Consider the following 57671-nt stretch of genomic DNA (forward strand, 5'->3'; position numbering starts at 1 on the left):
GTTTTGGTTGGACTTATCGTCTCAACGGGGCGCTACTATAGGGAAGCAGGTCTGTCAGGTCAACGATAAATAACAAAATACGGTGCGAGTGTTTAAGTTTCCATCGGCTTGGTGCGGATTTCACACTGAGTGACGCTTTTTATTCTCGAATTATCACTCGGGCTGATAGAATATTGGCCTAAACAGGACCAGAGAATTACTCATGACTATCTCGCTAGCGCAATTTATCACGGAAAATGGATTAGAGCCTTTTGTATTGTCTGCGACACAAACCGAAGGGTTTATCACCGCAATGGCTGCAGCGCCTAATCTGATCGATCCAAGCGAGTGGCTTGCTTTTATGTGGGGCGGCGAAGAAGAAGCACCGTTCAACAACCATGAACAACTTGAAGCGTACGCCACTATCATTATCGATATGTGGAATCAACAACGTGATGCGCTCCTTTCCAATGAATGGCAATGGCCTGACGTGTGTGCGCTGAGCGACGCTGAAATCGTTAACCAAGCGACGCGTGAATATTGTGAAGGTATGTTGCAAGGCTGGACGCTAGCACGCGATGACTGGGAAACACTCATGCCTGAGGACTCTCAAGAAAACGCACTTCTTGGCGGTGTATTGCTTTCTATTAGTCTTCTGTTCGACCCAGAGTCTGCATTGGCGACCATGGATGAACTAGGCGCTGCGGAACTCGCACAGTTTGAAGAAATCTTCAACGGTATGCCCGTGATGCTGTGCGGCTTGACGATGCGCGCAAACCAAATGGTTGAGCAACAATAATCTCGCTCAATCGACCCTGACATACTGGCTAGCAGTATCGGGTGAATAGCAATCATAAAGCGGCCGTGTGCCGCTTTATTTTTCGCGCAGTTTGTCAACATTCCTGATATAGTCCTGCCCCTGTTTTCATCCGCCAATACCCTGGCTTCTAAATACTGGAATTTTCCTGTGACCACACAATCATTCTCTAACCTGCCGTTGAAAGCTGAGTTGCTTTCCACACTTACTGATATTGGCTATACGGAAATGACGCCGATCCAAGCACAGAGCCTTCCTGCCATTCTTGAAGGAAAAGATGTGATTGGTCAGGGTAAAACAGGTTCTGGTAAAACGGCTGCTTTCGGCCTTGGCCTGCTTAATCGCCTGAATGTAAAACGCTTCCGCGTTCAATCGTTGGTTCTGTGTCCAACACGCGAACTCGCGGACCAAGTCGCAATTGAATTACGTAAATTGGCGCGTGGCATTCACAACATCAAAATCCTGACCCTTTGTGGCGGCGTTCCAATGGGACCGCAAATCGGCTCTCTAGAACATGGCGCGCACATTATTGTGGGTACACCAGGTCGAATTCTTGATCACCTAGACAAAGGCCGTTTGTCACTTGAAGAAGTGAACACCTTGGTGTTGGATGAAGCTGACAGAATGCTCGAAATGGGCTTCCAACCCGCGCTGGATGCCATTTTCCAAGACGTGCCATCAAACCGTCAAACCTTGTTGTTCAGTGCCACATTCCCGACACAGATCCAGAGCATCAGCCGCCAGATCATGAACGCACCTGTGATGGTGAAAGTGGAATCAAACCACGACAGCAGCAGCATTTCACAGCACTTTTACCAGTGCAACAGCAACAAAGATCGCATGCATGCATTGCAATTGTTGCTGTTAAAACACCAGCCAGAAAGTGCTGTTGTATTCTGCAACACTAAACGTGAAGTAAAAGACGTTGCCGCAGTGCTTGATAACGAAGGCTTCTCTGTCGTTGCCCTTCACGGTGACTTAGAACAACGTGACCGTGACCAAATGCTACTTAAGTTTGCCAACAAGAGTGTCACCGTCATGGTGGCGACCGATGTTGCAGCTCGTGGTTTGGACATTGAAGCACTTGATGCCGTCATCAACTACGACATGGCTTTTGACACCGAAATACACATTCACCGTATTGGCCGTACTGGTCGTGCGGGAAGCGAAGGCGCAGCCTACACCTTCTTCAATCACGAAGATGGTTACAAGATTGCGCTACTGGAAGACTACTTAAAGCATGATATTAAAGGTGAAGCGCTGCCCGATGATTCGGCGATGACCAATATGCCACGCACACCTATCATGACGACACTGCACATTGAAGCAGGCAAGAAAAACAAAGTCCGCCCAGGCGATATTGTTGGCGCATTGACTGGCGAAAATGGTATCGAAGGCAGCGAAGTTGGCAAAATAAAAGTTACCGATTACCGCTCTTATGTGGCCGTTAAACGCGATGTTGCAAAACGCGCTTTAGACAAGCTGTCATCAGGGAAAATCAAAGGCCGTACTTACCGCGTTTGGCAATTACGTTAATTCACGTAGTCTGTCGACCAATAAAAATGCCGCTCAGTGAACTGACCCCCAATAGTTGGACGACCAATTATTGGGGGTCTTTTTATGTCCAAATACAATCGCGAGTTTAAGTGTCTCGTTGCCAAGCAGTGTCTAAATGGGGTGTCATCTGAGGTGCTTGCTAAACAACATTCAATATCTTCCAGACAAATTCGATACTGGACTCAAGTCTTTGCTATCCATGGATACCGTTCATTTCTACCTGCAACACAAGCTGCCACCGCTCAATCTAAGCTGGCCGCATTGAGATTAATGTGGACGAATAGCTGGTCTGTCACGCACACTAGCGCAGTATTAAACCTCTCATCCAATGGCATACTCATCACTTGGCTCAAACGCTACAATGAGCAAGGAATTAAGGGGCTTGAACCGCAGCCTAAAGGTAGACCTCCAATGAAACAGCAACCTCAAACGACAACGAAGCCAGATAGTGAAATGACGCTCGAAGAGCTGAGAGAAGAGTTGGCTTATTTACGCGCGGAGAATGCTGTTCTAAAAAAGCTGGAGGAGTTGGAGCAAGAGAAAAACCGTCGAACGAAGAAAAAACAGCAACCGCTCTGACTCTAAGAGATAAATACCCGCTTAAACACTTACTTCGAGCCCTGAACCTGGCAAGAAGCGTATTTTATTATCAGGCCAAAGCGAGTCAGCTTCCTGATGACTATGAATGTGAAAAGCGGTTAGTTCAGTCTATTTACCATGAGCACAAAGGACGCTACGGGTATCGTCGAATTCACTTGGAACTGAGAAACCGAGGTGTAACGTTAAATCACAAGACAGTGCAAAAGCTGATGATGCAGTTAGGCTTGAAGTCGACAGTAAGACCCAAGAAGTATCGCTCTTACCGTGGCGAGGCTGGGAAAGCAGCAACTAATGTACTCGAAAGAGACTTCGAGGCGAGTAAACCGGATGAGAAATGGGTAACTGATGTTACTGAGTTTAAAGTCAAAGGGCAGAAGGTGTACCTGTCTCCAGTGATTGACCTGTTCACGCGAGAAGTGGTGACTTATAAAGTTGGGCAGCGCGCTGATTTACTACTCGTCACTGGTATGCTTGAAGAGGCTATCTCAACGCTAACCCCGGAATCGAAGCCCATTATACACAGCGACCAAGGTTGGCAGTATCGGCACCGAGCCTATCAAAAGCAGCTTAACGACAATGGACTCGCACAAAGCATGTCGAGAAAAGGAAATTGCCTAGACAACGCAGTGGCAGAGAACTTCTTCGCACTACTAAAAACAGAGATGTACCATAATCAACGCTTTGAAGATGCGGATGATTTGATGAATCAAATCAAAGAATATATCGAGTACTACAATACCAAACGTATTAAAGTGAAACTAAAAGGCCTGACTCCGATAGAGTATCGAAATCAGGCCTTGAAAGCCGCTTAACAGAAATGTCCAACTTTACGGGGTCACTTCACAGTTCATTGTTGAGCGGCATTTTTGTTTGTGATGTTCCCACACACCAGAAAGCTGAATGTCTCTCTTGTATCACTTAGTTGGCATGGGAAAATGCCCTGCGATAACGCGCAATTAGCAGCACCACAGGGATATTCATCAAAATCCCGTATAGTAGTGGAGTAAGCGCCAGTTCCGGTTGCTGAAGCTGCACCACAGCAACAAAAATCGCCGTGCCTGCATTTTGAATACCGACTTCGATCGAAAAGGTTTTGGTTAACTTAGCGTCATCGCCAAAACCTTTTGCCACTAACGCACCCAATCCCATACCAAGCAGACAGAGCAGCAATACAGCTAGCGACGCAACAGAAAACAGCTGATAAAACACCTTAGTGTTCGCCGCTAGCGTGATAGCTACAGTGAAAAATAGTGCCCACAGCGCCGTTCGCCCTGCTGCATGGGTGAATTTATCAAACCACGTCGCTATGATAAATCGCTTAAGCAACATCCCCAAAACAACCGGCATCAAAGTCACCGCCACCAATTGAAGAATGGCCGTTTTCACAGGAAGCGTTGCTGCAACGTCAGGCAAGACGATTGGCAGTAACAAGGGCAAACTAAAAGGGATAATCAGACTGCTGATCGCCGTCATCGTTATCGACAGTGCCGAATCTCCACCCGCCAAATGGCTAATTGCGTTTGATGACGCGCCACCGGGAGCCAGTGCTAAAATCCAAAGTCCAACGGCAACAACAGGGGGCAAATTCAGTAGTTGGATCAAGCCATAAGCGATAAGCGGTAACCCAATCAGTTGGGCTGCTAAGCCTGCTGATATCTTGCCGGGAAACTGCAAGACACGCTTAAAATCGGCAAGGGACAATGTCAGACCAACGCAAAACATCATCCAAGCGAGCGCAATCGGAAGACCAATAGTTAACATTGTTTGGCTCATGACCCCGCCTTAATAGAAACGTCCAAATTGGAAAATTCGGATCAAAAAAGGCGAACAGTTCGCTCGCCTTTATACTTAAAATCTCACGTTTTGTTACGCGTTACCTTTGACTTGTAGTTGCAACTCAGCAGCAAAATCAAGCATACGGTTTAGCGGGATCAGTGATTTCACACGAATGGCTTCATCAACAAAGATCTCATGTTCGTCACCGCCATCGCGCAATGCGGTTTCAATGGCTTTGAGGCCATTCATCGCCATCCAAGGACAGTGTGCACAGCTTCGACATGTTGCACCGGCACCTGCAGTCGGCGCTTCAATCAACTCTTTGTCAGGCACAACTTGCTGCATCTTAAAGAAGATGCCCTTATCCGTTGCCACGATCATTTGCTGTTGCGGAAGCTCTTTCGCCGCTTTGATCAGTTGGCTCGTTGAACCCACTGCATCGGCCAATTGGACAACGCTTGCCGGAGATTCCGGATGCACAAGGATCGCCGCATCAGGATAAACCGCCTTCATATCACGTAATGCTTTCGCTGAAAACTCATCATGAACAACGCACTCGCCCTGCCATAACAACATGTCAGCGCCAGTTTTATCGGCGATGTAGGAACCTAAATGACGATCAGGCCCCCAGATGATTTTTTTGCCCTGGTCATCTAAGTGCTCAACAATTTCCAGCGCAATAGACGATGTTACCACCCAGTCAGCACGCGCTTTTACTGCCGCTGATGTATTTGCATATACCACAACAGTGTGGTCAGGGTGCGCGTCACAGAACGCACTGAAGCGGTCTTCAGGGCAACCGAGATCCAGTGAACACTCTGCTTTCAGTGTTGGCATGATCACATTTTTTTCTGGGGTCAAAATTTTCGCGCTCTCACCCATGAAGCGCACACCAGCCACCAACAATGTTTTAGCTGGATGCTTGTTACCGAACTTCGCCATTTCCAGCGAATCACCAACAAATCCGCCTGTTTCTTCAGCCAAAGCTTGAATTTCAGGATCGGTATAATAGTGGGCAATCATAACGGCATCTTTTTCTTTCAGCAGTTGTTTGATGCTCGTGATGTAGTCTGTCTTTTGCAACGCAGACAGGACTTCCGGTTTCGGAGGGAAAGGATATACCGTCTCGGCGGTATTAATAATCTGGCTCATCGACTTACTCAGATTTGCTTGCAATTAGGACATTATACCCAGCTTAACGCCGAGTTTTCACGCTTTATGACGCCAATATTGAGCGTGCTGTAGGCTATTTATACAAAAAAGCCGACTTAATAAGTCGGCTCTTCAAATACATAAACAAAGATGATTTAGTTCAACTGCTTCTGGGCTTGCTTTGCCGTTGTGGTGCCAGGATATTCACTGACAACAGCGTTGAACAAACTTTTCGCTGTCGCTGTATCGCCTGCTTTTTCAGCAATCATGCCAAGCTTTAACATGGCGTCTGCACGCTTACTCGATTTTTTAGCCTGACTGACAGCAGTGAAATGTTGTTTTGCTGCCGCAAGATCATTCTTAGAAAAATAAAGTTGCCCTAACCAGTAATGTGCATTGGGCTTATAAATCGATTTTGGGTACTTAGTCAAAAACGCATTAAACGCTTCAGTGGCGCCTGCGTAGTTTTTCTCTTTCAGAATGAGATTAACCGCAGCATCGTATTGTGCATTCTCAGACTGATTAGAAGAGTAAGATTCTTTTGACCCAGACTCTTCAGGTTTGGTTGACACCACAGCGGCTGGTTTCGCACTTCTCAGCGTATCAATCTCTCGGTAGAGATCGCGCTGGCGCTCCAACATCTGATTTAATTCGTAACTGTTTCTTTCTACTGTGCCACGCAACTGATCGAGTTCGCCGGCCATTTGGTCTAACTGACGCTGCATATCTAATTGCATCTGATTGCGAGCAGCCAGCATTCGCTCCAAGCGCTCTACAGAGCTACCACTTCCTAACTCGGTCACCGGAGCAGGTGCAGCGGCCACAGGGGCTGCTGCACTCACCAGTAACGCCAGCGAAAGAGCACGCAAAGTGTTACTGTTCATAAGATTTACCTTTAATTAGTAAACCAGAACCGCACGACGGTTCTTCGCGTAAGCTTCTTCACCTTGGCCAAGAACCAAAGGTTTTTCTTCACCGTAGCTTACGAGTGAAATTTGTGATGCTGGAACACCTAGTGCTTGCAGGTACTTAGCCACTGCATTTGCACGACGCTCGCCCAGTGCGATGTTGTACTCAGGTGTACCGCGCTCATCTGCGTGACCTTCAACAACCACTTTGATTTCTGCGTTTGCGCGCAGGAATTCTGCGTGTGCATCAAGCATGTCTTCAAACTGTGGAAGTACTGAATAGTCATCAAAACCGAAGTAAACAGTTTGCGACTGACGCAGTTCGTTGTTACGGATCTCTTGTTCAGTCAGGCTACCTTGACCGCCATCTACGGGTGTTACGATAGTCGTTTCTGAGCCCTTGTTGGTTTCAGAACCAGTGCTATCAGTAGCGCTATCGCTAGAACTACATGCTGCCAGTGTGAACATAGGCAGCGCAACAGCCAAACCCTTAAGTACTTTGTTAAGTTGCATCTTGTTATCCTTTATATCAAATAAGCGCAAATATTATTGGTACGGGGACCATGCTGGGGCTCTCACCCTACCGTTAGTAGCAGGTAAACGTGCTTTAAATCGTCCATCAATGGAAACCAGTGAAAGTACGTTATTACGCCCATAAACTGAGCTGTAAATTACCATGCTGCCGTTTGGTGCAAGGCTCGGCGATTCATCCAACATTGTTTTCGTCAGAATCTCTACCGCTCCCGTTTGCAAATCTTGTTTTGCAATGTTGTAGCCAGAGTCCGATCGGTGAACCATGACGAGGTATCTACCATCCGGAGTAAGTTGACCACCGAGATTTTGGCTGCCTTGCCAAGTCACTCGATTAGTAGAACCATCGGCTAAATTTACTCGATAAATCTGTGGTTTACCACCCCGGTCTGACGTAAAGATCAAAGACTTCCCATCTGGATCCCAGAATGGTTCTGTGTTGTTCGCCCGACCTTTGGTAATTTGTTCCAATTTACGGGTTTTCAGGTCCATCACATAAAGTTGCAGGCTTCCGGTTTTCGACAAGACTAACGCAAGCTTACTGCCATCCGGAGAGAAGCGCGGCGAGCCATTGTGACGTGGGAATGACGAAATCATCTCACGCTCACCGGTGTAAATATTCATCAAGAAAATCTGCGCTTGACCGTTTTCAAAACTCACATACGCCAGCTGCTTACCATCAGGAGACCATGTAGGAGACATTAATGGTTGCTTCGACCGCAACACCAACAATTCGTTATAGCCGTCGTAGTCGGCAATACGAAGCTGGTACGGGTGCTCTGCTTTGTCATCGATAACAACGTAAGCGATGCGAGTCAGAAACGCGCCTTTTTCACCCGTCAGCTTTTCGTATACTAAATCCGAAATACGGTGTGCATATTGGCGAAGCTGACTGCCTGCAACGGTCTTGCGATTATTGAGAAGAAGGTGATCTTTGGTGAGAACCAATTCGCCACTGGTCGAAAGCCCTTTGCTCTGACCACCAGTCAATTGACCACGAACCACATCAATAAGCTGATATTCGATCAGATACTTACCATCTGATGTTGGGCTAATTTTACCCGTTACAAGCGCATCCACCCCCATTGCAGTCCAATCGTTAAAATCCACGCTTGCTTCACTGTAAGGGGTTTGAGGCATCTTATCGATCGGAACGGGGCTGAATTTTCCGCTGCGCTGCAAATCCGATGCAATAACAGACGACACGTTAGTTGGCAGCTTTCCTTCGCCTTCCCATTTGAATGGGACAATGGCGATAGGACGTGCTGAATTTACCCCTTCAGTGATAACAAGTTTAAGCTCGGCTTGCGCGGGTTGAATGACCGCAAGCAGTAGCGTAATCGCACCAAAGAATACGCGTTTCAACATGAAGAATCCCTCTTACTCTGGTTTCACGGTCAGCTCAATACTCTGAAGCTGAGCCGCGACATCTTTATCTTCCGGCATTGGGAAGGATGATACTTTCAACACTGCGGTTTTAGTTGCACGACAAAGAGAGCGATTTCCACCCGCTTCGGTCACATCTAGCAACAAGCCTGTACCAGAAATACGCATTTTCACCACGCATTCCTGCCCTAGCAAACTGTCATCGACCAACAGGTTCTGTTTAATCATTTGGGTATAGATTGCACCATACCTAGCGACTTCATCGCTGAGAAACTGCCCTCGAGCCGAACCACGACTTTCTGATTCAGACTCGAGACCGCTAAAAAGCTCGTTAAGCGCAGCCTCCTGCTCTGCTTGTTTGCGCTTAGCTTCGGCGGCTTTTCGTTCGGCTTCCACACGCGCAGCTTCTGCTTTACGCGCGGCTTCTTCGGCTTTTTTCTGTTCCGCTAGTTTCTGTTTTCGGGCTTCTTCGGCCTTACGAGCCTCTTCTTCCGCCTGTTTTTTCTCTGCGAGCTTACGTTCACGTTCCGCTTCAGCTTGCTGACGCTCTTGCACTGCGCGCTGACGATCAGCTTCTGCTTTTTTGGCTGCTTCTTCCGCTTTACGTTGCTCAGTAACCTGGCGCTTACGCTCTGCTTCAGCTGCCGCGGATTTTTCTTTCGCTATACGTGTCGCTTCTGCCGCCTGACGCTGCTCTTCCGCTTCTTTTTTGCGCGCCTCGGCAATGCGTTTACGCTCAGTTTCTGCTTCACGCGTTGCTTTCTCAGCGATCAGTTTTTCAGCTCTGAGTTCGCGAAGGCTTTTCTCTTCCTGCTCGCGTTGTTTTTCAAGCAAGTCCGTTTGCTGCTCAAGGCGGCGTAAACGGTCATCTTCCTGACGTTTTGCTTCATCTCGTTGTTGACGGATCTTACGGGCTTGTTCACTCACAACACTCGGGTCGATCACCACAGCTTCAATGTTTTGTCCTGGCGATTGGTGAGACACCGTAGTCAGATCAGCGCCCCATAACAAACCACCTAAAAGCGCTGCGTGTAGCAGCACGGATATGACCGTCGAGCCCGCATATCCTTTATTTTCGTTATTCTTCATTCAGTTTCTCATTTTACGAATCAAGCGGTTCGGTCATAAGCCCCACAGATGAGACTCCCGCCTGATTCAACGCATCCAGTGTTAGAATGATTTCTGAATAAGGTACGCGTCCGTCCCCTCCTACAAGCACAGGAGATTTAGGATTGATTTCCAGTTCAGCTTTTACGCGCACCAACAAATCTTGTAGTGAAAGGCCGTGTTCCATATCGCCATTGTTCACACTCAAGCCAAGACCACCGTTCTGATCGACTTCTACAATAATGAAAGCACCGCTGTCAGCATCTTCTGCAAGATCAGCGGCGGTTTTAGCCGTTGAAGTCTGCGGCAATTCAACGTCCACGCCCTGTGTCACGAATGGCGCTGTCACCATAAAGATAATGAGCAACACCAACATAACATCGATGTAAGGCACCACGTTGATTTCAGCGGTCAGCTTCCTACGCTTAGGTTGATAAGCCATGGCTTACTCCTTGGGTGCCGCGAACGCTTGGCGGTGCAAAATGCTAGAAAACTCTTCCATGAAATTCACGTAGTTGTTCTCAAGCTTGCCGACTTTCGTTGTCAATCGGTTATATGCCATGACCGCAGGAATGGCCGCAAACAAGCCCATCGCTGTTGCTACCAATGCTTCTGCAATGCCAGGGGCAACCATCGCTAAGGTCGCTTGTTTCACCGCACCCAGCGCGATAAATGCATGCATGATGCCCCAAACCGTACCAAACAAACCGATGTAAGGGCTAATTGAGCCCACTGTGGCCAAAAAGGGTAGATTGGTTTCTAGCGATTCCACTTCTTTTGACAAAGAAACACGCATCGCACGAGACGTCCCTTCCATGACCGCATCAGGCACTTTGCCATTACTGCGGTGCAAACGCGCAAACTCTTTAAAACCTGAGTAGAAAACTTGCTCACTACCGGTCAACGAATCCTTACGTGCTTGAACCTCTTGAAAGAGTTGTGATAAATCCATGCCCGACCAAAAGCGGTCTTCAAAGCGCTCGGCTTTGGTTTCGGCTTGGGAAAGCACTTGAGAACGTTTGATGATCATTGCCCAAGACATAATAGACATGCCTAGCAGAACCAACATCACTGCTTTTACCAGCAGGCTGGCCTGTAAGAACAGATCAAGAATTGACAGTTCAGCGCTCACTTAAAATCTCCGATTGAATCGATATAGGGATGGATTTTGGTTTCATTTTCTCAGGGTCGATACAGGCTACCTTAACGGTGGCCCGACACAACACGTCGCCATTTGAATTAACTAAATCCTGACAGAATGTCATGCTGACTCGACGTAGCTCTGACACCGTTGTTTGAACGGTAAGCGCTTCATCAAGTGTTGCGCCTTTGAAAAAGTCCATATCTAGGTGGCGAACAACAAATGCAGTGCGTTCTTCAAACAGCGTCAGTTGGTTGACACCAATACTGCGCAATAGTTCGGTTCTGGCACGCTCGAAGTATTTGATATAATTCGCATGATAAACCAGTCCACCCGTATCAGTGTCCTCGTAATACACCCGAATTGGCCAGCAGAATGGAGTGTGATTGCTCATCCTGATAATTACCTGAAATCCATCATTAGGTTTAGCGAAATACTATAACTGACTTGCTCAAGGTATTGAAAGCACGATGCAACGAAGCAGGTCACGAATGGCGTAAATATACCCAAGCAACCACAATATGTCGCTTTCACCGCGGCTCATCACGGTATTTTAGATTGATTGGATACAAAACAGCCCGGCGCTTTTGCAACCGGGCTGTTTGGGGATTGAGTTGTTTTCAATTAGAAAAAGGCACTTGTCAGCATCACGACCATCACTAACCACGCCAAAGCTGGGAAGAAAAAGATCTGCCATAGCCAAAAACGTGGTTTGAACCCCATACCATGAATAAATCCAGTACACGTTGCCCAAATCAGAGCCGGTGCGTTGGCAGCGTGAAAACCACCAATTTTGTCAGCAAAGGATTGCGGGTCCCAGATCACCAGTCCCGCACACGTTAGCGCAAGCACCAACGAAAACAACATCAAGACACGCTTATGAAGACGGTCATAAACACCGTCTAACATAGTCGTGAATTTAGTCTTCACTGTCGTGGTCCATGGCTTCAGTTTGTTCTAACCAAAGCGCATTGATAATACCGAACGAGCACGCCAGCAATACACCTAGAATCCAAGCGAAATACCACATGGTTGACTCCTTCTCTTAATACAGTGAGGTTTTGTTGTCTTCGATGAACTTTTCATCCAGACGACCAAACATTTTGTAATAACACCAAATGGTGTAAGCAAGAATGATTGGCACCATCACAAAGGCAACGCCTGTCATGATATTCAGCGTCAGCTCACTCGAGGTTGCATCCCACATGGTCAAGCTATGCGAAGGCACGAGGCTTGATGGCATCACGAATGGGAACATCGCAAAGCCAGCCGTCAGGATCACGCCTGCAATCGCCAGACTTGAGAACAAGAAGGCAAAACCACCGCGCTCAAGACGAGAGCACAATGCAACCAACAACGGCATGAACACACCCAGCGCAGGCGCAGCCCAAAGTGCGGGGTAAGCATCAAAATTATTGAACAACGCACCGGCCATTGTCACCACCTCTTTGTTAAGAGGATTAGACGTCGCATTCGTGACGATTTCACTGGTGATGACGAAGCCATCAATGCTTTGCGCCCATACGCCTGCCAGAGCAAAACACGCTGCGGTAAGCACCGCTGAGATTTGCGCCACGTTACGTGAACGAGTGTGCAACACATCGGTGGTTTTCATCTGCAAGTATGTCGCACCTTGGGTGACGATCATGAACAAGCTAACTAGGCCACACAGAATGGCGAACGGGTTCAACAAACCGAAGAAACCGCCTCTGTAGGTTGGGATCAAGAACTCGCTCAGTTCAAACGGCACACCTTGAAGCAGGTTACCGAATGCAACACCGAAGATAATCGGCGGAACGAAGCTACCAATGAAAATGCCCCAGTCCCACGTATTACGCCAGCGTGGGTCTTCGATTTTAGAGCGGTAATCGAAACCAATAGGACGGAACCACAGTGCCGCCAATGTCAGCATCATGGCAAGATAAAAGCCAGAGAACGACACGGCATAAACCAGAGGCCATGCTGCAAACAACGCACCACCCGCGGTAACCAACCAAACTTGGTTGCCATCCCAGTGTGGCGCAATCGAGTTAATCATCACTCGACGTTGAGTATCCGTTTTACCAATAACAGGCAACAAGGCACCCACACCCATGTCGAAGCCATCAGTCACCGCGAAGCCGATCAGAAGAACACCGATCAACAACCACCAGATTAAACGTAAAATTTCGTATTCAAACATCGCTCAATCTCTCCTTATGCTTCAAGTTGACGCGCAAGATCCGTTTCCGGCGACTTTTGCTGTTCAAAGTGATATCGACCCGTTTTCAGGCTACTTGGTCCCAGTCGAGCAAACTTAACCATCAAGTAAACTTCAGCGATCAGGAATGCCGTGTAAAGCAGCACAATCGCAACCAACGAGGTAATGATTTCTGACGCTGGCAGATTTGATGCCGCCATATGAACAGGAAGGATTTCACCCACTGCCCATGGCTGACGGCCATATTCAGCAACGAACCAACCGGCTTCTGACGCAATCCACGGCAAAGGAATAGAGAAGAGTGCCGCTTTCAATACCCAAGGTTTCTGGTCAATCTTCTGACGACAGGTTTGAATGAATGCCATACCGAACACGAACAACATGATAAAGCCACATGCCACCATGATACGGAAACTCCAGAACAAAGGAGCAACCTGAGGAATCGACTCTTTCGCTGCCAGTTTGATTTGCGCTTCAGTCGCATCCACAACGTTGTCAGTGTGTTCTTTCAACAGAAGGCCAAAACCAAGGTCTTTCTTCACGTCGTCGAACGCTGCAATGTTCTCAGGTGTTTTTTCACCCGCACGCAATTTTTCCAACAAGCCGTATGCAATCATACCGTTACGAATACGTGCTTCATGCTCATCAACGATGTCATGAAGACCTGTCACTTGCTTGTCTAAAGATCGCGTCGCAATGATACCCATGACGTATGGGATCTTGATGGCGTAATCCGTTTCCATCGTCTCTTGGTTCGGGAAACCAAACACGGTGAACGCAGCAGGTGCCGGCTCTGTGTGCCATTCGGCTTCAATCGCCGCAAGTTTCACTTTCTGAACATCACCTAGCTCATAGCCAGATTCATCGCCCAGAACGATAGTAGACAGAATACCTGCGATACCAAACGACGCTGCGATAGCAAACGAACGACGTGCAAACGCAATGTCACGGCCTTTAAGCAGATAGTACGCACTGATACCAAGAACAAACATTGCACCCGTGGTGTAGCCAGCCGCGACGGTGTGAACGAACTTAACCTGAGCAACAGGGTTAAGTACGACTTCCGCAAAGCTGACCATTTCCATACGCATGCTTTCAAAATTGAATTCAGCACCCACTGGGTTTTGCATCCAGCCATTTGCAACCAGAATCCAAAGCGCAGAGAAGTTAGAACCAATAGCCATTAACCAAGTAACTGCAAGGTGTTGGCGCTTTGTGAGGCGATCCCAGCCGAAGAAGAACATGCCGACAAGAGTGGATTCTAGGAAGAACGCCATCAGTGCTTCGATCGCTAACGGAGCCCCGAAGATATCCCCAACATAATGAGAGTAGTACGCCCAATTGGTACCGAATTGGAACTCCATGGTCAGGCCAGTAGCGACACCCAACGCGAAGTTAATACCAAAAAGCTTACCCCAGAACTTGGTCATGTCCTTGTAGATTTGCTTGTTAGTCATGACATACAACGACTCCATGATGGCAAGCAAAAACGCCATACCCAAAGTCAGTGGTACGAATAAAAAGTGATACATCGCGGTAAGGGCAAACTGGAACCGCGACAGATCCACAATATCAGTTAACATGGTAACTCCTTCCTCGTCAGGCTGACTGACGCGCGATACTTTCGTATCGATAAGTAAATGCTAAAACACATGCACGCCTTGCTGGGCGTACTTAACCGAGCTTACTTACGGGAGCCGCGTGAACGACTCGCCTATTTTTTGTTGCATGTATGTTCCACACTGGTTAGGATATTGTTAAGCAACTCCTAATATAGTGATGACTAATACTAATCATTATGGGAGGCAGCTTCAAAGTATTTGGGCCTCTAACACTTTGACTGCTGTCAAAGTAATCAATTATTGACCTCAAAATTTGCCAATAGTTAGATCTTGATCATTTTCGGTCTTCATTTCGCGCTATTACCAATCACTTCTAGCACGATATTTATGCGCCAGCATGAGTATGCATCAGTTGTTCAGAAATAGAAAAGGCCAGCATCAATGCTGGCCTCAGAATGATATTTCACTATTTTTAGCTTATTCAGGCATATCAAAACCAAAGTGCAGGTAAGCACGTTGGCTAGCAATCCGTCCACGCGGTGTGCGTTGAAGATAGCCCTGCTGAATCAAATAGGGCTCAAGCACGTCTTCAATGGTGTCTTTCACTTCACCAATCGCAGCGGCAAGGTTATCAAGACCAACTGGGCCACCATCAAACTTCTCAATAATGGCTTTGAGTAACTTGCGGTCCATATAATCAAAGCCTTGATTATCGACATCCAACATATCGAGGGCCTTGGACGCGACATCAGCATTGATTTCCCCGTCAGCTTTTACTTCCGCATAATCACGAACACGCCTTAGCAAGCGGTTAGCAATACGCGGTGTTCCTCGTGCACGTTTAGCAATTTCTAACGCGCCCTCTTCATCAATTACAAGATTCAGACAATTTGCACTGCGCAACACAATGCCTTTGAGATCGGCAACATTGTAATATTCTAGACGCTGGGTAATACCAAAGCGATCACGTAAAGGCGATGTGAGCGAGCCTGCTCGTGTCGTCGCACCTACCAAGGTGAAAGGCGGTAAATCAATTTTGATGGAGCGAGCAGCGGGACCCTCACCAATCATGATATCCAATTGGTAGTCTTCCATCGCGGGGTACAGTATTTCTTCCACCACGGGGCTTAGACGGTGAATTTCATCAATAAACAACACGTCATGAGGCTCAAGATTGGTCAGCAGTGCCGCCAAATCCCCGGCTTTTTCTAACACAGGGCCTGATGTGGTGCGAATACTCACATCCATTTCATTCGCCACGATGTTGGCTAACGTGGTTTTTCCGAGTCCCGGTGGACCAAAAATCAACAGATGATCTAGGGCTTCTTCACGCTTTCTTGCTGCATGAATAAAGATCTCCATTTGGCTACGAACATGATCCTGACCTTTGTAGTCCGCCAGCATTTTGGGGCGAATAGCTCGGTCAATAACGTCGTCTTCTCGCATCGGAGGAACAACGCCGGTTAAGCGGTCTGCTTCAATCATTCAGCCAAGCTCCATTAAACCATTGAGCGCAGCGCATCACGAATGATGGCCTCGCTCTTCATGCCGTCTTGCGCAACCTGTTTAACCACTTTCTCTGCTTGAGCTGCTTTATAACCCAAGGCAATCAGCGCGCTCATGGCTTCCTCTTTAGGGTTGTTCGAGCCAGCCATGCCAGAATCTGTGCTATTTGTACGACGCGAAGCAGCATCAGCATGCGGCGTTAATAAGTCGAACGCATGCCAGTTCTTGAGGCGATCACGCATCTCAATAACCAAACGTTCTGCGGTTTTCTTGCCCACACCCGGAATTTTCACCAAGGTCGACACATCTTCGCGCTCCACGCTATCCACAAATTGCGTCGCCGTCATGCCGGACAAAATGGCTAAGCCAAGTTTAGGACCAACCCCGTTAGCTTTGATCACTTCACGGAACAAGGCACGCTCAACCGTAGTATTAAAGCCGTAAAGCAATTGCGCATCTTCACGCACAACAAAATGGGTATAAACAATGGCTTCTTCACCTGCATCAGGAAGTTCATAGAAGCAACTCATCGGCATACTGACTTCATAGCCAATGCCGTTTACTTCTAAAAGGATTTCAGGGGGTTGTTTTTCAAGCAGGATTCCGCGTAATCGACCAATCACAGTGTGGACTCGTATTTTTGGTGTTAATTGCCGTTAGGATAATAAACAACTGGATAGATATCCAGTTTTAATCCTTGAGCGCCAACAGAATTGCCAGCGCGATCAAGCCAAATTCACCAGCCGCATTGTCCACTTAATGAAGTAAGCCAGCAGAGAAACACTGGCGACACCCATCAGCCATAAGCCGATAAACCAAAGCAATGAGGTGGTTTGTTTACTCATGGTATCCCTCGTCTGCTTTCACTTTCCCACGGAACACCCAGTACGAGTACGCGGTATAAATCATGATGATAGGCAGCAAAAATGCCGCGCCAGCAAACAAGAACTTGAGGCTATTTTCTGGCGCTGCCGCCTCCCATAGCGTAAAGGCCCTTGGCACCATATAAGGGAAAATACTGATGGCAAAACCTGCGAATGCCATGAGGTAAATGATCAAAGTCCAACAGTAGGCGCTGAGCGGTTTTTCGCTGTGCAGCGAGCGCCACAGCTTAAACGCCGCAAACGCTGAGATGATGGGGATCAGGAAAAATGCAGCTGCATTGGGGAAGGTAAACCATCGTGCAGCAATCTCTTGAGAGATAAACGGGAGCCAAATGCTGACAACCCCAACCGAGCCAAGAAATGCCAAGGTCAGTTGTTTGCATCGCGCATACAGCTTCTGTTCAATGGAGCCAGACGTTTTAATCAAAAGCCAACATCCGCCCAGTAAGGTATAACCAAAGGTCACGGCGACACCGCAAAATACGGTGAAGGGGGTTAGCCAATCAAACCAACCACCCGCATATTGCCGCCCCTCTACGCTGATGCCCTGCAATAACGCACCGAGAATAATGCCTTGAGAGAAGGTCGCCACGAACGAGCCGCCAAAGAACGACCAATCCCACAAATACCTTCCTGCTTTTGTTCGGTAGCGATATTCAAAGGCGACCCCACGAAAGATCAGCCCTATCAACATGGCTATGATGGGGGCGTACACCGCGGGCATAATGACAGAGTAAGCAAGGGGGAACACGGCAAACAGGCCGCCTCCCCCCAGCACTAACCATGTTTCATTACCATCCCAGATGGGTGCAATGGAATTCATAGCGGCATCTTTTTCTGAATCGTTCAGTGTGGGAAATAATATGCCCACACCCAAATCGAATCCATCCAAGATGACGTAGAGAAGAACAGCGATGGCGATAATGCCAGCCCAAAGCAATGCATAATCCATTATCTCTCCCCTCCTGATTGTGGATCCTCAGGCCCCAGCGAAGCAGCGATAGGATTCCCGTCTTTGTCCTTTCCTAGTTGCCCGTGTGACAACCTCGTCACCACACGTACATCCATGTCTTGCTCATATTTGCTTGGAGATTTGCGCATGAGTTTGAGTAAGTAATAGATACCCGCCCCGAAAATCGCGAAATACACCACCACAAACACCGCCAACGACGCACCGACGGCACTGGCATCAATCGGAGACACAGATTCTGCCGTGGTAAGTAATCCATATACCGTATATGGCTGGCGCCCGACTTCGGTGGTGATCCAGCCTGACAATATCGCTACAAACCCGCACGGCGCACTCCATACACAGAGTTTCAAAAACCAAGGCGTTTCATACAAGGTTTTCTTGCGTCTCAACCACACCGAAATCACGCCAATAGTCAGCATCAAAAAGCCAATTGCCACCATGATGCGAAAGCTCCAAAAGACGATAGCCACAGGCGGTCTCTCCTCTTTGGGTACTGACTTCAGCCCTTTGATTTCACCGTCGACTTTGTGTGTAATAATAAGGCTGCCGAGGTAAGGAATCGCGACTTTGTAATCGATGGTTTCTGTTTCTTCATTAGGAAGACCAAACAGAATCAGCGGCGCACCTTTTTGTGTCTCGAAATGGCCTTCCATCGCGGCCACTTTCATTGGCTGATGCTCAAGCGTATTTAGACCGTGCAAATCACCAGCAACGATTTGGATCGGTGTCACCAATACCGCCATCCACATACCCATGGAAAAACTGATACGCGCCAATTCATTGTGCGGCGCTTTCAATAAATGCCACGCACCCACACCCGCGACAACAAAGGCTGTCGTCAAATACGCGGCGATAACCATATGAACTAAACGATAAGGGAAGGATGGATTAAAAATCACCTCATACCAGGAGGTAACGATGAATTGACCTAAATCGTTATATGCGAAACCTGCAGGCGTTTGCATCCAGCTATTTACCGCTAAAATCCAGGTCGCGGAGAGCAAGGTGCCGAATGCCACGGTTGTTGTAGCGAGAAAATGCAGCTTTTCTCCTACTCGCCCACGTCCAAAAAGCATGATGCCGAGAAAACCCGCTTCCAAGAAGAATGCCGTTAGCACTTCATACCCCATTAAGGGGCCGAGCACTGGGCCAGTTTTGTCAGAGAATACGCCCCAGTTGGTGCCGAATTGATAGCTCATAACAATGCCGCTGACGACCCCCATGCCGAAGGTCACCGCGAAAATCTTTGTCCAATATTTTGATAGTTCGAGATATTGGTGGTCGCGTGTTTTTAGGTGCAGCGCTTCAAGCACAGTGATGTAACTGGCAAGCCCAATGGAAAAGGCGGGGAAGATGATGTGAAAGGACACAGTAAATGCGAATTGTATCCGAGCAAGGTCTATCGCGAGTTCTGACATTCTCGCCTCCTAAATCTGTGTCATAGGGGGACACGGTTCTAGGTTTTAACGGGGTTAACCGCGTTCACGATCACTAAACATCAAATTTAATGACGTCGTTATCAGTAGAGTCTCAATCAGTATTCGTGGTAATAACAGGCCTGTATCGTGCTCTAATCTAGAAAGGGGGGCGGGAAAATAAAAAAAGGCAGGGTACAAACCCTACCTTTTGCATTACCGAAAACGTCACGCTTAGAACACACAGTGCTTTGCGAAATCTGTTGCTTCATTGGCGGACCAATCGCCTTTTGGTTTTTCTTTTAGCTCTTTGCACCAATCATCACTGCCAACTTCCGGCGAACAACCCGCTACAAAAAATACGACCGCTAACATAGCGAACATTTTCTTCATGTTACTTTCCTTGTATTTCATCTTAACGTTTCGTGAACAGTGATGACGAGTCACCACTAATTTATCGTGTGCCAATGCGGGAATAAACCAACGCTGCACGCCCTTCGCTACTGCAAGACTCAATAAGATACAACAAAGTCACGGAAATGCATTCTGGCGCATATCTCATTGCGAAAAAGTCACCATTACTGTCCATCACAATACTGAGTTCAGCTAGCTCGCAGACTGCGATATCACATTCGCTTCTGAGGCAAAAAGTTGCAGCGACGCAAACTCGCGGTACAAGGCGTTAGTTTCCATTAACTCTTGATGAGAACCACTTGCTACCAACTGCCCATCATCGAGTACCAAAATACGGTCAGCATTCACCACGGTTGCAAGCCGGTGAGCAATCACTAACGAAGTCTTCCCATCCATCAATGTATCCAATGCTTGTTTGACCTGATGTTCACTGACGGCATCCAGTGCGCTGGTTGCTTCATCCAACAGCAAAATAGGACGGTCCGCCAAGATAGCGCGAGCAATCGAAATGCGCTGTTTCTGTCCACCAGACAAACGCATACCCCGTTCACCCAATTCCGTTTGGTAACCGTGAGGTAAGGCTTCAATGAATTCATGAGCACGTGCCGCTTTGCACGCTTCAATCACTTTGTCTTCACTCGCCTCTGGCGCGCCATAGCGCACGTTTTCTAATACGTTAGTTGCGAAGATCACTGACTCTTGTGGCACCAATGCAAACTGATCACGAAGCGTTTTTAACGACATATCTTTGATGGGAACGCCATCTAACAAGGTTTGACCTTGTTGAATGTCGAAAAAGCGCTGAAGCAGGGTAAACACTGAGCTTTTCCCTGCCCCACTCGGCCCAACTAAGGCGACTCGCTCACCGGCTTTTACATCGAACGATAGCGACGAAAAGACAGGGAGATTGTCATCACCCGGGTAAGTAAATGAAACATCAGAGAAGGTCACGTTGCCTTTCGAATAAGCGGGGAAATCGACGGGTGATTCAGGGTCTTTAATATCAGATTGCATACGCGACAGCTCTATCAAGCGCTCCGTTGCGCCCGCCGCGCGTTGAATGTCACCAATGACTTCACTGATGGTGGCCACGCCCCCAGCTACTAGCAAGGCATAAAACATAAAGGCGGATAGCTGGCCCGCTGTCAGCGAACCATCCAGTACGTTTAATGCCCCAACCCAAGTCACAAGAATGATCGCGACAATACTGAGCAGTACCACAGAAGCCATTAAAGAGGCACGATAACGAATACGTAATCTCGCAGCGTCCATGACAGCTTCAACCCGAGAAGAAAAATGCACCGAATCGGCCTCTTCATGGCCGTAAGATTGAACCGTACGTATTTCGTGAAGGGTCTCATCAACGTGCGAACCGAGATCAGCCACTTTGTCTTGGCTGACTCTGGCTAACTGGCGCACTTTACGCCCCAACACACCAATAGGAACCAGCACGACAGGCACAGCCAACAGCACCAACCCCGTTAGCGTCAGGCTAGTGACAGCCATCATGATCAAGCCACCCGTGACGGACACCGCCGATCGCAGTGCCATCGACAAACTCGACCCCACCACGGTTTGCAGCAAAGTGGTATCCGCTGTAAAACGGCTGATTACCTCGCCCGTGCGCTCTTTGGCGTAAAACGTCGGAGATAAATGCAGAAGTTGTTGATAGACCTTAATGCGAATATCCGCACTGACTCGCTCACCCAACCAACTCATAAGATAAAAACGAAAGAAAGTGGCAATGCCGCTCACAAAGGTGATAGCAAGGATCACCAACATCATCTGATCAAGGCGAGATGCATTGCCCGTCAGGAACCCATCATCAACAATGAGCTTGACGCCTTGACCTAGCGCAAGCCAGCTGAGGGATCCGAGCATGAGGAAGATAACCGCGCCAATGACACGCGAACGATACGGCGCAAGAAAGCTCGCAATCCATGTCAAAACAGAACGCGTACTTTGAGGGGATGATAAATTGGACGTTGGCACGGCGAGTCCTTTCTACGAATGATTGGCTTACTATACCCAAACTCCCTGAATATACCCAAGAAACCTGAAGATGCGCGCCGAACACTTCCTACTTTGAGCCCCAATCTAGCGCTGTCGCAGGAATGCTTAACGTCACTTAACGGCGCAATTGATGGACGAGAACGATATTCGACACTTTGTCGTTCGACAACCAATAAACGATACCGTTTTCTTTATCCACTAAATACCTCTTCAATTTACTGGTTCTAAGGGTACGCTCGACCTTGTTTCTACTCTCTCCGATAGACAAGTAATTCGCGTCTTTATATCTACGATCAAAAATGATGATGGATCTAACTTTTCCGTCTGAATGATTAACCGTTGCATCGAATTGTTTGTAGCGATATTTCGTGAAGCCATCTAACTCGACCACCCGAGCCGCCTCTCCATGATGGTGTTTTAACGATTGTAGCGTCGAGTGTCCGACTTTTATGTTCTTATATTCGGAGTCGTAATTCATCACGTCATCAGACGCGTAAACAGAGAGTGAGGAAACGAAGAGAAGGAAGAGTCCGAGTAGAGAAGTAATAAATTTGAGCATTTTCTTGTCCCTAAGTGTCTGCCACTAAACAAACGTCAAAGGGACAAGTGAAACATTTTTACTAATAAAAACCGATTCTTATAGAATGCCATGCTATCAACATCACTGAAAACTCTATGTTGTTACAACGTTTGCCTCCAATCAATCCACTTGCTCTTGATCACCATTGCGTGATTGGTAAAGCAAGAAAGCAGCTGACAACCAGACTAAACACGCCATCACAAACAGCGTACCACCGTCATTACCGACAACTTCACCTACTTCATTAAACGCAGGCTGCGCAACGCCAATTGGCGTGAACAGGTGAAAGAAAATTGCGCCCGTCATGGTACCTACAGCCATCAACGCGCCTAGCGCATGCAAGCGTGTAAACAAGAGTATTGATGCAATAAGCTCAACCGTCCCAACCATGTAAGCGCCGTACTGACCAAACCATGCAAGCCCAGACCATTCCCCCAATGTGCCAAAGATAAATGTGGTTTCTGGTGAACCTGAAAACTTGAAGAAAAGCGATTGCACAAACACAAACGCGATGAAAATGCACAGCACCCACTTGAATATTTTCATATCGTAAACCTGATAAAACGTTGAAACGGTTAACCTAACGATAGAAAAGAAACAGCAATGTGCCAGTCATTGAAAGAGGATTCTCATCAAACACGCAATACTCTAGTGCCTGAGAAATCAATTTAATAGCAAAGGATTGGTTTTTATACCCGAGTAAAGCAGGGTTCATCAAGACAGGACATATGGGGCAAAGAAGACAGCCAAATGGCCGCCTTCTCTTTTCTTGAACTAGAACTAGAACTAGAACTTAACGATACCGCCCTCGCCTTGCGCTTTTGGCTTTGCCTGCCATTGCCACCAGCGTGTGGTTGGTGTGAGCATGGCAAATGGCAACCGCCAATGCATCGGCGGCATCAGCTTGAGGCGTTGAGGACAATTTCAGCATGTGAACCACCATGTGTTGCACTTGCTTCTTGTCAGCGCCGCCATTGCCAACCACAGATTGCTTAATCAAGCGTGCGGCGTATTCACTGACAGGTAATCCACCGTTTACTGCCGCGACAATCGCACTGCCTCGTGCTTGACCGAGTTTTAAAGCGGAATCTGCATTTCGCGCCATAAATACTTGCTCGATAGCAAAGGTATCAGGCTGAAACTGAGTGATCACTTCGCTTACACCCGCGTAAATCTGGCCTAAACGTCCGGCCAAGTCTTCAGATTCTGTTCGGATACAACCACTACCTAGGTATTCAAGGTTGCGTCCTTGTTGGCGGATCACGCCGTAGCCTGTGATCCGCGAGCCCGGGTCAATCCCGAGAATAATAGCCACGTATACTTATTCCAATGTTGCTGCGACTTCGTCAGAAATTTCACCGTTGTGGTAAACCTCTTGAACGTCGTCCAAATCTTCTAGCGCATCGATAAGACGAAGCAGTTTAGGTGCCGTCGTTTCATCTAATTCAGCCTTCGTCGAAGGAACCAGCGTGACTTCGGCGTTTTGTGCCTCAAAGCCCGCGCCATCCAAAGCATCTTTAACCGAGCCAAAATCGACAGGTGTCGTGAATACGTCAATCGAGCCATCTTCGTGGGTTTCAACATCGTCAGCACCGCCTTCCAGCGCCGCTTCCATGACTTCATCTTCATCTAAACCCGACGCATAGGAAATCACGCCTTTTTTATCGAACAAGTAATTGACGCTGCCATCAGTACCCAAATTACCACCTGATTTTGAAAACGCGTGGCGTACTCCCGATACCGTGCGATTACGGTTATCTGTCATACACTCAACCATCACGGCCGTACCTGCAGGGCCATAACCTTCATAGATGACGGTTTCCATGCCTTCGTCACCTTCACCGCCTGCACCACGCGTCACAGCACGATTTACAGTATCGCGAGTCATGTTGTTCGATAGCGCTTTATCAATGGCCGCGCGGAGGCGTGGGTTGTTTTCAGGCTCTGCGCCGCCTTCTTTCGCAGCAACGGTAATTTCACGAATAAGTTTGGTGAAAATCTTGCCACGTTTCGAGTCTTGCGCAGCTTTGCGGTGTTTGATGTTGGCGAATTTACTATGACCTGCCATGTCTCACTCCTTTGTCAGCGGCTGAATCACCACTGATGTTACTTATCATCTTGGATTTATAGCAAAACAGACAAGGTTTGTTTGAGAGCAAGCGCTTATCTGTTTGATTAACTTCAACGAAAGCTAAATATACAAAGCACAAAAACAAACAAGGCCAGAAAATCTGGCCTTGTTGTTAGAAGAGGTGGTCGACTTATGCGTCGTTTTCTTCGTTTTTCTTCGCTGCAGCTGTAACGGCAATCGCCAGTTCAGCCAACGATGCAGGGTTTGCAAGGCTTGGAGCGTCAGTCAGCAAACACGCGGCTGCCGTGGTTTTCGGGAACGCGATAACATCACGGATGTTATCAGTACCACAAAGCAGCATCACCAAGCGGTCAAGACCGAATGCCAAACCTGCATGTGGTGGTGTGCCATACTTCAGCGCTTCAAGCAGGAAGCCAAATTTTTCTTTCTGCTCGCCTGATTCAATACCCAGAATATCAAACACGACGGTTTGCATGTCAGAGTTATGAATACGCACAGAACCACCGCCCACTTCGTAGCCGTTAAGAACCATGTCGTATGCGTTTGAGATAGCAGATGCTGGGTTTGCTTTCAGCTCTTCCGCCGTCATGTTCAAAGGAGACGTGAACGGGTGGTGCATCGCGTGCAGGTTACCTTCGTCATCTTCTTCAAACATTGGGAAATCAACTACCCACAGTGGTGCCCACTTGTTGGTGTCAGTCAGGCCCATGTCAGTACCCAGCTTCAGACGCAGAGCGCCCATTGCTTCGGTAACCACTTTCTTGCTATCAGCACCGAACAAGATGATGTCGCCAGATTCTGCGCCAGTGCGCTCAAGAATACCGTTAACCACTTCTTCGTTTAGGAACTTAGCCACTGGAGACTGAACGCCTTCTAGGCCAGCAGCACAGTCGTTAACCTTCATCCATGCCAGACCTTTCGCGCCGTAAATACCCACGAACTTGGTGTAGTCGTCGATTTGTTTACGAGAAAGCGCAGCGCCACCCGGCACACGAATAACCGCAACGCGGCCTTTAGGATCGTTTGCTGGGCCAGAGAATACTTTGAAATCCACATCTTTTAGTAGGTCAGCAACATCAACCATTTCTAGCGGGTTACGCAAGTCAGGTTTGTCTGAACCGAAGCGACGTGCCGCTTCTTCAAACGTCATGATTGGGAACTCACCCAGTTCCACGTTCAGCAGTTCTTGCCACATGCCGCGAACCATATTCTCGGTCATTGCACGAACCTGATCAGCGCTCATGAACGAAGTTTCGATATCGATTTGGGTGAATTCTGGCTGACGGTCTGCACGCAAGTCTTCATCACGGAAGCACTTAACGATTTGGTAGTATCGATCGAAGCCAGACATCATCAGAAGTTGTTTGAACAGCTGAGGAGACTGTGGCAACGCATAAAAGCTGCCTTTGTGAACACGGCTTGGTACCAAGTAGTCACGCGCGCCTTCAGGCGTCGCTTTGGTCAATACTGGGGTTTCAATGTCCAAGAAGCCGTTGTCATCCAAGAAACGACGTACAAAGCTTGATGCTTTAGCGCGAAGTTTAATGCGATCACTCATTTCAGGGCGACGCAGATCCAGGTAACGGAACTTCAAACGCTGCTCTTCAGAGTTGTTTTGATTGAAATCCAGTGGCAGTGGCTCAGCACGGTTGATGATTTCCAAGCCTGTCGCGAGCACTTCTACTTCACCGGTTGCCATGCCTTTGTTCACTTGGCTTTCTGGACGAGCACGCACTTCACCAGTGAACTTGATACAGAATTCGTTACGCAGTTTGTTAGCAATCTCGAATACGTCTTTCATATCCGGATCAACCACCACCTGAACCACGCCTTCACGGTCACGCATATCAATGAAGATAAGACCGCCTAAATCACGACGGCGATTTACCCAGCCGCAAAGTTCTACAGTTTGCCCTACAAGGGCTTTGTTCAGGTGACCACAATATTGGGTGCGCATATGAATTTCCCGATCTATTACTGACTGTCCTATTGCACTAAAAAGCGCAAAGCTACAAATATGGTTGTGCAGACAATTCTGCAAGCTCCCGCCTAAGTTAGTAATCAACGATAGAAAACTGAAGTTAAAATCGAAGTTAGAAACTAAGCCAAAGCCAAAATACCTCAAAATGACGCAGCATTATAAAGGAAAATTTTGCGGAGCGGGAATTCGTAACCCATCGATCGAAAGAAATCGTCGCAATCGCGCAAAAAAGCAGCAAGGATTGACGCTGATAGCACGACACACCCACAATAGGCGTTCGACGACATGAGGGATTATCCGTTGCCATCATCGATTTCCAAACTTGCTCTGCTTTCCGACCTCACCACGCCGCCACTTCGGCTGGGCATGACCCAATGGTCACACAATACATGGCAACGTAAGTTTTACCCTGCTTGCACCAAAAGCGGCGAACGCTTGGCACGCTACGCGCAAGTTTTTAATACGGTGGAAGGTAACACGACTTTCTATGCCAGCCCTTCCCATGCCACGGTCGCGAATTGGAAAGCCGCCACCAGCGATGCATTCCGGTTTACCTTTAAATTCCCTCAGCCCATCACTCATCAAATGATGCTGCGACACTCGGATGCCATGGTGTCTGAATTCATCACACTGATGCAGCCACTACACGGACGCATTGGGCTTTGGAAAATTCAATTGCCGGCGGCGTTTGGTCCGCAATCATTGCCGGACCTCAAACGCTTTTTAACCGCAATGCCAACGTCTTATAACATCGGTGTTGAAGTACGCCATCCTGCTTTTTTTGCCAAGGGTGATGAAGAACGCGCGTTGAACAGCTTGCTGATAGAGCACGGTGCGAATCGTATCATCATGGACAGTCGCCCCGTTTTTGCCGTACCGGCAGACACTGACGCCCTACTCGATGCGCAGCAGAAAAAGCCCTGCGTTCCTGTGCATGCCATATCAACAAGCAATACACCGATGGTGCGATTCATAGGCGACCCGACACTTGAGCGAAACGATGTATTTTTTGCGAATTGGCAGAAAAAGATCCCGCAATGGATTGAGGAAGGCAAAACGCCATATTTGATGATACACACAGCAAACAACGATCAAGCGCCAGAATTAGCCGCGCATTTTTATGATTTACTCACTCAGCAAATCGCGCTACCGCCTCTGGCACCTTTGTCACCGGAAGATATTTCTAGTCAAATGAGTTTGCTTTAGAACGGGTACTAGCTACTGGGTACTGGGTACTGGCAGTTCGTGGAAAGCAATAGCTAGTGACGTCAACCTCTGCGAGGGCTTTTCCTCGGCCCTAGGACCTTCTCTTCCTAGGACCTTTCTTTCCAAACATCTAAAAATACCAACTGACTTCTGCTTCGACAAAGTCATCGCGTTTTAAGAAGTAAATAGGATCAGTGACGTTGTCCGAGTTGAACATCCAACCTGTCACCGTCCAGCTCCAATCATTCGAGAAACGACCGCTCGACTCTAAACGCACCGTCATCGAATCTGTATCGTCTAAATCGACCGTACCCCCGACCAAGAACTCAGTGCCATCGTGATCATTGAGCACCCAGCGCAGTCCTGCAAACAGGTCATTTTGGCCAGCAACGGGGGCATCTTCATCGCGACTGTCATAAAGGTATTCCATCAGAAAACCCAGATCGGTGATGCCTTCGTTTACACCCACATAGGTATATTCAAAACCACCCGTAAACGCCGTGTTTGATTCTAAGCTGTAACGACGAATGGCTTCAGCTTTCCAAAGCCAGTCACCATAGATCGCTTGAACATCGAGGCCGACTTGCGTCATGAGCGCATAGTATGGCGATAAGGTGTTGAAGAAATATGGGTCTCTGTTAGTGCCATGAAACACACTCAAACCCACGTCCCATTCGTCAATCATGGTGCCATAACGCGCAGCAACATCAGGGTAAAACTCTTCATGACGGGATTCGTACTGTGCATCTGCATCGCCAGCACCAGGCAACGCTAAACGACCATCGTAGCTTGCAAAGGTACGTTCGCGAAAATAGGGAAGTAAGTACAAATCAAGCAAGCCAGATTCGAGTTCTAGTCCCAGGCTCACCATGGGTTGACCGAGTTTCACTTCGCCATCGACGGCTTCAACAGCATCGGTTTGGTTAATAACATCCACAAGATGTTGTGACTCTGTCACCCCCCAAAAGACGATACCCAAGCCAAAGCGCAGTTCGTAGTTATCTTTGTAGTGCATCAACAGAGCTTCACGCACATCGCCATGCGTGCGCTCATCATCCATTGAGTCCCAACGGAAGAACGGCGAAAAAGTAAAGCTCGTGTTCCCTTCTTCGCTTTCCCAATAAAGCTCAGGCTCAATAGCGATAGACGTTTGGCTTTTGTCCTGACCTTGTGCTCCTGTCTGTCCAAACTGACGCTGTTGGAATGACAACTCACCTTCGAATTCAAAGGCGTAAGCGGGAGAGAGGAAAAGAGGCAACGCAAGCAGCGCCGCCAATGAAGTCCATGGTTTCATTCTCACTCCTAGCGCGCGCGCTTCAAGCTAGATTTAGAAAAATCACCTTCATCCAAGCCCGTTTTGAACGCGAGATCTGTCGTGGTCAATTTGGTCGATTTACCCGTCTGGTGGTTCACCATCATCATGGTGTGAGCGCGCCAGTATTGGTCAAGGTACTGTTTATAGTCACTGAACGTCAGTGTTTTCAGCAATGACTTGCGGCGATCGTAGAACTCAGTTTTCAGTGGTCGATAATGCTCTTGATCAACCCACACTTTTTGGCTGGTATAACCTGAATACTTATCGGTTGGCGTTTGTACAATCACAAACGTATTTTGTCCATCAAGCGCTTCTTCACCCACCAAGTTAAACGTGTACTTCTCCAATTCGAACGAGCTTAAATCTTCGTACGCAAATTCACTGCCCATGAACGGGCCGGATTTGTTGCGCGAGGCAATACGTTTCACGCGCTTTAACGCAGGAAGGTAAAGCCACTGATCGTCAGGGCCAGTAATGTGCGAGTAGTTAAGAAAAACAGTACCACGCACATCACGAGGTTCATCAAAAATGGTTAACCCTTTATCGCCATCACTTTCGACTTCGAGTGTTTTAATGCGCAGTTTACGGTCACTGGTATCACCATTCGCGTTTTCAAGCAGCATGGTCATTTCAGCAACGCTGTCACCCCAGCCTTGATCTCGCACTTTACGCTCGTTGGCGATTTCTAATCCTTTCACTTCATCGGCAACCACAGGCGCTGCTATCGCCATCATGCTAAACGCAATCACAACGGCTTTTGATAATGTTTTTATTGTTTTCATTCTTCTCTCCTTGAATTCGTTACTGCGTTGCTTCTTTACTAAAATCTTTAGATTCATCGGCATAGGCTTTCTTGTCTGCTACCAAGAGCACGGCAGGTAATAGAACAAAGTCCACGATGAGAGCAATGAATATGACAATGGCACTGAGTAGCCCCATGTCACTGTTTAGCCGGAAACCGGATGTTGCCAACACGCTGAAACCCGCAACAAGTACGACGGTGGTGATCCATAACGCACGACCCACTGAGTCAAATGCGTAGCGGATGCCCTCTTCAACATTGCGTCCATGCACACGCGCATGGCGATATTTCGTCAGGAAATGTACGGTGTCATCCACCACCACACCCAAGGTCAGGGTGATAACAACTGAAAGCCCCAGGTTGATTTCACCTGACACAACAGCCCACAAGCCAAAGCCCAAAATGGCTGGCACCAAATTTGGCACTAGGCTAATCACACCAAGACGCCATGAACGTAATGCGAATACCAACAACCCAGAAATCAACACCAACGCAATCGGTAAGGTTTTCAACATGCTGGCAATGTTGGTTTCGCCAATATGAGCGAACATCAGGTTCGGGCCAGACGATGCCATCTCGTACTGAGGGGCATTAGCCTTGAACCATGCATCCATGCGTTTTTCCAGCGCAATCAAATCAACACTGCCGAGGTTGTCAGTGGTCAGTACCAACTTGACCGCAGACTTATCAATGTTGACTTCATTATTCAAATCTAATCCATACGGCAATGACATTTCGTACAACAGCAAGTATTGCGCCGCGAGTTCAGGGTTCTGAGGTAAGGTGTAAAACGTTTTATCATCACCGTGCATGTTCATGTTCAAACGTTTGAACGTGTCAGAGATTGACGCGACATGGTCTGTTTCTGGTTGCGTGCGTAGCCATTCAGTGAAGTCTTCAACCGTCGTCAAAAATTCAGGCTGAGTGATCCCTTGTGGCGCACCCGATTTAATGGAAATACTGAATGCCGTCGTTCCGCTGACAGCTTCTTCCATATAATCAGCCGCTTGGCGGAAGTTGTTGCTAGAATCGAAGTATTCAACGGCATTGTCATTGGCATGGTTTTGCATCAACAACACCGCGCTCAGTGCCACGACAATGACACTGACTGGCAGAATCTTCTTATGATTCGCAATCACGGTATCGGCTACCCATCCCATCGCTTTGTTACTGTTTGTCCGGGCAGGCTTCACCTTGAACGGCATCAATTGAAGCAATGCAGGTAATAACGTGACAGACAAGACAAACGCGATCATCACGCCCAATGCAGCGAGATTCCCCATGTCTCTCAATACCGGAGAGTCCGACGCATTCATCATTAAGAAGCCAATCGACGTCGTGACTGACGTGATCAATAGCGCGAGGAAATTAAGCTTAAGCGCATAATTAATGGCCTCAGTTTTGTCTTTACCTTCACGAAGAGCATGCACATAGGACGTGATCAGATGGACACAATCCGCCACGGCGAGTGTCATCACCAGCGTCGGGACTGTCACTGTACCGTTATTGAGGTAGTGGCCTACCCAACCCAGCATCCCCATCGTGGCGGCAATCGTTAGCACAATCACGATCAGCGTCGCCATGACAAACTTCCAAGACCGCAACATAATGCCGAGGAACACAAGTACAACAAGAAACATCATTGGCACCAGCGTTTGGCTGTCTGCTTGCGCAGCATCAGCAAAAGCTTTATTCATGGCGATAATGCCCGCCAGATGGAAATCTACGTCAGGATAGGTTTCGTGCGCTTTGGCCAGAACATCTTTCGTGAAATTGGCCACTTCCTGCACTTGCGCCGTTTGGTCACCATCCGGCAATTGAAAAGTGATATTCACAATGGCGGCTTGCGCGGTTTGACCAACAATAGCGTTAACTAAACGAGGTTCATTGAGGGCGACTTCCCGAATATAGTCGATCCGCGCATCATCAAGTTCGTAATAATCTGGCGCGAGATCTTCAACAAGCAGGTCATCTTCTTCCGCGGAGGTATGTTGATAATTCGTGACGGAATCCACTCGACTCGCATATGGTGTAAGCCATGCTTCATCTGTGAGTTGCTGAATTAATGACAGGTTATCTTTGGTAAACACGTTCTTGTTATGAGGTGCTACCACAATGGCAAGCGTGTCCGTTTTATTGAAGGTTGCTTCAAGCTCTTTGAACGACTGTAGCTGCGGATTCCCTTTATCAAAGAAAATTTGGTAATCACCTCGGAAATACAAGTTTTGACTCCCCATCGCCGCAACAACGGCAAACAAAACACTGAGGATTACAAATAACCAAGGTCGTGCCGTAGGCATTCGATATAATTCTGTTTTCACCACACTCTCCATTTGTGACGATTCGTCAAATTCCCTGCTTTAAAAAGCCAATTAATATGGCTTAATACTTCCTAAACATAGGGTTATCTCACTCACCCCGTTCAAGCAAAATGAAATTACACGTTCACATAGTTAGAAATTCAAATCATTGCCAGATAAAAATTGACGCTTCGTCAATTAATGACGAAACGTCAATATAGTACAATAAAGTAACAAATTAAAGCTCATTTTGACGAATCGTCAAAAATAAGTCACTTGTCGCAATTAAGATTGATTTTCTATGAGGGCGACTTCTTCGCCAAACAGGTCTTTTTCGGCACGATCCCATGTTTTTTGGTAGTCGAAATCGCAAGACAAAGGCATCCAGCGCATCCCATCTAGGAGGAAGTTGAGGTTCTGGAGCACGATATTGGTGTCATGTTGGCGAGATACACAGCTACTTTGCGTCGCATTGTTTACCAATGAACTGGTACCAAATGCCATCGCCCAATTTGCAAACACAATGCTATCGCTCGTGATGCCGGGTGCGAGAGTGATGTCTCCAGAGCTCTGACCTAGCTCGATGAACTTATCACCAAATGACACCACGAGGTCTTCCAACGTGTTCAGTTTTTCCAGGCGTTCAGGAGCACTTTTTTCAGTGACCGCAGGCGTACGGCTAACCAGTGCACACATCGCGAGAATGGGCGAGAGTTTTGAGAAAAGGTGCATACCCGCATGCATGGCAATCAACTTTTCACGGCTGGAACCTTCAAAGTCGAGTGCGCTTTTGAACAGAGGAATTTTTTTACTCAGCGCTTGGATCGCAAGCGCAGCAAACAAATCTTCCTTGCTGTTGAAGTGATTGTAAATTGTACCTTTGGAATACGAGCTGGCGGCAGCAAGCTTATCCATGTTGAGTTGTGCAAATCCTTCCCTTTCCACAATGCTACATGCTATTAGCAACAACTCACTCTCGCGATCACGCATTGCCAATTGTTTACGGCTCAACGTCGCGTCATCACTGATTAAATTTGATACTGCTTGCTCTAACATTGTGAATACCCTTAAAAGATCCTTACTTTTATAGCACAAATAAGAAATAGATTGGCAGCTTGTCCTCACTTTTTAATGCGATCACATCAACCACTCTCGTGCTCATTCCATTGAATATCCACGTAAATAGAAGTCACTCGCTTAGCGCTCTCTACAAAACAGCACCTTTGATTCAGGCAAGAAGTCATGACTCATTGTGTTTTTTTGTCGAAAATCAGTACCCACAAACGAGTATTCAACCGGATTACTCAGTCATGTCATCAAGCCATCAACCGTACTTTGAACAGATGGACTCATTGCAATCACTGAGTCTAGTTTTGATAGGTTATTGTGCTTGGGCCCAACGAACGATGTCATCTCGCGGCCAAATCATCAGATAGCTTTTAGGTGTGTACTTCCCTTCATCAAACAACCGTCGACGCTTTTTGTTCTGCAAAGCAACATGCCCCGCATCATCACACGATTCGAGCAGATAAAACGACGCGCCACCAGACTCTGGGAGCGTACGTAAATAGGCCATTTTCGACGATGCTTGTATCACGGAAGGGTCCCAGAACCAGCTTTGTGCAAATATGCCCGAAACGTGTGGTTCTGATTCAAGGCGCTGTGCAATTTCCAGATAAAACGCTCGCCATCCTGGTTCAAGGAAGTCAGGATTAGTTCTTCGATCTTCCATATGCAGTTCGTACATGTTTTGTCTGTTGTTCAGTTTTCTCAGCAGCATATCCGCTGCACTAACAAATTGTGCGATGCCATTCGCGGTAAGAAATCGACGCGGTAATGGTCTGGGTTCATAATGACAAATCGAGCGACTTGGCCACATATTCAACGCGCTGATAGCCAGGTCCTTCCTAAACAAATCGCTCTGAACATTGGGCTCATAGCAGCCCGTCGCAATGTCATCTGCCAAATACTCAAACCACTCTTTGATAGAGTCAATCACCATTGTCGGCATCGTCACATCATGACTAGCTAGGCCAGTCTGATCGCTTGAATCCAATGAGCGCAGACTCCGCTGCATTAAAGCCACTAGCGCGAGTTGATGAATATCTGCCTCTACGTCTTTGCTATGTGTGTTCGATAGCTGCTCAAGCCAACGATTCATTTCATCAGGGAAATGTGAATATGCGCGGCCGGGCATTTCATCTTGTACAAAAGACAGATATTGTTCGCGAACCGTCGATAACGTATCGACTTGCTTATCGAGCCTACTTTCAATCATCTCGCGCAGGTCATCCAGCTTCGTTTGCAACGTCATACACACTCTCCGCCAGTGACCGAAAGGTTGACACCATTAATGTATTCCGCACCTTCAGAGAGCAAGAAGATCACAGATGACGCAACTTCCACTGATGTTGCATTGCGCTTCATCGGGTGAGATGCCGCGTTCTGAATCACCATATTGTCGGGAATATCCTGCAAAAATGGTGTATCGACCATCGAGGGTGATACTGCATTCACACGAATGCCTTTGCCACCACATTCCGCTGCCAGTGAACGCATCAAGCCCAACTGTGCGTATTTGGCAATGTTGTAATCAGCCATCGCCGCAGGCGGCATGCCTAACGTGACGCTACTTAGAATAAAAACGATTCGTCCATCACCACGTTTTACCATTGCCGGTAAGAAAGCTTTCGCAATCATCATGCTGCTCATCATTTGCACTTCGAGCTGTTCCATGACTTGATGGCGCGAGAGCTTTTTAAAACGCGTCAGTTTCAGTCTCGGGGCTTGCGCAAAAATAAGATGATCGGGATCTGCACACAGTGCCGTTGCGTCCGAAATAAACGCCTCGCAACTGTCAGGGTCACTTAAATCAGCCCGCAGTGCATGAAGCTCGCTTTGCATGTTTGATTGCATGCTTTCAAGCGCAGCAAGATTGTTACACCCATGCGCGATAATACGATTGCCTTCGCTATCGAGCATCGACATTACCGCTTTGCCAATGTCCGAGCTCGCTCCCACGATTAAACTGGTTTTACTCATGCCGATGACTCGCTTTCATCAATCCCTGAATGGATCCGCGCTTTCGATACCACTTGTCCGTGTTGATTTCGGATAACTGCTTTGATTTCGATACGTTTTAGAAGGGTGTGAACATCCACCACCTCCCCTTCAACCGTCAGCACATCGCCAACAAAAACGGGGCGACTGAAACGGGTTTGAATATCCTGCAACAGTGCATTTTCACCCGGTAGATATACCCCAACTAATGTGGAATATAACGATGCCGTCATCATGCCGTACACCACAACATCAGGGTGCCCTCGTCGTTTGGCATGCTCCGCATTGGTATGAAGCGGATTGACATCACCGCTCACCAGAGTGAAGGCATTCAGCTTCTCCTCGGTAATATCTGCAGAGAATTGGTGTTTTAACCCCACGTCAATGTCATCAATACGGTATTGCTTCATTCATCTTATCCCGATCATGCTGCTTGAAGTTTTCGAGTGATTAAATCGACCGTATCACCCACATTACCCGCCTGATTCAGCTGTTCGATTTCCGACAAACTAAATTTAATCGCCAGCTCTTTTTCAATCGCGTCGATGATTTGTATCTGTGCCAGCGAATCCCAATCTTCCGCATCGTCTGCCGTCGTATCTCGTGTCACCACTAAATCATCTTCATCCAGCACATCAAAAATGATCTGAGAAATCGCATTTAATATATCCATACAAGCTCCTTTATCGTGCCGCGCAGTGAACCTATTTCAAGGTTGAGTATTTGTTCTTTATTTAGCATTCGTTGGTACGCAATCATTCACGCATTATCACCAGCGGGAGATCAAGCTCAGCCTGATGCTCGTCGATGACATATTCCCATTGACTGCTGCCCTCTTCGCTCTCCGACAAGCGCTGGAAACCCAGCGATGCATAGTGATCACTCACTAAGCCATTTTTTTTGCTCGGTACATATCTCCCGACCAATCTTTGGAGATTGCGCGCTTTCGCATGACGAACGAGTTCAGCAAACATTGCCTGTTCCATCTTGCGTTTGAACACACGACAGCTCATCAGCCATAAATCGATCGTGAGCGTGCTTTCTTGTTCAGCGCCGACAATCACAGAAACAATGCCGTTATCGCCAAACTTGTCACGCAATCGGCCATACAATGAAAGGTGTCGCGGAGAGTGCATGACAGACGTCATTTCCTGCGCGCTATACCGTTGAGTCGTGAGGTTAAACTGGTTGGTTTTATTCGTGAGTTGAGTGATGCGAGGCAATGCCAACTCATCAAATGGCGCGATCATTGCGTGCATGTCTAACGATCGCAGGTAGTCGTCATAGTTTTCAAACTCACATTGTAACTGCTGACGTTCTTGATTGTGCGCATACATGGCCGCTCGCGTAACATCTTCTGGATTAAGAGATACCAGTTCAAACCAACCCGCCTTGTCCAAAGCCGTGATGTATTGCGTGACATCTTGCCCAATGTTGGGCACAGCAACCGATGAAAGATTACTCGCCACGAGCGCCCGCTCACTGGCGTTATCATCAAGGAAAACAAGGGAATCCAAACCGATATTAAGTGACTCCGCAATCTGCTCAATATTTTGGTCTTTGTTTTCCCAATTAGCTTTGAATTCGCTGAAGTCAGAGAGCGTGAGTATTGAATCGGGATGCGAGAACCCTTGTTTCGCGTTCTCAATGTCATTTTTGCTGCATACCGTCAAAAGTACACCGCGCTGATGTAGCGCCTTCAAGTACTGTTGTAATTCGGTGTAGGCTTCGGCCTCTGCACTTTCATGGCCGATTTGAATGCCTTTTAAGCCATCATCACCAATCACACCGCCCCACAGCGTATTATCTAAATCACAGACGATGGCTTTCTTGCTCAATCCCACCACCGCGAGAATTTGATTAGCCACACTGTGCCCCAATTCAGGAAACGCATCGCTGCTCATTGCATATTTATAGGCAAACCACTGCGTTTTATTAAACCAACGTTCTAAGCCAAACCATGCAGAAAGATAATTGAGGTCATGCAGAATAAAATTGCCATCTTGCTCGGCGTATTCGGCAAACCTTGCATTCAATGCATTCGTGAAACGTGTTTTCCCCGTCACGGCAGACGCATCAATGTTTCCGAGCGGACGGGAAAAGGGTAATTCGAAATTGTTCTGAATAATGGTGGCTTGATACTTAACGTGTAACGCCTGCCAAACGGAATGAAAGTCATCAAAAGTATCCGCGATTTTCACACTAACGTCGGCGTCAAGGTCTGTCGGCACTGGCCATCTTGTTAGGTTCACGCTGCTGGTATGGAGATAAATAACTTGAGGGTTAAAAGCGTCAAGCGCGTCGTTATCAAATAAGGCTTCTTGATAGAATTGGTTGTAATCAGACTGATAGATTTCTACGTTCACCCCCCTATTCAGCAAAAATAGCTCAATGTAGTTAGCCACTTCGCTGGTCGTGGACCCGCCCAAGATCGCAACACGCAAAGGCGGCGCAGTCAGCGAAGCTTTCAACGTTCTACGGAGCTTCTTTTGACGACGTTGCAGCAATGCCACATCCAAGGGGTAAGCGATTTTTATGTTCGTCGTTTCAGTCATGTCTGTCCCCAATCACCAATCACCAATGCTTGCCCCTCGTTTAAGCACGTGTTTTTCCCATCACCCAACGCAAGGTGTCCGCCACACCTGAAAGGGTCACGATGAACTGGTTCAACGAACGACTGTCCATCACCAAATTACGCTTCAACTTCAACGGGTGTTCTGTTCTTGCGTTCAGCCCTTCATCCAAGGTTGTCGCCGTTCTGATACCAAGTGCATTCAAATCCGGTAGATGCTCTGGTGACCAAATCCCACTCGGATAGCAAAAATGCGTCAGCGCTTTTGGCGAAGCAATCTGCGCGGTTAATACCTCTCGATTGGTTTGTATTTCGTGATGAATAGCGTCGCTATCTGTCGGCAGTGTGTGGGTATGTGTGTGCAGTTGAATGTTGGTGAGTGGTGAAGCCATCGCTGCATTCAACTCATTGTAATTGGCGTTGTGGAAGCGCTTTGTGTGTATCGCATCATCACTCACACCTAACGCACTCGCGACCGCCGACAAAAACGCTGTTTTTTGGTCATCGTCAAAAGACACCATTGCGGCTTCTACCGCTTTAACCATGTCAGACACATTTCCTGTGAACCCATAGTGTTGACCTTGAAATGCCACCTCAAACGCTTCTGTCGGTTTATGCCATAGCCAATATTGAAGCAAGACATTAACCACAGGGATCTGATGGTCACAGTAATAGGTCGTTACATAGACGGTCGAAGGAAACTGATACGCCTGAAATGTGGGCAAAAGTTCGGTAATACTGGAACGCCAACCATCATCTACTGTAATAACAACGGGGTATGTGAATTGTGCATCACCATTCAAATGACGCTCTGCATCGTCGAGACTGATGACATTGAAGTGAGAGTGTTGAAGATAGTCCAGCAACGCAATGAGCTTCTCTTTTGAGATGAAAACACCTGGCCAGAATTGATGTTCATCTTTCATCGACATCGAATGAAAGCAGAGGATGATCAACTTATCGCGATGGAAATATGAAAGCGCTCTGGCAATGCCAGTTCGAACAAAAAAGGCATATGCTGCCTCCCTCAACTTCCCCATTAGATCCCTCTCCAATAAACGTCCGCCAACTTAAAATTCGCTACCGCGAAATCGACAAAAATTGGCCTTACATGCATGAATTAAAGTATAGAAGCGTGTATCAAATTTGGATCAAACAATTGAAAAATGAGAGGAAACAGCGTGTCTTGTGAATACAAGACAAGAACCATTACCTAGAGGAAATAAGAAGTGATAAGACGAAAACACCTCGTATAGAGACAACTCAGGTAAAATTCTCTACAATACGCGCCCTCTCGGTGCGGGACGGAATTCCGCGCATAAGATGATTTTTAAACGGCATGTCAGGGCATTAAGTACATGCTGTTGTTACCCTCAAGGCAGGTTCAGATGGCCATTCGCGATAATATTTTTGCTGCGCCAATTGAAAAACTGGGCGATTTCACGTTCGATGAAAACGTGGCTGAAGTTTTTCCCGATATGATCCAACGTTCTGTACCCGGTTACAGCAACATCATATCCGCCATTGGTATGTTGGCTGAGCGCTACGCGTCTGACGGTTCAACCGTGTATGACCTTGGCTGCTCGCTAGGCGCGGCAACCCTTTCTATGCGTCGTCATATCAAAGCAGAAAACTGCAACATTGTGGCCGTTGATAACTCGCCAGCCATGGTGGAACGCTGCAAATTGCACGTGAATGCCTATCGCTCAGACACCAACGTTGAAGTGATTGAAGAAGATATTCGCAACGTCGATATTAAAAATGCATCTGTGGTTGTCCTAAACTTCACGCTGCAATTCTTGAATCCCGATGATCGCCTAACACTGCTGAAAAAGATTTACGCAGGCTTGAAACCGGGCGGCATTTTAATTTTGTCCGAGAAATACAGCTTCGCTGATGAAACTGCCCATGAATTGCTCATCGATTTACACCATGATTTCAAACGTGCAAATGGCTATAGCGAGCTAGAAATCAGCCAAAAGCGCAGTGCATTGGAAAACGTGATGAAGCCCGATACCATTGATTGCCACAAGCAACGCTTAAGCGATATTGGCTTTAGCAGCACCGCTGTGTGGTTCCAGTGCTTTAACTTCGGCTCGATGTTTGCGATCAAGTAAGCGGGAAGCTGATAGCCTAGGTCCTAGGTCCTAGGTCCTAGGTAAAAAAACTCGCTTCTCTCGACTAGCAAACAACATTTAATAAACACTTAACTGACAGACTAATAAGCCATGTTCGATTTTTCTGATTTTTACCAATTGATCGCTAAAAACCGCCTGCAATCATGGCTTAACGTACTACCCGCGCAGCTTTCTGAGTGGCAAGACCAACCGCACGGCGACATGCCGAAGTGGATGCGGGTGCTGAAAAAGATCCCAACCGATACCCCATCAACCGTGGCGCTTAAAGATTGCGTATCCATTGGCACCGAAAACGAATTGCCTGAAGGACAACGTGCAAAGCTCGAAAACTTACTGCGTACCTTCCATCCGTGGCGTAAAGGCCCCTATGACGTGCACGGGATTCAGATTGATACTGAATGGCGTTCAGACTGGAAGTGGGATCGCGTACTTCCCCATATTTCCCCGCTGAAAGGCCGTTATGTGCTGGATGTAGGGTGTGGAAATGGTTATCACATGTGGCGCATGCTTGGTGAGGGTGCAGAACTCACCGTCGGCATCGACCCATCAGAACTATTTTTGGTGCAGTTTGAAGCCATTCGGCGATTGATGGGCAACGACCAACGTGCGCACCTGCTGCCGCTTGGCATTGAACGTCTGCCAGAACTCAAAGCTTTTGACACTGTGTTCAGTATGGGTGTGCTATACCATCGCCGCTCGCCGCTTGATCATCTTATCCAGCTTAAGAATCAACTGGTGAAAAACGGTGAACTGGTATTGGAAACGCTGGTGATTGAAGGCGACGAAAATGCGGTACTAGTGCCGATTGATCGCTACGCGCAAATGCGCAACGTTTACTTCTTCCCGTCAGCAAAAGCGCTGAAGGTATGGTTAGAGAAAGTTGGCTTCGTTGATGTGCGCATTGTTGATGAGTGTGTTACGACCACCGACGAACAACGTTCCACCAATTGGATGACGCATAATTCACTGCCAGAATACTTGGACGCGAATGACCCGTCGAAAACAATAGAAGGCTACCCCGCACCTAAGCGCGCGATTTTAGTAGCAAAAAATCCTGACTAAGTCATGATAATGGACGCTTCTCGCGTCCTTTTTTTCAATGTAAACTAAGTGCCATTCATTCATACTGTTCATCACCCAGCACGGAGCTACCCATGCTAACACGCAGCGGATTGCTGATTTTTTTCACTGTTGTTCTCTCGGGCTGCAGCCTGACATCTCAAGAGCAGCATCAGCAAACATTGGACGCCATCAGCAACATCGATACTAATATCCAATCGGATATGACGACGTTGAATCAAAATGTTGCCTCTCAACAAGTACAAATCGCAACCCTTGAACAACAGCTACTCACCATGTCTGACACACTCAAAGTGCTAAGACAAACTCAAGCACGCGAAGCGGCTAACCGCCCAGAGCCACAAGTGGTGTACGTTGAGAAAGAAGTGCCGGTTGCTACCGCGCAAGATAAAACCATTTTGGGCGAACAAGAATGGGTATGGATTGATGCGGCAGGTGACAATTTCAAAGCGCGTGTCGATACAGGCGCTACCACGTCATCCATGAATGCCACTGACATTCAAGAATTCGAACGTGATGGCAAAACGTGGGTGCGTTTCAATCTGGCACACACCAAATCAGACCCAAATGACGCAGAGCCCGCCGTCGCCATTGAAGCCCAGGTCAAACGCTGGGTGAAAATACGTCAAGCCTCTGCCGATGAATTAGAGCGTCGTCCCGTGGTTGAATTGCGAGTACGTCTTGGTGATTTACATGAAAAAGCACAATTTACGCTAGCTGACCGCTCCCAGATGGAGTTTCCGGTTTTGCTCGGCCGAGAGTTTTTTAAAGACATTGCGATGGTTGACGTCAGTCAGTCATACGTTCATCCCAAGTTCGTCGCTGAAAAAAAATAATTCGCTGATGTAATTTCATCAGTTAAGCGAAAGAGGAAAACATGACTTCACGCGTCCCTTTTTATCTGTTGGTCAGCCTGCTTGTTATAGTGGGGATCGGCATGAGTATGTACCGTCACGATGTTTACGGTGTGCCTTGGACTGCCGGGCAAAAACACCAAGTTTGGGAAGTTGAAGCCCGCGTTGAATTTGAAGCGAAAGGCGATCCCGTTAAAGTGTCCTTGGCGACACCTGATACCCAAAACGGCTTTACTTTGATCAACGAGAACACCAGCTCTCCCGGTTATGGTTTTGCACTGGTCAATACCGAGAATGGTCGCCGCGCAGAATGGACCAAGCGCGAAGCAGCAGGCCAGCAAATCTTGTACTTCAAAAACCAAATGCTGGTTGATGACAATGCCAAATTCCCCAATGAGCCGCCGATTGGCAATGTTGTCCCTATCGCTCTCGATGGCCCATTAAAAACCGCAGCTGACACTATTTTGACTGAAGCTCGACAACTTTCTGCAGATAACAGCACGCTCACACGCGAGCTCATCAAGCAATTTAACGACAACGAAAGCCAAAACGCCGCACTGCTGACCAAAGAGATGAGCAAAGCTGACGCGGTCGTGGCGATCTTGTCACTCGAAAACATCCATGCTCGCGTGGCGGGTGCATTACAACTGGAAGATGGTCGACGCCGCCAAAACATCATCCCGATGGTCGAAATTTGGGACGGTGAACACTGGCAGTTATTTAACCTTGAAACCGGCTCAAAAGATTTCACAAAAAATCTGCTGCTTTGGAATGAAAAAGGCACGCCACTGCTCGAAGTCACAGGTGGTACGAATAGTCAGGTCAGCTTCTCCATCATTTCTCAGGACATTAGCCCTAAACAAGCGACAGATGAAAAAATCCAAGCAGAAAGCCTGCTGAACTTTTCCATTCACAGTCTGCCGATTGAAGAACAGGCCATGTTCAAAACCATTATGCTCGTGCCTATTGGCGCGCTGATCGTGGTTTTGCTGCGCGTACTTGTTGGTCTCAAAACGTCGGGTACCTTCATGCCAGTGCTGATTGCCGTCGCTTTTGTGCAAACCCAATTGGTGCCCGGTATTGTTGGCTTCCTGCTCATTGTCGGAACAGGTTTAATCATTCGAAGTTATTTGTCGCGGCTTAACTTACTCCTCGTGGCAAGGATATCTGCGGTAATCATCACCGTGATTTTGATTATCGCCGTCTTCACGGTAGTCGCCTTTAAGATTGGGTTGGTAGAAGGTCTCAGCATCACCTTCTTCCCAATGATTATCCTGTCTTGGACTATCGAGCGAATGTCTATCATTTGGGAAGAAGAAGGCCCGAAAGAAGTCCTCGTGCAAGGTGGTGGTTCACTACTGACCGCGGTACTCGTTTACCTTGCTATGACCAATGACTTTGTTCGCCACATTACGTTTAACTTCATCGGCATTCAGCTCGTGATTCTGGCTGTTATCTTGATGTTGGGTAACTACACCGGTTATCGCCTCAGCGAATTGAAGCGTTTTAAGCCACTCGTGAAGGACTAAGCGCATGTTGGGATTGTTAAAAAAATACACCTCGCCGTTTAAGCTAAACCGCGCCGGCATTATGGGTATGAACCGTCGTAACATCAGTTACATCGGCCGCTATAATCAGCGCAGGCTTTTTCCCTTGGTGGATAACAAACTCAAAACCAAGCACCTCGCCCAGCAATCAGGGGCGACAGTACCTGAATTAATTGGTGTGCTTAGTGAACAGCACAGCGTTCCTTCCATTCATAAAATGGTCGAAAACTGGCCGGGCTTTGTTATCAAGCCCGCACAAGGCTCAGGCGGTAAAGGTATCTTGGTCGTCACCTCTAACAAAGACGGTGTTTACAAGAAACCGTCAGGTGCAGAGGTGAGCAAAAGCGAAGTCGAACGCCACATCACCAACACACTGGCAGGCTTGTTCTCGCTGGGTGGCAAAAACGACGTTGCCGTAGTGGAAAACCTGATCCAGTTCGATAATGTATTTGATGGCTTCAGCTTCGAGGGCGTGCCGGATATTCGCGTCATCGTGTTCAAAGGTTATCCCGTGATGGCCATGATGCGCCTTTCCACTTCAGCGTCTGACGGTAAAGCAAACCTTCACCAAGGCGCAGTGGGTGTCGGCATTGACATTGCGACAGGTAACGCCGTGCGCGCGGTGCAGTTTAACCGCCCCATTGAGCGCCACCCTGATACAGGTAGACCACTCAGTGAGCTTAAAGTGCCTCACTGGGAACAACTGCTCGTACTTGCTGCCAGTGCATGGGAAATGACAGGCCTTGGTTATATCGGCACCGATATGGTACTTGATAAAGAACAAGGCCCAATGGTCCTAGAACTCAATGCACGTCCAGGCTTGGCGATACAAATTGCCAATGGCTGCGGGTTGCTGCCAAGGTTGCGTCATATTGAACACCTTGGCACCTCAGCCACACCGCACACGCCAGAAGAGCGTGTCGACTATGCCAGAATGCATTTTGGTGACACACTCCAACAGAAATAAGTGAATCGGGCAAATGCCCGATTTTTTTCCAAGTCTCTCTGATACCCAAGCCACCGCAATTATATCTGTGTATTCACACATCAAGATCTTAAAACTAATTTCCCTTTACCCTCAACCATCGCGTTAAGTAAGCTAATTGCTCTCTAAATGCACAGAAACGTTAGGACGTAAGGACGCGTAATGGAAGCTAGTCAGCCTGTTTTTGATTTCGACAACGAACTCGATCGCACTGCCACCAGCAGCGACAAATGGGACAAATACAAAGGTCAGGATATTCTTCCTATGTGGGTCGCTGATAGCGACTTCCAATCACCACCTGCCGTTTTAGACGCCCTGCACGCACGCATCGCTCATGGTGTATTTGGTTATACCCATGCGCCAGAAAGGCTCACCGAGATCTTCGTTGCCCGCATGGCTGAACGCTATGATTGGCACATTCAGCCTGAATGGGTGGTGTATTTACCGGGTCTAGTTTGCGGCCTGAACATCGCAGCACGCGCCTTGACCGAGCAAGGGCAAACCATCATTAGCCCTAGCCCTATTTACCCACCGTTTATCTCATCCGCCAAGCTAGCCGAACGTCCGCTGATCAAAGCACCGGTGGTATTAGAAAACGGCAGATGGTTACCAGACCTGCTGGGCGTATCGAATCAGCTAACAGACAAAGGCGGACTGCTGCAAATGTGTAATCCGCTTAATCCCGGCGGCACGGTTTATCGACGTGACGAGCTCGAAGCAACGCTGGCTTTTGCGGAAAAACATAACTTGCTCGTCTGCTCTGATGAAATTCACTGCGACCTAATTTTGGACAACGAACACAAACACATTCCTTTCGCCAGCTTAAGTGACAGTGCAGCACAACGCAGTGTGACGCTAATGGCGCCGAGCAAAACCTTCAACATCGCCGGATTGGGAGCGTCTATCGCCATCATTCCTAACGCTGACATTCGGGCGCGCTTTAACAACGTAAAACGCGGTATTGTACCGGGCGTGAGCCTTCTTGCCTTTACCGCCGCAGAAGCCGCTTATGAACATGGAGAAGCATGGTTACAAGCACAACTGGCATATTTGGCGGGGCACCGAGACTATCTGATGCGAGAAATTAATGCCCTACCCGGCTTAAAGCTAGAGCACATTGAAGCCACCTATTTAGCGTGGATTGATTGCAGCCAATTACCCGTCGATAACCCATTTCGTTTCTTTGAACTAGCCGGCGTTGGCTTATCGCCAGGGTTAGATTTTGGTAATCGACAATTTGTCAGGCTGAATTTCGGCTGCACGCGCAAAACGTTGGAAGAAGCGGTACGCAGAATGAAAGCCGCGATTGAAGCGCTCTGATAGGCGATCTAACCCAACGGACAGTAGCAAAGACAACCCAAAAACAGTACTGATTCGGTGCTGTTTTGGGTTGCCTAAAAAGCAATAGCCGCGTGAAAGTTAACGTCTTCTCATGCTGATTGTTTTGTCCTTGGGTTCTTAGTTCGTTTCAGCGACAGTCCGTCACGAATGTTCAAACCAATCATAGTCAGGTTGATGGCACCGCCGACTAACTCAATGGCTTGTACCGCCCAAAAGTAACCATCAAATTCCAGCGAAACGGCTTTAAAGTACAAAAACACGGCAGAGGGAAGCATCACAAGTAGACCGTTGGCTGCCGCGATTTTCATACGGCCTTGCTTAGCACCAATCACGCCTTTTCCTTTTGACGGATAAAGCTTATTGCCGCTCACCCCAGTCAACATCATTGATAGGATCAACAAAGGGATGCACCATAAAATCGCCTGCTTTACTGCCACTATGTGGTGCTGCACACCAGAGAGTTCGGCAAACAGCGTCGATGTAAAAAAGCTCGCAACCGTCAAAAACGCCAAAGCGCCTGCCGTGCGGTGGATTAACACTAATGTTTGCCGATTCATCTCACTGTCCTCTTATCGTTTAGTGCGAAACCCGCGATGACAGCTTTTGCAGCTGCGATCTGCGGCCTTAAATGCTTTTTTCAACGCTTTAACATCCTGTGCTTCAGCCGCTGAAGCCATGTCAGCAAACTGCATATCGAGCGTTGAGAGATCTTGTTCGAACTTATCCCACTTGTTCCAAACCGTTGTACGACTTCGGCTACCTACATCACTTCCTTCAGGAAACAGCGCAGGCAATGTCGCTATCGTTTCGCTATTTTTCAGCGCCAACGTTTTTATCTGCGCCCAATCCGAATCACTACCGTCTTCCATTTCTTTCATCGCTTGGAGATTGTCAGCGAATGACAGAAAACCTTTTTGTCGCTCATCGATTTGTTGTGAGAAGTCACCTGCCACTGCACTTGCCACCATCAATAGACTCGCAGAAATCAGTGCAACAGACGTGATTGGTTTACGCATTTCTTTACATCCTTTTTAGGCCGTAATGGCTTGTTTCAATTGGAGTGTTGATAAGCTCGATGAATGTGCATTAAATACGCAAAAAGGCTTCTAGCCTGGACACATACCCCCTATCATCTTCGTGCTTACTTAAAAGACAAAAACAATTTACATCACAATCATTGCATAAGCAACAATTGCAGTGTAAATTACTGTCAATCCACAATGATCGGATACAGAACATGAAGATATGGGATCTGCCTACCCGCCTTTATCACTGGCTACAGGCATTGCTGTTTACCCTTCTCGCCCTCAGCGGTTTTTTCGGTAATGGACCGCATGAATTGTTTGGTCTCGCGTTAGCAACACTCTTGGCATGGCGTGTACTGTGGGGGTTCTTTGGTAGCGAAACCAGTCGATTCCGCCAGTTTGTGCGCTCGCCAAAAACCGTCATCAATTATCTAAATGGCGGTCACTCTCATCATGGTGTCGGTCATAACCCAGCAGGTGGTTGGATGGTGATAACGTTGTTGTCTCTGCTCCTCGCGCAATGTTTTGTTGGGTTATCGATGGGGGGATATTTTGATGCGTATATCCACGAAGACAGCCTGTTATATGACATGGATCTTCTGATTTCCGTCCATGCGACCTTGGCTTATTTGCTTTTAGCTTGCGTCGCACTTCATCTCTTGGCGATCGTCATCTATAACTTACGCGGCAAGCCTTTAGTGAAAGCGATGCTCACAGGTAAGCAACCAGCACTGACTAACACCTTGAGTGTGTTTTTTCGTTCCAATATACGTGCTGGTATACTACTTGCCAGTATCGGTGGATTGATCAGTGTTTTTCTGTACCCAGCATTTGCATAGCAAACAACGTCGACGTATGGCACTAAAAGAGAATAACGATGAGCGAATTTAATCGCCAGAACAGCTTTGGCTGGCTGATAAATGTAGTAGCGGGACAAGCTGAAAAGGAGCTAGATGCAGCCTTAAAAGAACATGGGCTGACTGTGGCACTGTGGCCAACGTTGATGTGTCTGTGGGAAGAAGAAGGTGTTACCCAACGGCAGATCGCGAAAAAGGCCAAAGTAGAAAGCTCCACCACCACACGCACGTTAGATAAGCTTGAAAAGCTGGGGTTAGTCGAGCGCCGTGCCGATCCGGAAAGCCGCCGTAACTACCGAATCTATCTCACTGATAAAGGCAGAGATTTACAAGCGGTCATCTCGCCATTGCCTTTAGCGGTAAACCAAGCAATGCTGGCTGATTTAAGCCCTAACGAAACCGAGCAACTAGTCTCTTTGCTGCGAAAGATCGTTGATAAAGTTGAGTATTGAGCAGTGTCAGTAACAAATACTGCGCCATCGCCTGCTACACTTCAGCTAGTGAAATCCCACTCAAAAGGAGTTTGTATGCTAGGCGAAAAACACTCACTGCTAAATGATTTTCCAGAACTTGAAGATCGCATAAACCAACTTGTCGAGTCGGATGCTACCTTTGCCACCGACAACAAAAAATACAACGCATTAGACAAAGAAATCCGCACTCTCGAACTGCAAGGCGCCCCAATTGGGGATGATGCGATGCATCAGCTAAAACATGAAAGATCAGTGATGAAAGATTCCCTCTACCAGCGTGTCACTCAATCAAACGGTTGATTCAATCACTTGCAGGAATATTGGCCTCTCTGGGTTAAATTTCATGCCCATTGCGTTGAGATAGCAAGATAGGCCAATATTCCTGTAGATTTCATGATTACTTTTTAGCCATGTACAACTTAAGTGCTTTCGCCGATTCATAAACAAATGTCGCTATCCCACCTGCAGACGTTGAATTTGCATAATCTTCTAAAGGCGCACAAAAGTTTGACTTAAACTTTTCGATGGCATCTTCTGGAGAATCTGCATAAATCACATCATCTTCAACTTCAAAGCCAATCTGTAAGAGCTGATCTTTTTCGCTGACAAAGGTGTCAGAGCCCATATCTGTATAGGTGAACTCTTTACGATTTGATTCTGGTTTACAAAAGAACTGATACTTTGGCATCGTTGTTTCCCTACCCATTATTATACCCAAACACCAATAAACCATACCGACCTCACTCATAACACCCTGTTTCAAAAAGACTCCGGCATGGTTCACAGTTCAATCATTGCGCTTATCAATCGTTGCGGCTGGGTTAGCAGCCTGCATTGTCTAAATGTCAGCGCCAGCCTTTCAACGTCGACTGTCAACAAAGATTACATGTCCGCATCAAAATGAAAAATTGCCCGCTTTTAGGCTAACTATCCCAACGAAGGAAGGACACAACGGCTAAGCTGTGTGGAAGTTATTTGCAGTATATCGTCAGTCAGTGGCGGCCTAAATGGAGCAGACAATGCTGTTAACGAGTGACCAACTTGTCGAGAGTGCCAAAACACACATCAAGGAAATTTCGTCAGGTACCCTGCTGAAACTCCTCAACGATGTCGTTGTGATTGATGTGCGTGAGAAAGAGGAATGCAAAAGCGGCTTGATTCCCAACGCCTACAACATTCCTCGTGGCGTACTAGAAATGAACGTACAAAAATATCTTCATCAGAAAATGGGAAAAGAGGACATTATTCACACCGCTGTCGTGCTCTATTGCCACTCTGGCGCACGCTCAGCACTTGCGACACAGTCCTTACAGGCGATGGGTTTTACGCATGTGCAGTCGTTGGAAGGGGGAATGGCTGGCTGGATAAAAGCGAACTACCCATTGGATGGCGAATAATCTAATGGCGTAACGATGACAGTTGGATAAATGCATAAGCGCGCTATGTCAACGATGTTCGAAAAATAGCACGCCTTACCTGAATTCGGCCTTAGCCAGCTTGTTCTAGTGGTGGTTCATCTTGCACTGCCGGCGTTTCTTCATCTACGGAGGTATCTAAGAAGATAGCGGTGGGATCAAGGATCAAGCTATGAGATTGTTTGTGCTTGATCAGCCCGCGCATCAGTTTTTTGGTTTGCGCGTCCACGTCAAAGCCGACTTTCACCAACTCTTCCAGTGGTTGTATATCGGTTTCAACCACTGACACATTGTCTTCCACTTTATCTACAAGTAAACCAATGCTCGGCGTCGTACCATCTTTAGTGGTGAACACGATGATGGGTTTATAGTCCAGTGTTAGTTGTTCTCGTGCAGATTCAAACAAGCGGATCAGGCGAGCATACGTTGAGCGTTCTTCTCGTCTGTAGGCGTCTTTCGCGTCTTGTTGTTTGCCTGCTTTTAGCATGTCCAACACTTCATCGGCCAACTCATGGAGCTTGCGATGTGGGTCATCGAATTTCGCCAAGATCTCCGCGAACTCTTCATTTTCTGGCTTATAAGTATCGTACCAGCGGCCAAACGCGCATTTGTGTGGGTCTCGAGCTTTGGTAAATGGCACGCCTTCATGGATAGTCAGTTGCAAATCACGCAGCCAATCCACATGGTCTTGTTCGCGAGCAGAGAGTAACGCAATCAAATCGTTGTTGGTGTCTTTGGTCGCCACGCGGTTTAGGATCAAACCCAAGTCAAAAATGGGAACAGGTTTACCCATGAAATCCTTGATACCAAGAAAGCTCTCGCGGTCATTAGGAAGCTGTGTGAGGTTCTCTTCATATTGCTCGGTCAGGAGAATGTCCAAGATTTTGAGTGCGACGGTCTTTTGTCCCACTTTGAAATTGATAAAATCCATGTGCCTCGATTCCTTAGTTACCCATCTGGATAAGCATAGTCAAATGCGCACATAACGTTTTATTTATAAGACAAAAGTTTCCTGAAATGAGTAGACAAGAAAATACGCTCCCGAAGGTGCGTATTCATCAATTTCAACACTGAGCATGACCGCAGATTGCGATTATTCAGAAAGGTCCAACTCGTTATGGATCAATACCACACATTGAGAGGCGAAGATCATTTTTGGCCCAAGGCTGATTTTCTCAGCGCCAAGGCGTTTTAAGCTGTTGAAGCTTTTCTTCGGCATAGGCAGGTGATCGGTGAGCAAGAAGCAGCAGTTCGCAGGAAACGTTTGTTCGCGAATAGGCGTGCCTTTTTTGTCCATCATGAACAATTGATACGCTTCTGATAGTTCTTGTACCAGCTTTTCAAAGCTGACAGTACGAACAGAGATACCTGGCTCAACGTCTCGTTCTTGTTCTTTACCCATGCCTTTCGAAGCATCTAACGCTCTGGCGACTTTGGCCAATAACGCTTGCTCATGAAATCCGCCAACGTTGGTCAGTTCATTCGCGTTAAAACGAATTGTTCGTGAGTAATCTTGCGTCTTTTCCAGCACCAGATACACGACGACATCTTCACGGTGAGATTGCGCCACAAAGATAGCGTTCATTAAGGTGTGAGCCAAAATCTCGGTATGAGCTTCCTGACCAACCGATGCCAACACTTGCTGACTATCCACAGAAGTAGATCGGGCTCGTAATACAAAAGCACGCATAGATGAAGTTCCTAATGAGTTAAACGGCGCACCTTCTTTAAACGAACGGAGCGGCGATTCATGGTCATAGATTGAAGCGCGGCATTATCACAGTTTTACTTAGGTATGTAACTCTCTAATCACCGCTTGATTCGAGGGCGCTAGACGATTTGCTTTGCCAAGGTTTGGTAGCCATTAAAAATCCGTGACCCCGTGGTGAACCAACACATGGCACCAAACACACAGGCAATTTCCATAAAATGTGCAGGGAACACACACATCAGGATAAAGCACAAAATAGTCTCAGACCCTTCGGTTAATCCTGTCATGTAATAGAGCGATTTGTTTTTGTAGACGGGATCGTCGATGCCCTGTTTGTTCGCCATAATGGCAAACGCTAAGAAGCTACTTCCTGTGCCAATGAAGGAGAAAATCAAAAATGCGCCTGCGATGGCATTTTGATCAGGGTTGGCCAGCACAAAGCCAAACGGTACCAGCGAATAGAACAGAAAATCGAGACTGATATCGAGAAAACCGCCTGCGTCAGTCACCCCTTGAATGCGCGCTATTGCGCCATCTAGCCCATCCATAACACGGTTAATTACAATGAACAGCAAAGCCAACGCATAGTTTTCAAACGCTAAAGCCGGCAACGCCATGGCGCCAATTGCAAAACCCGTGACTGTGGTTTGATTAGCGCTGATGTCCCACTTATCGGCCCACTCTGCGGCTCGCGATAACGGCCAACGCACCGCTTTAATTCCGATGCTATCAAGCATAAACGTGTTCCTCTTGCGCGGCATTCCAAGGCCAAGTGAGACGCTGACTGCCCGGAGGAATGTCAGCCATATCGTGTGTCACCATCAATGCAGGAATGTTCGCGTCTTTGAGTTGTTCAACCACCCAATCACGAAATTGGGTACGCAGGTCTTTGTCGAGCTTGCTGAAAGGTTCATCCAGCAACGCTATTTTGGGTTTAGCCAACAACATACGCGTTAAGCTAATGCGTGCTCGCTGACCGCCCGAGATCTGATCGGGAAATGAATCTGCCAATGTGGTGAGGGCGATATTTTTCAGTGCTTGCATCGCACGTTCTTTTCGCTCAGCGCCTTTAATGTCATCAGGCAATGCAAACGCTAGGTTTTCCCACACACTCAAGTGGGGAAACAACAAGTCATCTTGAAATAAAATACCCACGTCACGCTTATGCGCTGGCATGTTATCTAGCGCCACGCCGTCTAAGGTGATGGTGCCTGAGTAACGAAATTCATCGGACAAATGCCCAGCAACCGCATCCAACAGGGTTGATTTACCACAACCACTGGGGCCCATCAGACAAAGGATATCCCCTTTTTCAACGCACATATTGAGCGACGAAAACAGCGTCTCGCCAGAGGCTTTACGAATGGCGAGGTTTTCGAGACAAATACTCATTCGGCAATAACCCTTTGATTGAAAGTCGACGATATTTGACCTGCAAGTGGCTGACAAATATCGCAAATGAGAAAAATAGCAGCGGCAATAACGCCTGCCAAATGGCATAGATCGCCGTAACACGTCGATCGAACCCGCTTGAGAGCGCCACCGCTTCTGTGGTCAAGGTGCTGATTCTACCCGCCCCGAGTACCAGTGTAGGGAGGTATTGCGCGAGACTGACGCTAACCCCAATCGCCCACGCGAACACAATCGCAGGAAGTAGGATCGGCAGTTTCACATTCAACCAAACATGCAGCGGCGATTTACCCAGACTCAAAGCAACACGCGTAAAGCCTTCGTTGTAACTGCGCCACGGGCCATCTAACGACAAGTAAACATACGGGAAAGCGAAAAATACATGCGCCCAACACACCCACAATAAATGCGCGTCACCGCTGACGTACAAGGTCACAACCTGCATGCCAAACAAAATGGAAAGCTGAGGGATTAACATAGGAATAGCGATGATGTAGCCCGGTACCTGCAAGCGGTAACGCAGACGATATTCGTGAGCAAGCAATGCCATCACCAAGGCGGTGGTGGCTGAAATCAACGCGATCAGCATACTCTGCTCAATGGTGCCAACAATGGACGCCCATTCGAATTCCCAAAAACGCAGGCTGTATCGGCTTGGCAATAAATCAGGGAAGCGCCAGCGTTGGGCAACGCTCCACAACAACATCAGCGGCATCATAGACACGGACATCACGAGTAATCCCAAGAATACGGTTTTACCCGGCAGGGTAAATCCACATCGCCCTGCGTATTGCCACGACCTCAACCCCTTAGTGATTGACCACTCGATGAAGCGCGCAAGGCCGATCAATATCAGGGAAATCACGAACAGCACGACAGCACCGGCGGATGCACGGGGGAGTAAGGTTAAATCCGGATCGTTAAACCATTGCCACACTAACACCGCAAAAGTGGGCGGATTGGTCGGCCCAATGATCAACGCCACATCAACCACAGACAGGCCATATGCCATGACCGCCAGCATTGGGAAACGAAGCTTGGTCAACCATTGCGGCAGCACACACTTCCACCACGCTTGCGCGCGACTGTAACCAAGGGATGCTGACACTTTTTCAATTTGGCTCACATTCACTTGCTGCAAAATCGAAATGCTCATCAACAATAAAAACGGCACTTCTTTAAACGCCAACATCAGGATCATGCCGAGCGCATGCGGGTCGTTGATCACCAGCGCGAGATCAGCCACGCCCTGCGCCGCGGAATCATAGGCAAACCATTCATGCAGTAAGCGTGTGCCCATCCCTGTTGGCGCGAACAAGAAAGCAAAACCAATCGCAAACGCCACATGAGGAACCGCAAGTAATGGCGATAACGAAACTTCAACTTTGCGCCAAAACGCAGTGCCCCAACTGGCCTGCAAAACAGCAAAAGTGATCAAGCATGCTAGGTAGGTGCTCGCAACGGCGGAATACACCGTCATGCTGATGGAGCGCCACACACCTTGCCAATCAAACACCATGGCGAAGCCGTCCAACGACGGATAATGCATGCCCAGCGGCGGAATATAGCCGAGTGAAGACAAAGAGACGCCCACCAACCCAAACACGGTCGGCAGCACGCAACAAATGACGATAACTAAATAGAGCGCGCGTAACATCAAATCTAGCTTCCGTAACGTGTCAGCCACTCTTTCTCGATGGCGCTTTGCCAACTCGGGTGGGTTTCGGCAATAGATTTAAATGGCGTGTTCTCTTTGGCAGAGCCAGACAGGTACTCCGTTCTCAATACTGAGGGATCGCCCCAGATCTCAATGTTCCCTTTGCGTGATTGCGCTTCAGGGCAAAGTAAAAAGTTAGTCACTACTAACGCACCTGCTTTGGCATTCGCATTCCACGGCACAGCAAGGTAATGAATGTTCGACAAGGCGCCAGAATCAAACGCATAGGCGCGAGTCGATTCGGCTAAATTACCCGAGGCATGCGCAGCGTACACCGCATTTGGGTTAAAGGTGATGGCGAGATCGATTTGTCCATCATCCAGCAATTGGAAGGTTTCGGCTGTGCCTGCTGGGAACTGCTTGCCTCCGCGCCACGCGACTTGATGTAACGCGTCTAAGTACGTCCACAACGGTTTCGTCACTGACGCATAATCCGCCTCCGACACGGGTCGCTGCAAACGTTCATCACTGCTGGTCAATTCAATCAACAGCGATTTCAAAAAACTGGTGCCGTGAAACTCTGGCGGTCTTGGATACGTGATGCGGTTCGGGTGTGCTTGGGCGTAACTGAGCATTTCAGTAAATGAACGTGGTGGGTTAGTCAGTTCTTCCTCATCGTGAACAAACACTAACTGCCCCATGCCCCAAGGCGCTTCTAATCCTTCGGTAGGCTCGGAGAAATCGACGGTCACAGGCAAAGACTGGTCAACGAATGTCCAACTCGGCAGCTTGTCCACGAACGGGCCAAACAGTAATTGGCTGTCTTTCAGTGATTTAAAGTTTTCGCCGTTAATCCACATCAGGTCGACACTGCCGCCTTGGGTTTTTCCCGCCGCTTTTTCGGCGATCAAACGTGTCGTGGTTTCGGTAATGTCCGCCACTTTTACGTGATGCAGCGTCACGCCATAACGGCGTTGCACTTCTTGCTTTGCCCAATGCAGGTAACGGTTTATTTCCTGATTTCCACCCCATGCGTGGAAATAGACGTGTTGCCCAACAGCGTCTTCTTCGATCTGTTGCCAGTTATCGAGATCAGTGGCGAAAGCGACACAAGAGGCAGTGAGCAATGCAATGGCAGAAATCAGTTTTTTCATCGAATTCGGTCTTATTTTCTTATTGGGTTTTCTGCATTTTATTGAAGGATATAAATGCAAAAATCGTCCCTTACGTGTAGCAAGGGACGACACAATATTCACTTCAGAAACTAGCGCAAGTTATTTCGCTAATTCTTCCATGTTGATGCCTTTTTTCTTAGCAATGTATTTCGGGATAAGTGACATACCGAACAACACCAAACCTGCACCTGCGAACTTAACTAGCAACATGGCTGATACGCCGTTCGTTGCGATGTCACCCGCCATGTAAGCGAAAATGAATGCGCCCGGCGCCATGGTGATCAGAGAAACCAGCGCGTAAGTACCAAGGTTTAAGCTAGTTAGGCCATAAGCGTAGTTTTGCAGACTGAATGGGAACACAGGAACAAGACGCGTCAGGATCAAAAAGCTTGCACCGTTTGTTGCTACACCATCATCAATTTTCTTGAAGATTGGGTTGTCACCAAACTTTTTCATGATGGTCTTACGCAACAAAAAGCGAGCAACTAAGAACGCAACCACAGCACCTAGCGTGGCAGAGAACAGCGCCAAAACGCCACCCTTGATAGGGCCAAACACGATGCCCGCAACAATGGTGAACGCACTACCCGGCAACAGGAATACACAGGCAAACACGAATGCACCGACAAACACGACGTAACCCATTGCACCAAAGCCCGCGATCCAATCTTGCAGGCTCTTGATGTCAGTGATGATTTCAAGAATGCCTGTTTGCTTTGCCACGAAAACAATCGCTGCGATCGCCAAAGCGAACAAACCAATTTTTACAAATTTCATTATGTGTTACCCAATAAAAACGAATTCGACAGTGTCTTGCCAAAGAAGGCAAGACCTTGGCTAGATCAAGCTTCTCGCCAACATCATCAACACGCGGGGGAACGCAAAGTGATTGATGATGTTAACGCGCTAGATTGGCCAATAATTAACGTGACTGATAGTTACAGTGACACGCACTTGATCAGCGCCGCTTTGGACTTATAACGGTTGAACCATGCTTTCACTGGGCTTGCCAATACGTTGACCGGTGCGGGTGAGTCTTTCATCACAACAGGACCAAACATCAGATCCAGAATGTGCCATGAGTTTTGACCCACACCCATCATGGATGCACGGCATGCTGCGCAGTAAACCACAACGTGATCGCTTTGGAACTCATCAACACGGCGCTGAACAACGCGGTTCGCCACGCCTGGGTTCGCTGGAACCACCATGCCACCGAAACCACAGCAACGTGTGTTTTCGCGAGTGAATTCAGGTTCAACAGTTTTATAGCCCAGCTCGTTCAGGATCCAACGGATACCGTCTTGAAGTTCGCTTTCGTAGCGGGTAGAGCAAGAGTCGTGAATGGTAAATACCACATCACTGTCGTTTGCTTTCCCAACCAACTCAGGTGGAAGGCCGATTTCTGGTAGCAGTTTCCAAAGCGACAACGGCTTTTGCTTGCCACCCGATTTTTTGATCATGCCGTAGCAGCTCTGGCACGCCACGATAACTTGTTCTGCTTCAAGTTTGTCAAAGTCAGCCTGTAGCTGACCGTAACGCTCTTTGAATTTGTCAGCCTGACCAATTGCCGCGGTAGGTTTACCGCAACATTTCTGAACTGCACCCATTTCTGGGAATACATTTTTCAGGTGGGCAGCAATCGCCGCCACGCCTTCTGGTGAGTAGGATGGCAGGCTGCATCCTGGCATAAATACTTTATTGGTCATTTTGTCGTTACCGCGCGTTTAGCCATAGTGAAGAGTTTCGAGAAGCCCAGCTTCTGGTGCATGTTGATCGCCTTGTGGCCTTTCATTGGTGATTCGCCATTGTTCGCATTCACGAAATCAACACGCGCACCAAGGAAGATTTCCTTCATCGGGTAATCTTTCGGGCAGACGATGGTGCACTGGTCGCAAGCGTTACAAGAGTAAGCCAGCAGCGGATCCATCTCTTTCTTGCCAACAAAATCAGTGAACAGCGTCTTTGGACAATCACCGAAGTCGTTCATCATGACGCACTCGCTCATACACAGTTTGCAACTACATTGCAGACAACGCGTAGACTCTTGCTTCACTTGCTCTTGGGTAAAGCCGAAGTCAACTTGTGCGAAGTCGCGTTTGCGTTCTTCCGCATCGCGCAGTTCGCCATGCAGACGTGGAACATCAACCGTGCCTTTTGGTAGTGGAACGTCC

At 47.8% G+C, this 57671-nt stretch carries 61 protein-coding genes and 1 pseudogene (1 of these 62 running past the window's edge); 15 read left to right on the forward strand and 47 right to left on the reverse strand.

The window, feature by feature from the left end:
- The first annotated feature begins 202 nt into the window (after positions 1-202).
- From A1OO_RS19475 to A1OO_RS23485, 4 genes and pseudogenes are all read left to right on the forward strand, one after another.
- Complete coding sequence (locus A1OO_RS19475) at positions 203-778, forward strand: UPF0149 family protein (protein ID WP_016961297.1); 576 nt, start codon at positions 203-205, stop codon at positions 776-778.
- Between the two features lie 168 nt (positions 779-946).
- Positions 947-2332, forward strand: coding sequence for an ATP-dependent RNA helicase DbpA (gene dbpA, locus A1OO_RS19480; protein WP_016961296.1), 1386 nt, complete (start codon positions 947-949; stop codon positions 2330-2332).
- 84 nt (positions 2333-2416) lie between these two features.
- The gene (locus A1OO_RS19485) at positions 2417-2932 is read left to right on the forward strand and encodes a helix-turn-helix domain-containing protein (protein ID WP_016960257.1); all 516 of its coding nucleotides are present in this window, start codon (positions 2417-2419) and stop codon (positions 2930-2932) included.
- Positions 2878-3765 (forward strand): annotated as a pseudogene (locus tag A1OO_RS23485) (IS3 family transposase); the annotation flags it as partial. The gene A1OO_RS19485 and the pseudogene A1OO_RS23485, both read left to right, overlap by 55 nt.
- A gap of 106 nt (positions 3766-3871) precedes the next feature.
- Here A1OO_RS23485 and A1OO_RS19495 read toward each other — a convergent pair.
- The 25 genes from A1OO_RS19495 to aspS form a co-directional block, all read right to left on the reverse strand.
- Positions 3872-4726, reverse strand: coding sequence for a bile acid:sodium symporter family protein (locus tag A1OO_RS19495; RefSeq protein WP_016961295.1), 855 nt, complete (start codon positions 4724-4726; stop codon positions 3872-3874).
- 93 nt (positions 4727-4819) lie between these two features.
- Positions 4820-5881: a quinolinate synthase NadA gene (nadA, locus tag A1OO_RS19500; protein ID WP_017004153.1), complete on the reverse strand. Its 1062-nt coding sequence runs from the start codon at positions 5879-5881 to the stop codon at positions 4820-4822.
- A gap of 155 nt (positions 5882-6036) precedes the next feature.
- Positions 6037-6765 (reverse strand): tol-pal system protein YbgF, encoded by a 729-nt coding sequence (ybgF, locus tag A1OO_RS19505; protein WP_016961293.1) that lies wholly within the window; start codon positions 6763-6765, stop codon positions 6037-6039.
- Between the two features lie 15 nt (positions 6766-6780).
- Positions 6781-7302: a peptidoglycan-associated lipoprotein Pal gene (pal, locus tag A1OO_RS19510; protein WP_017004154.1), complete on the reverse strand. Its 522-nt coding sequence runs from the start codon at positions 7300-7302 to the stop codon at positions 6781-6783.
- Between the two features lie 33 nt (positions 7303-7335).
- Positions 7336-8688 (reverse strand): Tol-Pal system beta propeller repeat protein TolB, encoded by a 1353-nt coding sequence (tolB, locus tag A1OO_RS19515; protein ID WP_017004155.1) that lies wholly within the window; start codon positions 8686-8688, stop codon positions 7336-7338.
- A gap of 12 nt (positions 8689-8700) precedes the next feature.
- Positions 8701-9795 (reverse strand): cell envelope integrity protein TolA, encoded by a 1095-nt coding sequence (gene tolA, locus A1OO_RS19520; protein ID WP_017004156.1) that lies wholly within the window; start codon positions 9793-9795, stop codon positions 8701-8703.
- Positions 9796-9808: 13 nt separating this feature from the next.
- Positions 9809-10255, reverse strand: a complete 447-nt coding sequence (tolR, locus tag A1OO_RS19525; protein ID WP_016961289.1) for a protein TolR — start codon at positions 10253-10255, stop codon at positions 9809-9811.
- A 3-nt stretch (positions 10256-10258) separates the two neighbouring features.
- Positions 10259-10945: a protein TolQ gene (gene tolQ / locus A1OO_RS19530; protein ID WP_016961288.1), complete on the reverse strand. Its 687-nt coding sequence runs from the start codon at positions 10943-10945 to the stop codon at positions 10259-10261.
- Positions 10935-11348, reverse strand: coding sequence for a tol-pal system-associated acyl-CoA thioesterase (gene ybgC / locus A1OO_RS19535; RefSeq protein WP_016961287.1), 414 nt, complete (start codon positions 11346-11348; stop codon positions 10935-10937). Before ybgC ends, tolQ begins: the two co-directional genes overlap by 11 nt.
- Positions 11349-11578: 230 nt before the next feature.
- Entirely contained in the window at positions 11579-11863 is a 285-nt protein-coding gene (ybgE, locus tag A1OO_RS19540) for a cyd operon protein YbgE (protein WP_017004157.1), read from the reverse strand.
- A 10-nt stretch (positions 11864-11873) separates the two neighbouring features.
- The gene (cydX, locus tag A1OO_RS19545; RefSeq protein ID WP_016961285.1) at positions 11874-11984 is read right to left on the reverse strand and encodes a cytochrome bd-I oxidase subunit CydX; all 111 of its coding nucleotides are present in this window, start codon (positions 11982-11984) and stop codon (positions 11874-11876) included.
- A gap of 15 nt (positions 11985-11999) precedes the next feature.
- Positions 12000-13136: a cytochrome d ubiquinol oxidase subunit II gene (gene cydB / locus A1OO_RS19550; RefSeq protein ID WP_016961284.1), complete on the reverse strand. Its 1137-nt coding sequence runs from the start codon at positions 13134-13136 to the stop codon at positions 12000-12002.
- Between the two features lie 14 nt (positions 13137-13150).
- Positions 13151-14737, reverse strand: coding sequence for a cytochrome ubiquinol oxidase subunit I (locus A1OO_RS19555; protein WP_016961283.1), 1587 nt, complete (start codon positions 14735-14737; stop codon positions 13151-13153).
- Between the two features lie 456 nt (positions 14738-15193).
- Positions 15194-16201 carry a Holliday junction branch migration DNA helicase RuvB gene (ruvB, locus tag A1OO_RS19560; RefSeq protein WP_016961282.1) on the reverse strand — a complete coding sequence of 336 codons (1008 nt, stop codon included), beginning with the start codon at positions 16199-16201 and terminating at the stop codon, positions 15194-15196.
- Positions 16202-16215: 14 nt separating this feature from the next.
- Positions 16216-16845 carry a Holliday junction branch migration protein RuvA gene (gene ruvA / locus A1OO_RS19565; RefSeq protein WP_016961281.1) on the reverse strand — a complete coding sequence of 210 codons (630 nt, stop codon included), beginning with the start codon at positions 16843-16845 and terminating at the stop codon, positions 16216-16218.
- Between the two features lie 102 nt (positions 16846-16947).
- Positions 16948-17067: a hypothetical protein gene (locus A1OO_RS23370; RefSeq protein WP_016961280.1), complete on the reverse strand. Its 120-nt coding sequence runs from the start codon at positions 17065-17067 to the stop codon at positions 16948-16950.
- Complete coding sequence (gene cydB, locus A1OO_RS19570; RefSeq protein ID WP_017004158.1) at positions 17060-18058, reverse strand: cytochrome d ubiquinol oxidase subunit II; 999 nt, start codon at positions 18056-18058, stop codon at positions 17060-17062. The genes A1OO_RS23370 and cydB (A1OO_RS19570) overlap by 8 nt, the downstream gene beginning before the upstream one ends.
- Positions 18058-19497, reverse strand: coding sequence for a cytochrome ubiquinol oxidase subunit I (locus A1OO_RS19575; RefSeq protein WP_017004159.1), 1440 nt, complete (start codon positions 19495-19497; stop codon positions 18058-18060). The genes cydB (A1OO_RS19570) and A1OO_RS19575 overlap by 1 nt, the downstream gene beginning before the upstream one ends.
- Positions 19498-19728: 231 nt before the next feature.
- Positions 19729-19887, reverse strand: coding sequence for a DUF3012 domain-containing protein (locus A1OO_RS23155; RefSeq protein ID WP_016961277.1), 159 nt, complete (start codon positions 19885-19887; stop codon positions 19729-19731).
- A 213-nt stretch (positions 19888-20100) separates the two neighbouring features.
- A complete protein-coding gene (locus tag A1OO_RS19580) occupies positions 20101-21900 on the reverse strand; it encodes an ABC transporter transmembrane domain-containing protein (protein WP_017004160.1) in 1800 nt (599 codons plus the stop codon).
- A gap of 136 nt (positions 21901-22036) precedes the next feature.
- Positions 22037-22480: a hypothetical protein gene (locus A1OO_RS19585; protein ID WP_017004161.1), complete on the reverse strand. Its 444-nt coding sequence runs from the start codon at positions 22478-22480 to the stop codon at positions 22037-22039.
- A gap of 141 nt (positions 22481-22621) precedes the next feature.
- Complete coding sequence (locus A1OO_RS19590; protein WP_017004162.1) at positions 22622-23047, reverse strand: hypothetical protein; 426 nt, start codon at positions 23045-23047, stop codon at positions 22622-22624.
- Between the two features lie 247 nt (positions 23048-23294).
- Entirely contained in the window at positions 23295-23816 is a 522-nt protein-coding gene (ruvC, locus tag A1OO_RS19595) for a crossover junction endodeoxyribonuclease RuvC (protein ID WP_016961273.1), read from the reverse strand.
- Between the two features lie 6 nt (positions 23817-23822).
- The gene (locus A1OO_RS19600) at positions 23823-24569 is read right to left on the reverse strand and encodes a YebC/PmpR family DNA-binding transcriptional regulator (protein WP_016961272.1); all 747 of its coding nucleotides are present in this window, start codon (positions 24567-24569) and stop codon (positions 23823-23825) included.
- Between the two features lie 193 nt (positions 24570-24762).
- Positions 24763-26550, reverse strand: a complete 1788-nt coding sequence (gene aspS / locus A1OO_RS19605; protein WP_017004163.1) for an aspartate--tRNA ligase — start codon at positions 26548-26550, stop codon at positions 24763-24765.
- Positions 26551-26859: 309 nt separating this feature from the next.
- Between aspS and A1OO_RS19610 the strand changes: the two genes are divergently transcribed.
- Entirely contained in the window at positions 26860-27780 is a 921-nt protein-coding gene (locus A1OO_RS19610) for a DUF72 domain-containing protein (RefSeq protein WP_017004164.1), read from the forward strand.
- Between the two features lie 130 nt (positions 27781-27910).
- Here A1OO_RS19610 and A1OO_RS19615 read toward each other — a convergent pair whose 3' ends face one another.
- The 10 genes from A1OO_RS19615 to A1OO_RS19660 all read right to left on the reverse strand — a co-directional run bounded on the left by A1OO_RS19615 (position 27911) and on the right by A1OO_RS19660 (position 38755).
- Positions 27911-29074 carry a hypothetical protein gene (locus A1OO_RS19615; RefSeq protein ID WP_017004165.1) on the reverse strand — a complete coding sequence of 388 codons (1164 nt, stop codon included), beginning with the start codon at positions 29072-29074 and terminating at the stop codon, positions 27911-27913.
- A gap of 8 nt (positions 29075-29082) precedes the next feature.
- Positions 29083-29877: an outer membrane lipoprotein-sorting protein gene (locus tag A1OO_RS19620; protein WP_016961268.1), complete on the reverse strand. Its 795-nt coding sequence runs from the start codon at positions 29875-29877 to the stop codon at positions 29083-29085.
- Between the two features lie 19 nt (positions 29878-29896).
- A complete protein-coding gene (locus A1OO_RS19625; RefSeq protein WP_017004166.1) occupies positions 29897-32230 on the reverse strand; it encodes an efflux RND transporter permease subunit in 2334 nt (777 codons plus the stop codon).
- 252 nt (positions 32231-32482) lie between these two features.
- Entirely contained in the window at positions 32483-33253 is a 771-nt protein-coding gene (locus tag A1OO_RS19630) for a TetR/AcrR family transcriptional regulator (RefSeq protein ID WP_016961266.1), read from the reverse strand.
- 325 nt (positions 33254-33578) lie between these two features.
- Positions 33579-34511: a hypothetical protein gene (locus A1OO_RS19635; RefSeq protein WP_017004167.1), complete on the reverse strand. Its 933-nt coding sequence runs from the start codon at positions 34509-34511 to the stop codon at positions 33579-33581.
- Complete coding sequence (locus tag A1OO_RS19640; protein WP_016961264.1) at positions 34508-35239, reverse strand: SDR family NAD(P)-dependent oxidoreductase; 732 nt, start codon at positions 35237-35239, stop codon at positions 34508-34510. The genes A1OO_RS19635 and A1OO_RS19640 overlap by 4 nt, the downstream gene beginning before the upstream one ends.
- Entirely contained in the window at positions 35236-35667 is a 432-nt protein-coding gene (locus A1OO_RS19645) for a MaoC family dehydratase (RefSeq protein WP_016961263.1), read from the reverse strand. Before A1OO_RS19645 ends, A1OO_RS19640 begins: the two co-directional genes overlap by 4 nt.
- Positions 35668-35681: 14 nt before the next feature.
- A complete protein-coding gene (locus tag A1OO_RS19650; RefSeq protein WP_016961262.1) occupies positions 35682-35930 on the reverse strand; it encodes an acyl carrier protein in 249 nt (82 codons plus the stop codon).
- Positions 35931-36012: 82 nt separating this feature from the next.
- The gene (locus A1OO_RS19655; RefSeq protein ID WP_017004168.1) at positions 36013-37812 is read right to left on the reverse strand and encodes an HAD-IIIC family phosphatase; all 1800 of its coding nucleotides are present in this window, start codon (positions 37810-37812) and stop codon (positions 36013-36015) included.
- A 40-nt stretch (positions 37813-37852) separates the two neighbouring features.
- Positions 37853-38755: a polysaccharide deacetylase family protein gene (locus A1OO_RS19660; RefSeq protein WP_241819196.1), complete on the reverse strand. Its 903-nt coding sequence runs from the start codon at positions 38753-38755 to the stop codon at positions 37853-37855.
- A gap of 462 nt (positions 38756-39217) precedes the next feature.
- On the opposite strand from A1OO_RS19660, the gene cmoA reads away from it, so the two are divergent.
- From cmoA to A1OO_RS19690, 6 genes are all read left to right on the forward strand, one after another.
- On the forward strand, positions 39218-39946 hold the full coding sequence (gene cmoA / locus A1OO_RS19665) for a carboxy-S-adenosyl-L-methionine synthase CmoA (protein ID WP_016961259.1): 729 nt from the start codon (positions 39218-39220) through the stop codon (positions 39944-39946).
- 111 nt (positions 39947-40057) lie between these two features.
- Positions 40058-41029, forward strand: a complete 972-nt coding sequence (gene cmoB / locus A1OO_RS19670; RefSeq protein WP_016961258.1) for a tRNA 5-methoxyuridine(34)/uridine 5-oxyacetic acid(34) synthase CmoB — start codon at positions 40058-40060, stop codon at positions 41027-41029.
- Positions 41030-41121: 92 nt separating this feature from the next.
- Entirely contained in the window at positions 41122-41883 is a 762-nt protein-coding gene (locus A1OO_RS19675; protein WP_016961257.1) for an ATP-dependent zinc protease family protein, read from the forward strand.
- 41 nt (positions 41884-41924) lie between these two features.
- On the forward strand, positions 41925-43430 hold the full coding sequence (locus tag A1OO_RS19680) for an inactive transglutaminase family protein (RefSeq protein WP_017004170.1): 1506 nt from the start codon (positions 41925-41927) through the stop codon (positions 43428-43430).
- 4 nt (positions 43431-43434) lie between these two features.
- Positions 43435-44415 (forward strand): alpha-L-glutamate ligase-like protein, encoded by a 981-nt coding sequence (locus tag A1OO_RS19685; RefSeq protein WP_017004171.1) that lies wholly within the window; start codon positions 43435-43437, stop codon positions 44413-44415.
- Between the two features lie 180 nt (positions 44416-44595).
- Positions 44596-45753 (forward strand): MalY/PatB family protein, encoded by a 1158-nt coding sequence (locus A1OO_RS19690; RefSeq protein WP_017004172.1) that lies wholly within the window; start codon positions 44596-44598, stop codon positions 45751-45753.
- A 110-nt stretch (positions 45754-45863) separates the two neighbouring features.
- Here A1OO_RS19690 and A1OO_RS19695 read toward each other — a convergent pair whose 3' ends face one another.
- A complete protein-coding gene (locus tag A1OO_RS19695) occupies positions 45864-46331 on the reverse strand; it encodes a hypothetical protein (protein ID WP_017004173.1) in 468 nt (155 codons plus the stop codon).
- 12 nt (positions 46332-46343) lie between these two features.
- Positions 46344-46790 carry a c-type cytochrome gene (locus A1OO_RS19700; RefSeq protein ID WP_017004174.1) on the reverse strand — a complete coding sequence of 149 codons (447 nt, stop codon included), beginning with the start codon at positions 46788-46790 and terminating at the stop codon, positions 46344-46346.
- Between the two features lie 221 nt (positions 46791-47011).
- Between A1OO_RS19700 and A1OO_RS19705 the strand changes: the two genes are divergently transcribed.
- The 3 genes from A1OO_RS19705 to A1OO_RS19715 all read left to right on the forward strand — a co-directional run bounded on the left by A1OO_RS19705 (position 47012) and on the right by A1OO_RS19715 (position 48429).
- A complete protein-coding gene (locus A1OO_RS19705) occupies positions 47012-47638 on the forward strand; it encodes a cytochrome b/b6 domain-containing protein (protein ID WP_016961251.1) in 627 nt (208 codons plus the stop codon).
- 38 nt (positions 47639-47676) lie between these two features.
- On the forward strand, positions 47677-48108 hold the full coding sequence (locus A1OO_RS19710) for a MarR family winged helix-turn-helix transcriptional regulator (RefSeq protein WP_016961250.1): 432 nt from the start codon (positions 47677-47679) through the stop codon (positions 48106-48108).
- 75 nt (positions 48109-48183) lie between these two features.
- The gene (locus A1OO_RS19715; protein WP_017004175.1) at positions 48184-48429 is read left to right on the forward strand and encodes a YdcH family protein; all 246 of its coding nucleotides are present in this window, start codon (positions 48184-48186) and stop codon (positions 48427-48429) included.
- A 97-nt stretch (positions 48430-48526) separates the two neighbouring features.
- Here the strand turns inward: A1OO_RS19715 and A1OO_RS19720 are convergent, their stop codons facing one another.
- Positions 48527-48817 (reverse strand): hypothetical protein, encoded by a 291-nt coding sequence (locus tag A1OO_RS19720; RefSeq protein ID WP_016961248.1) that lies wholly within the window; start codon positions 48815-48817, stop codon positions 48527-48529.
- Positions 48818-49148: 331 nt separating this feature from the next.
- On the opposite strand from A1OO_RS19720, the gene A1OO_RS19725 reads away from it, so the two are divergent.
- Positions 49149-49526 (forward strand): rhodanese-like domain-containing protein, encoded by a 378-nt coding sequence (locus A1OO_RS19725; RefSeq protein ID WP_016961247.1) that lies wholly within the window; start codon positions 49149-49151, stop codon positions 49524-49526.
- Positions 49527-49617: 91 nt separating this feature from the next.
- On the opposite strand, the gene A1OO_RS19730 is transcribed toward A1OO_RS19725, so the two are convergent.
- The 9 genes from A1OO_RS19730 to A1OO_RS19770 form a co-directional block, all read right to left on the reverse strand.
- Positions 49618-50475: a CZB domain-containing protein gene (locus A1OO_RS19730; protein WP_017004176.1), complete on the reverse strand. Its 858-nt coding sequence runs from the start codon at positions 50473-50475 to the stop codon at positions 49618-49620.
- A gap of 162 nt (positions 50476-50637) precedes the next feature.
- Entirely contained in the window at positions 50638-51234 is a 597-nt protein-coding gene (gene trmY / locus A1OO_RS19735) for a tRNA (pseudouridine(54)-N(1))-methyltransferase TrmY (protein WP_016961245.1), read from the reverse strand.
- A gap of 140 nt (positions 51235-51374) precedes the next feature.
- Positions 51375-51992 carry a CDP-alcohol phosphatidyltransferase family protein gene (locus A1OO_RS19740; protein WP_017004177.1) on the reverse strand — a complete coding sequence of 206 codons (618 nt, stop codon included), beginning with the start codon at positions 51990-51992 and terminating at the stop codon, positions 51375-51377.
- Complete coding sequence (locus A1OO_RS19745; RefSeq protein ID WP_017004178.1) at positions 51985-52647, reverse strand: ATP-binding cassette domain-containing protein; 663 nt, start codon at positions 52645-52647, stop codon at positions 51985-51987. Before A1OO_RS19745 ends, A1OO_RS19740 begins: the two co-directional genes overlap by 8 nt.
- Entirely contained in the window at positions 52613-54322 is a 1710-nt protein-coding gene (locus A1OO_RS19750; RefSeq protein WP_017004179.1) for an ABC transporter permease, read from the reverse strand. Before A1OO_RS19750 ends, A1OO_RS19745 begins: the two co-directional genes overlap by 35 nt.
- A 5-nt stretch (positions 54323-54327) precedes the next feature.
- Positions 54328-55476, reverse strand: a complete 1149-nt coding sequence (locus A1OO_RS19755; RefSeq protein ID WP_017004180.1) for an ABC transporter substrate-binding protein — start codon at positions 55474-55476, stop codon at positions 54328-54330.
- 120 nt (positions 55477-55596) lie between these two features.
- Complete coding sequence (locus A1OO_RS19760; protein ID WP_016961240.1) at positions 55597-56274, reverse strand: TVP38/TMEM64 family protein; 678 nt, start codon at positions 56272-56274, stop codon at positions 55597-55599.
- A gap of 161 nt (positions 56275-56435) precedes the next feature.
- On the reverse strand, positions 56436-57206 hold the full coding sequence (locus A1OO_RS19765; RefSeq protein ID WP_017004181.1) for a (Fe-S)-binding protein: 771 nt from the start codon (positions 57204-57206) through the stop codon (positions 56436-56438).
- Positions 57203-57671, reverse strand: the final stretch of a protein-coding gene (locus A1OO_RS19770; RefSeq protein ID WP_017004182.1) for an FAD-dependent oxidoreductase. 1328 nt of this gene lie beyond the right edge of the window; the window shows 469 of its 1797 coding nt (coding positions 1329-1797); the start codon falls outside the window, past its right edge — the gene reads right to left on this strand; the stop codon is at positions 57203-57205. Before A1OO_RS19770 ends, A1OO_RS19765 begins: the two co-directional genes overlap by 4 nt.

The organism is Enterovibrio norvegicus FF-33, assembly GCF_000286835.2.
GTDB lineage: Bacteria > Pseudomonadota > Gammaproteobacteria > Enterobacterales > Vibrionaceae > Enterovibrio > Enterovibrio norvegicus_A.

Excerpts from the sequence above, each read along its gene's own strand:
- trmY (WP_016961245.1), bottom strand. The coding sequence starts at position 51,234 with ATGCGTGCTTTTGTATTACGAGCCCGATCTACTTCTGTGGATAGTCAG.
- A1OO_RS19690 (WP_017004172.1), top strand. The coding sequence starts at position 44,596 with ATGGAAGCTAGTCAGCCTGTTTTTGATTTCGACAACGAACTCGATCGC.
- A1OO_RS19710 (WP_016961250.1), top strand. The coding sequence starts at position 47,677 with ATGAGCGAATTTAATCGCCAGAACAGCTTTGGCTGGCTGATAAATGTA.
- A1OO_RS19495 (WP_016961295.1), bottom strand. The coding sequence starts at position 4,726 with ATGAGCCAAACAATGTTAACTATTGGTCTTCCGATTGCGCTCGCTTGG.
- cydX (WP_016961285.1), bottom strand. The coding sequence starts at position 11,984 with ATGTGGTATTTCGCTTGGATTCTAGGTGTATTGCTGGCGTGCTCGTTC.
- A1OO_RS19635 (WP_017004167.1), bottom strand. The coding sequence starts at position 34,511 with ATGACGTTGCAAACGAAGCTGGATGACCTGCGCGAGATGATTGAAAGT.
- A1OO_RS19660 (WP_241819196.1), bottom strand. The coding sequence starts at position 38,755 with ATGAAAGATGAACATCAATTCTGGCCAGGTGTTTTCATCTCAAAAGAG.
- A1OO_RS19695 (WP_017004173.1), bottom strand. The coding sequence starts at position 46,331 with ATGAATCGGCAAACATTAGTGTTAATCCACCGCACGGCAGGCGCTTTG.
- A1OO_RS19755 (WP_017004180.1), bottom strand. The coding sequence starts at position 55,476 with ATGAAAAAACTGATTTCTGCCATTGCATTGCTCACTGCCTCTTGTGTC.
- cmoB (WP_016961258.1), top strand. The coding sequence starts at position 40,058 with ATGTTCGATTTTTCTGATTTTTACCAATTGATCGCTAAAAACCGCCTG.
- A1OO_RS19650 (WP_016961262.1), bottom strand. The coding sequence starts at position 35,930 with ATGGATATATTAAATGCGATTTCTCAGATCATTTTTGATGTGCTGGAT.
- A1OO_RS19750 (WP_017004179.1), bottom strand. The coding sequence starts at position 54,322 with ATGTTACGCGCGCTCTATTTAGTTATCGTCATTTGTTGCGTGCTGCCG.
- A1OO_RS19620 (WP_016961268.1), bottom strand. The coding sequence starts at position 29,877 with ATGAAAACAATAAAAACATTATCAAAAGCCGTTGTGATTGCGTTTAGC.
- A1OO_RS19630 (WP_016961266.1), bottom strand. The coding sequence starts at position 33,253 with ATGTTAGAGCAAGCAGTATCAAATTTAATCAGTGATGACGCGACGTTG.
- A1OO_RS19745 (WP_017004178.1), bottom strand. The coding sequence starts at position 52,647 with ATGAGTATTTGTCTCGAAAACCTCGCCATTCGTAAAGCCTCTGGCGAG.
- A1OO_RS19590 (WP_017004162.1), bottom strand. The coding sequence starts at position 23,047 with ATGAAAATATTCAAGTGGGTGCTGTGCATTTTCATCGCGTTTGTGTTT.
- A1OO_RS19615 (WP_017004165.1), bottom strand. The coding sequence starts at position 29,074 with ATGAAACCATGGACTTCATTGGCGGCGCTGCTTGCGTTGCCTCTTTTC.
- A1OO_RS19600 (WP_016961272.1), bottom strand. The coding sequence starts at position 24,569 with ATGGCAGGTCATAGTAAATTCGCCAACATCAAACACCGCAAAGCTGCG.
- ybgF (WP_016961293.1), bottom strand. The coding sequence starts at position 6,765 with ATGAACAGTAACACTTTGCGTGCTCTTTCGCTGGCGTTACTGGTGAGT.
- aspS (WP_017004163.1), bottom strand. The coding sequence starts at position 26,550 with ATGCGCACCCAATATTGTGGTCACCTGAACAAAGCCCTTGTAGGGCAA.
- A1OO_RS19485 (WP_016960257.1), top strand. The coding sequence starts at position 2,417 with ATGTCCAAATACAATCGCGAGTTTAAGTGTCTCGTTGCCAAGCAGTGT.
- A1OO_RS19625 (WP_017004166.1), bottom strand. The coding sequence starts at position 32,230 with ATGGAGAGTGTGGTGAAAACAGAATTATATCGAATGCCTACGGCACGA.
- A1OO_RS19685 (WP_017004171.1), top strand. The coding sequence starts at position 43,435 with ATGTTGGGATTGTTAAAAAAATACACCTCGCCGTTTAAGCTAAACCGC.
- tolB (WP_017004155.1), bottom strand. The coding sequence starts at position 8,688 with ATGTTGAAACGCGTATTCTTTGGTGCGATTACGCTACTGCTTGCGGTC.
- A1OO_RS19760 (WP_016961240.1), bottom strand. The coding sequence starts at position 56,274 with ATGAAATTTGTAAAAATTGGTTTGTTCGCTTTGGCGATCGCAGCGATT.
- A1OO_RS19640 (WP_016961264.1), bottom strand. The coding sequence starts at position 35,239 with ATGAGTAAAACCAGTTTAATCGTGGGAGCGAGCTCGGACATTGGCAAA.
- nadA (WP_017004153.1), bottom strand. The coding sequence starts at position 5,881 with ATGAGCCAGATTATTAATACCGCCGAGACGGTATATCCTTTCCCTCCG.
- A1OO_RS19575 (WP_017004159.1), bottom strand. The coding sequence starts at position 19,497 with ATGTCAGAACTCGCGATAGACCTTGCTCGGATACAATTCGCATTTACT.
- A1OO_RS23155 (WP_016961277.1), bottom strand. The coding sequence starts at position 19,887 with ATGAAGAAAATGTTCGCTATGTTAGCGGTCGTATTTTTTGTAGCGGGT.
- tolR (WP_016961289.1), bottom strand. The coding sequence starts at position 10,255 with ATGGCTTATCAACCTAAGCGTAGGAAGCTGACCGCTGAAATCAACGTG.
- A1OO_RS19675 (WP_016961257.1), top strand. The coding sequence starts at position 41,122 with ATGCTAACACGCAGCGGATTGCTGATTTTTTTCACTGTTGTTCTCTCG.
- A1OO_RS19715 (WP_017004175.1), top strand. The coding sequence starts at position 48,184 with ATGCTAGGCGAAAAACACTCACTGCTAAATGATTTTCCAGAACTTGAA.
- A1OO_RS19645 (WP_016961263.1), bottom strand. The coding sequence starts at position 35,667 with ATGAAGCAATACCGTATTGATGACATTGACGTGGGGTTAAAACACCAA.
- A1OO_RS19730 (WP_017004176.1), bottom strand. The coding sequence starts at position 50,475 with ATGGATTTTATCAATTTCAAAGTGGGACAAAAGACCGTCGCACTCAAA.
- tolA (WP_017004156.1), bottom strand. The coding sequence starts at position 9,795 with ATGAAGAATAACGAAAATAAAGGATATGCGGGCTCGACGGTCATATCC.
- A1OO_RS19680 (WP_017004170.1), top strand. The coding sequence starts at position 41,925 with ATGACTTCACGCGTCCCTTTTTATCTGTTGGTCAGCCTGCTTGTTATA.
- A1OO_RS19585 (WP_017004161.1), bottom strand. The coding sequence starts at position 22,480 with ATGCTCAAATTTATTACTTCTCTACTCGGACTCTTCCTTCTCTTCGTT.
- A1OO_RS19655 (WP_017004168.1), bottom strand. The coding sequence starts at position 37,812 with ATGACTGAAACGACGAACATAAAAATCGCTTACCCCTTGGATGTGGCA.
- cydB (WP_016961284.1), bottom strand. The coding sequence starts at position 13,136 with ATGTTTGAATACGAAATTTTACGTTTAATCTGGTGGTTGTTGATCGGT.
- A1OO_RS19700 (WP_017004174.1), bottom strand. The coding sequence starts at position 46,790 with ATGCGTAAACCAATCACGTCTGTTGCACTGATTTCTGCGAGTCTATTG.
- A1OO_RS19555 (WP_016961283.1), bottom strand. The coding sequence starts at position 14,737 with ATGTTAACTGATATTGTGGATCTGTCGCGGTTCCAGTTTGCCCTTACC.
- A1OO_RS19725 (WP_016961247.1), top strand. The coding sequence starts at position 49,149 with ATGCTGTTAACGAGTGACCAACTTGTCGAGAGTGCCAAAACACACATC.
- A1OO_RS19610 (WP_017004164.1), top strand. The coding sequence starts at position 26,860 with ATGAGGGATTATCCGTTGCCATCATCGATTTCCAAACTTGCTCTGCTT.
- A1OO_RS19765 (WP_017004181.1), bottom strand. The coding sequence starts at position 57,206 with ATGACCAATAAAGTATTTATGCCAGGATGCAGCCTGCCATCCTACTCA.
- ybgE (WP_017004157.1), bottom strand. The coding sequence starts at position 11,863 with ATGTTAGACGGTGTTTATGACCGTCTTCATAAGCGTGTCTTGATGTTG.
- pal (WP_017004154.1), bottom strand. The coding sequence starts at position 7,302 with ATGCAACTTAACAAAGTACTTAAGGGTTTGGCTGTTGCGCTGCCTATG.
- A1OO_RS19705 (WP_016961251.1), top strand. The coding sequence starts at position 47,012 with ATGAAGATATGGGATCTGCCTACCCGCCTTTATCACTGGCTACAGGCA.
- A1OO_RS23370 (WP_016961280.1), bottom strand. The coding sequence starts at position 17,067 with ATGAGTAAACAAACCACCTCATTGCTTTGGTTTATCGGCTTATGGCTG.
- A1OO_RS19720 (WP_016961248.1), bottom strand. The coding sequence starts at position 48,817 with ATGCCAAAGTATCAGTTCTTTTGTAAACCAGAATCAAATCGTAAAGAG.
- ruvB (WP_016961282.1), bottom strand. The coding sequence starts at position 16,201 with ATGATTGAAGCAGACCGCTTAACCGGCGTTGTTCCTCCGATGCGAGAA.
- cydB (WP_017004158.1), bottom strand. The coding sequence starts at position 18,058 with ATGGATTATGCATTGCTTTGGGCTGGCATTATCGCCATCGCTGTTCTT.
- cmoA (WP_016961259.1), top strand. The coding sequence starts at position 39,218 with ATGGCCATTCGCGATAATATTTTTGCTGCGCCAATTGAAAAACTGGGC.
- A1OO_RS19740 (WP_017004177.1), bottom strand. The coding sequence starts at position 51,992 with ATGCTTGATAGCATCGGAATTAAAGCGGTGCGTTGGCCGTTATCGCGA.
- ybgC (WP_016961287.1), bottom strand. The coding sequence starts at position 11,348 with ATGAGCAATCACACTCCATTCTGCTGGCCAATTCGGGTGTATTACGAG.
- A1OO_RS19475 (WP_016961297.1), top strand. The coding sequence starts at position 203 with ATGACTATCTCGCTAGCGCAATTTATCACGGAAAATGGATTAGAGCCT.